The 55,951-nt window shown below is 54.3% G+C and carries 57 protein-coding genes, 1 tRNA gene and 1 pseudogene (1 of these 59 cut by a window edge); 28 read left to right on the top strand and 31 right to left on the bottom strand.

The window, feature by feature from the left end:
- A protein-coding gene (locus tag LAO76_25735; protein MBZ5494341.1) for an FAD-binding oxidoreductase crosses the window boundary here: on the bottom strand, nt 1-515 show its 5' end (the start). It extends 646 nt beyond the left edge of the window; 515 of the gene's 1,161 nt are visible here — the first part of the coding sequence; the start codon lies at nt 513-515; its stop codon lies off the left edge, out of view.
- Between the two features lies 1 nt (nt 516).
- On the bottom strand, nt 517-3,585 hold the full coding sequence (locus LAO76_25730; GenBank protein MBZ5494340.1) for a hypothetical protein: 3,069 nt from the start codon (nt 3,583-3,585) through the stop codon (nt 517-519).
- Nucleotides 3,586-3,677: 92 nt separating this feature from the next.
- Here LAO76_25730 and LAO76_25725 point away from each other — a divergent pair, with 92 nt between their 5' ends.
- Complete coding sequence (locus LAO76_25725) at nt 3,678-4,718, top strand: leucine dehydrogenase (GenBank protein ID MBZ5494339.1); 1,041 nt, start codon at nt 3,678-3,680, stop codon at nt 4,716-4,718.
- Nucleotides 4,719-4,735: 17 nt separating this feature from the next.
- Here LAO76_25725 and LAO76_25720 read toward each other — a convergent pair whose 3' ends face one another.
- The 3 genes from LAO76_25720 to LAO76_25710 form a co-directional block, all read right to left on the bottom strand.
- A complete protein-coding gene (locus LAO76_25720; protein MBZ5494338.1) occupies nt 4,736-5,593 on the bottom strand; it encodes an alpha/beta hydrolase in 858 nt (285 codons plus the stop codon).
- Nucleotides 5,590-6,078 (bottom strand): DUF4442 domain-containing protein, encoded by a 489-nt coding sequence (locus tag LAO76_25715; GenBank protein ID MBZ5494337.1) that lies wholly within the window; start codon nt 6,076-6,078, stop codon nt 5,590-5,592. Before LAO76_25715 ends, LAO76_25720 begins: the two co-directional genes overlap by 4 nt.
- Nucleotides 6,079-6,285: 207 nt before the next feature.
- Nucleotides 6,286-6,765 carry a cupin domain-containing protein gene (locus tag LAO76_25710; protein ID MBZ5494336.1) on the bottom strand — a complete coding sequence of 160 codons (480 nt, stop codon included), beginning with the start codon at nt 6,763-6,765 and terminating at the stop codon, nt 6,286-6,288.
- Between the two features lie 128 nt (nt 6,766-6,893).
- On the opposite strand from LAO76_25710, the gene LAO76_25705 reads away from it, so the two are divergent.
- Nucleotides 6,894-7,328 carry a RidA family protein gene (locus LAO76_25705; protein ID MBZ5494335.1) on the top strand — a complete coding sequence of 145 codons (435 nt, stop codon included), beginning with the start codon at nt 6,894-6,896 and terminating at the stop codon, nt 7,326-7,328.
- Nucleotides 7,329-7,342: 14 nt separating this feature from the next.
- Here LAO76_25705 and LAO76_25700 read toward each other — a convergent pair.
- Together LAO76_25700 and LAO76_25695 are read right to left on the bottom strand one after the other, a co-directional pair.
- Nucleotides 7,343-7,615: pseudogene (locus tag LAO76_25700) on the bottom strand (DUF4242 domain-containing protein).
- Between the two features lie 401 nt (nt 7,616-8,016).
- Nucleotides 8,017-8,685, bottom strand: a complete 669-nt coding sequence (locus tag LAO76_25695) for an HAD family hydrolase (protein MBZ5494334.1) — start codon at nt 8,683-8,685, stop codon at nt 8,017-8,019.
- Between the two features lie 525 nt (nt 8,686-9,210).
- On the opposite strand from LAO76_25695, the gene LAO76_25690 reads away from it, so the two are divergent.
- On the top strand, nt 9,211-9,696 hold the full coding sequence (locus tag LAO76_25690; GenBank protein ID MBZ5494333.1) for a hypothetical protein: 486 nt from the start codon (nt 9,211-9,213) through the stop codon (nt 9,694-9,696).
- A gap of 17 nt (nt 9,697-9,713) precedes the next feature.
- On the opposite strand, the gene LAO76_25685 is transcribed toward LAO76_25690, so the two are convergent.
- The 4 genes from LAO76_25685 to LAO76_25670 all read right to left on the bottom strand — a co-directional run bounded on the left by LAO76_25685 (nt 9,714) and on the right by LAO76_25670 (nt 13,999).
- Nucleotides 9,714-12,275, bottom strand: coding sequence for a thrombospondin type 3 repeat-containing protein (locus LAO76_25685; GenBank protein ID MBZ5494332.1), 2,562 nt, complete (start codon nt 12,273-12,275; stop codon nt 9,714-9,716).
- Between the two features lie 58 nt (nt 12,276-12,333).
- Entirely contained in the window at nt 12,334-13,053 is a 720-nt protein-coding gene (locus tag LAO76_25680; GenBank protein ID MBZ5494331.1) for a hypothetical protein, read from the bottom strand.
- Nucleotides 13,054-13,248: 195 nt separating this feature from the next.
- Nucleotides 13,249-13,488, bottom strand: a complete 240-nt coding sequence (locus LAO76_25675) for a hypothetical protein (GenBank protein ID MBZ5494330.1) — start codon at nt 13,486-13,488, stop codon at nt 13,249-13,251.
- Nucleotides 13,489-13,672: 184 nt separating this feature from the next.
- Nucleotides 13,673-13,999, bottom strand: a complete 327-nt coding sequence (locus LAO76_25670) for a hypothetical protein (protein MBZ5494329.1) — start codon at nt 13,997-13,999, stop codon at nt 13,673-13,675.
- Nucleotides 14,000-14,246: 247 nt separating this feature from the next.
- Here LAO76_25670 and LAO76_25665 point away from each other — a divergent pair, with 247 nt between their 5' ends.
- The 3 genes from LAO76_25665 to LAO76_25655 all read left to right on the top strand — a co-directional run bounded on the left by LAO76_25665 (nt 14,247) and on the right by LAO76_25655 (nt 16,751).
- Nucleotides 14,247-14,984: an SDR family oxidoreductase gene (locus tag LAO76_25665; GenBank protein ID MBZ5494328.1), complete on the top strand. Its 738-nt coding sequence runs from the start codon at nt 14,247-14,249 to the stop codon at nt 14,982-14,984.
- A gap of 334 nt (nt 14,985-15,318) precedes the next feature.
- The gene (locus LAO76_25660; protein MBZ5494327.1) at nt 15,319-16,371 is read left to right on the top strand and encodes a hypothetical protein; all 1,053 of its coding nucleotides are present in this window, start codon (nt 15,319-15,321) and stop codon (nt 16,369-16,371) included.
- 86 nt (nt 16,372-16,457) lie between these two features.
- Nucleotides 16,458-16,751, top strand: a complete 294-nt coding sequence (locus LAO76_25655; protein ID MBZ5494326.1) for a helix-turn-helix transcriptional regulator — start codon at nt 16,458-16,460, stop codon at nt 16,749-16,751.
- Here LAO76_25655 and LAO76_25650 read toward each other — a convergent pair whose 3' ends face one another.
- Together LAO76_25650 and aroF are read right to left on the bottom strand one after the other, a co-directional pair.
- Nucleotides 16,752-17,885 (bottom strand): beta-propeller fold lactonase family protein, encoded by a 1,134-nt coding sequence (locus tag LAO76_25650; protein MBZ5494325.1) that lies wholly within the window; start codon nt 17,883-17,885, stop codon nt 16,752-16,754.
- Between the two features lies 1 nt (nt 17,886).
- A complete protein-coding gene (gene aroF / locus LAO76_25645) occupies nt 17,887-18,948 on the bottom strand; it encodes a 3-deoxy-7-phosphoheptulonate synthase (protein ID MBZ5494324.1) in 1,062 nt (353 codons plus the stop codon).
- 203 nt (nt 18,949-19,151) lie between these two features.
- Here aroF and LAO76_25640 point away from each other — a divergent pair, with 203 nt between their 5' ends.
- Genes LAO76_25640 through guaA form a run of 4 tightly spaced genes read left to right on the top strand, consistent with a single transcriptional unit; the run spans nt 19,152 to nt 25,247 of the window.
- Nucleotides 19,152-20,084: a deoxyribonuclease IV gene (locus LAO76_25640; GenBank protein ID MBZ5494323.1), complete on the top strand. Its 933-nt coding sequence runs from the start codon at nt 19,152-19,154 to the stop codon at nt 20,082-20,084.
- A gap of 5 nt (nt 20,085-20,089) precedes the next feature.
- Nucleotides 20,090-22,672 carry a leucine--tRNA ligase gene (gene leuS / locus LAO76_25635; GenBank protein MBZ5494322.1) on the top strand — a complete coding sequence of 861 codons (2,583 nt, stop codon included), beginning with the start codon at nt 20,090-20,092 and terminating at the stop codon, nt 22,670-22,672.
- Nucleotides 22,669-23,640: a hypothetical protein gene (locus LAO76_25630; protein MBZ5494321.1), complete on the top strand. Its 972-nt coding sequence runs from the start codon at nt 22,669-22,671 to the stop codon at nt 23,638-23,640. Before leuS ends, LAO76_25630 begins: the two co-directional genes overlap by 4 nt.
- 56 nt (nt 23,641-23,696) lie before the next feature.
- The gene (gene guaA, locus LAO76_25625) at nt 23,697-25,247 is read left to right on the top strand and encodes a glutamine-hydrolyzing GMP synthase (GenBank protein ID MBZ5494320.1); all 1,551 of its coding nucleotides are present in this window, start codon (nt 23,697-23,699) and stop codon (nt 25,245-25,247) included.
- Between the two features lie 22 nt (nt 25,248-25,269).
- On the opposite strand, the gene LAO76_25620 is transcribed toward guaA, so the two are convergent.
- Nucleotides 25,270-25,701 (bottom strand): hypothetical protein, encoded by a 432-nt coding sequence (locus LAO76_25620; GenBank protein ID MBZ5494319.1) that lies wholly within the window; start codon nt 25,699-25,701, stop codon nt 25,270-25,272.
- Between LAO76_25620 and LAO76_25615 the strand changes: the two genes are divergently transcribed.
- Nucleotides 25,700-26,275, top strand: a complete 576-nt coding sequence (locus tag LAO76_25615) for a DinB family protein (GenBank protein MBZ5494318.1) — start codon at nt 25,700-25,702, stop codon at nt 26,273-26,275. The two genes, LAO76_25620 and LAO76_25615, sit on opposite strands and share 2 nt — an antisense overlap.
- On the opposite strand, the gene LAO76_25610 is transcribed toward LAO76_25615, so the two are convergent.
- The 3 genes from LAO76_25610 to LAO76_25600 form a co-directional block, all read right to left on the bottom strand.
- Nucleotides 26,272-26,667, bottom strand: a complete 396-nt coding sequence (locus tag LAO76_25610) for a tetratricopeptide repeat protein (GenBank protein ID MBZ5494317.1) — start codon at nt 26,665-26,667, stop codon at nt 26,272-26,274. The two genes, LAO76_25615 and LAO76_25610, sit on opposite strands and share 4 nt — an antisense overlap.
- A 72-nt stretch (nt 26,668-26,739) precedes the next feature.
- Nucleotides 26,740-26,838 carry a thioredoxin family protein gene (locus tag LAO76_25605; GenBank protein ID MBZ5494316.1) on the bottom strand — a complete coding sequence of 33 codons (99 nt, stop codon included), beginning with the start codon at nt 26,836-26,838 and terminating at the stop codon, nt 26,740-26,742.
- 65 nt (nt 26,839-26,903) lie between these two features.
- On the bottom strand, nt 26,904-27,722 hold the full coding sequence (locus LAO76_25600; GenBank protein ID MBZ5494315.1) for an SDR family oxidoreductase: 819 nt from the start codon (nt 27,720-27,722) through the stop codon (nt 26,904-26,906).
- A 632-nt stretch (nt 27,723-28,354) separates the two neighbouring features.
- Here LAO76_25600 and LAO76_25595 point away from each other — a divergent pair.
- Entirely contained in the window at nt 28,355-30,496 is a 2,142-nt protein-coding gene (locus tag LAO76_25595; protein ID MBZ5494314.1) for a multicopper oxidase domain-containing protein, read from the top strand.
- Nucleotides 30,497-30,668: 172 nt separating this feature from the next.
- Nucleotides 30,669-31,637 carry an SCO family protein gene (locus tag LAO76_25590; protein MBZ5494313.1) on the top strand — a complete coding sequence of 323 codons (969 nt, stop codon included), beginning with the start codon at nt 30,669-30,671 and terminating at the stop codon, nt 31,635-31,637.
- Nucleotides 31,638-31,751: 114 nt separating this feature from the next.
- On the opposite strand, the gene LAO76_25585 is transcribed toward LAO76_25590, so the two are convergent.
- A complete protein-coding gene (locus LAO76_25585; protein MBZ5494312.1) occupies nt 31,752-32,762 on the bottom strand; it encodes a tagatose 1,6-diphosphate aldolase in 1,011 nt (336 codons plus the stop codon).
- 214 nt (nt 32,763-32,976) lie between these two features.
- Here LAO76_25585 and LAO76_25580 point away from each other — a divergent pair, with 214 nt between their 5' ends.
- Both LAO76_25580 and LAO76_25575 read left to right on the top strand, forming a co-directional pair.
- The gene (locus LAO76_25580; protein ID MBZ5494311.1) at nt 32,977-33,276 is read left to right on the top strand and encodes a hypothetical protein; all 300 of its coding nucleotides are present in this window, start codon (nt 32,977-32,979) and stop codon (nt 33,274-33,276) included.
- Between the two features lie 111 nt (nt 33,277-33,387).
- Nucleotides 33,388-33,645, top strand: coding sequence for a hypothetical protein (locus LAO76_25575; GenBank protein MBZ5494310.1), 258 nt, complete (start codon nt 33,388-33,390; stop codon nt 33,643-33,645).
- A gap of 3 nt (nt 33,646-33,648) precedes the next feature.
- Here LAO76_25575 and rph read toward each other — a convergent pair whose 3' ends face one another.
- From rph to LAO76_25550, 5 genes are read right to left on the bottom strand one after another with little or no spacing between them, the layout of a single operon-like run.
- Nucleotides 33,649-34,386 (bottom strand): ribonuclease PH, encoded by a 738-nt coding sequence (gene rph, locus LAO76_25570; GenBank protein MBZ5494309.1) that lies wholly within the window; start codon nt 34,384-34,386, stop codon nt 33,649-33,651.
- Nucleotides 34,387-34,393: 7 nt separating this feature from the next.
- Complete coding sequence (gene murI, locus LAO76_25565; protein ID MBZ5494308.1) at nt 34,394-35,188, bottom strand: glutamate racemase; 795 nt, start codon at nt 35,186-35,188, stop codon at nt 34,394-34,396.
- Nucleotides 35,189-35,190: 2 nt separating this feature from the next.
- Nucleotides 35,191-35,781, bottom strand: a complete 591-nt coding sequence (locus LAO76_25560) for a GerMN domain-containing protein (protein ID MBZ5494307.1) — start codon at nt 35,779-35,781, stop codon at nt 35,191-35,193.
- Nucleotides 35,778-36,485, bottom strand: coding sequence for an N-acetylmuramoyl-L-alanine amidase (locus tag LAO76_25555; protein MBZ5494306.1), 708 nt, complete (start codon nt 36,483-36,485; stop codon nt 35,778-35,780). The genes LAO76_25560 and LAO76_25555 overlap by 4 nt, the downstream gene beginning before the upstream one ends.
- Before the next feature lie 22 nt (nt 36,486-36,507).
- The gene (locus LAO76_25550) at nt 36,508-37,812 is read right to left on the bottom strand and encodes a DUF1015 domain-containing protein (protein MBZ5494305.1); all 1,305 of its coding nucleotides are present in this window, start codon (nt 37,810-37,812) and stop codon (nt 36,508-36,510) included.
- Nucleotides 37,813-37,985: 173 nt separating this feature from the next.
- On the opposite strand from LAO76_25550, the gene LAO76_25545 reads away from it, so the two are divergent.
- The 4 genes from LAO76_25545 (at nt 37,986) to LAO76_25530 (ending at nt 43,080) form a co-directional block, all read left to right on the top strand.
- On the top strand, nt 37,986-39,062 hold the full coding sequence (locus LAO76_25545) for a VWA domain-containing protein (GenBank protein ID MBZ5494304.1): 1,077 nt from the start codon (nt 37,986-37,988) through the stop codon (nt 39,060-39,062).
- The gene (locus tag LAO76_25540) at nt 39,046-40,188 is read left to right on the top strand and encodes a VWA domain-containing protein (protein MBZ5494303.1); all 1,143 of its coding nucleotides are present in this window, start codon (nt 39,046-39,048) and stop codon (nt 40,186-40,188) included. The genes LAO76_25545 and LAO76_25540 overlap by 17 nt, the downstream gene beginning before the upstream one ends.
- A 708-nt stretch (nt 40,189-40,896) precedes the next feature.
- A complete protein-coding gene (gene cysK / locus LAO76_25535) occupies nt 40,897-41,829 on the top strand; it encodes a cysteine synthase A (GenBank protein ID MBZ5494302.1) in 933 nt (310 codons plus the stop codon).
- 63 nt (nt 41,830-41,892) lie between these two features.
- Entirely contained in the window at nt 41,893-43,080 is a 1,188-nt protein-coding gene (locus LAO76_25530) for a PLP-dependent aspartate aminotransferase family protein (protein ID MBZ5494301.1), read from the top strand.
- Between the two features lie 101 nt (nt 43,081-43,181).
- Here LAO76_25530 and LAO76_25525 read toward each other — a convergent pair whose 3' ends face one another.
- Entirely contained in the window at nt 43,182-43,499 is a 318-nt protein-coding gene (locus LAO76_25525) for a divalent-cation tolerance protein CutA (protein MBZ5494300.1), read from the bottom strand.
- 313 nt (nt 43,500-43,812) lie between these two features.
- Here LAO76_25525 and LAO76_25520 point away from each other — a divergent pair, with 313 nt between their 5' ends.
- From LAO76_25520 to LAO76_25505, 4 genes are all read left to right on the top strand, one after another.
- Entirely contained in the window at nt 43,813-45,213 is a 1,401-nt protein-coding gene (locus tag LAO76_25520; GenBank protein MBZ5494299.1) for a phosphoglucomutase/phosphomannomutase family protein, read from the top strand.
- Nucleotides 45,213-45,560: a septum formation initiator family protein gene (locus LAO76_25515; protein ID MBZ5494298.1), complete on the top strand. Its 348-nt coding sequence runs from the start codon at nt 45,213-45,215 to the stop codon at nt 45,558-45,560. The genes LAO76_25520 and LAO76_25515 overlap by 1 nt, the downstream gene beginning before the upstream one ends.
- 158 nt (nt 45,561-45,718) lie before the next feature.
- Nucleotides 45,719-46,063, top strand: coding sequence for a hypothetical protein (locus LAO76_25510; GenBank protein MBZ5494297.1), 345 nt, complete (start codon nt 45,719-45,721; stop codon nt 46,061-46,063).
- A 204-nt stretch (nt 46,064-46,267) separates the two neighbouring features.
- Nucleotides 46,268-47,302: a hypothetical protein gene (locus tag LAO76_25505; protein ID MBZ5494296.1), complete on the top strand. Its 1,035-nt coding sequence runs from the start codon at nt 46,268-46,270 to the stop codon at nt 47,300-47,302.
- Nucleotides 47,303-47,324: 22 nt separating this feature from the next.
- On the opposite strand, the gene LAO76_25500 is transcribed toward LAO76_25505, so the two are convergent.
- The 3 genes from LAO76_25500 to LAO76_25490 all read right to left on the bottom strand — a co-directional run bounded on the left by LAO76_25500 (nt 47,325) and on the right by LAO76_25490 (nt 50,591).
- Nucleotides 47,325-48,095, bottom strand: a complete 771-nt coding sequence (locus tag LAO76_25500) for a thiazole synthase (protein MBZ5494295.1) — start codon at nt 48,093-48,095, stop codon at nt 47,325-47,327.
- A 76-nt stretch (nt 48,096-48,171) separates the two neighbouring features.
- Complete coding sequence (locus tag LAO76_25495; GenBank protein ID MBZ5494294.1) at nt 48,172-49,953, bottom strand: long-chain fatty acid--CoA ligase; 1,782 nt, start codon at nt 49,951-49,953, stop codon at nt 48,172-48,174.
- Nucleotides 49,954-49,955: 2 nt separating this feature from the next.
- A complete protein-coding gene (locus tag LAO76_25490; GenBank protein ID MBZ5494293.1) occupies nt 49,956-50,591 on the bottom strand; it encodes a TetR family transcriptional regulator in 636 nt (211 codons plus the stop codon).
- A gap of 185 nt (nt 50,592-50,776) precedes the next feature.
- On the opposite strand from LAO76_25490, the gene LAO76_25485 reads away from it, so the two are divergent.
- Nucleotides 50,777-51,259, top strand: coding sequence for a hypothetical protein (locus tag LAO76_25485; GenBank protein MBZ5494292.1), 483 nt, complete (start codon nt 50,777-50,779; stop codon nt 51,257-51,259).
- A gap of 10 nt (nt 51,260-51,269) precedes the next feature.
- On the opposite strand, the gene rdgB is transcribed toward LAO76_25485, so the two are convergent.
- The 3 genes from rdgB to LAO76_25470 all read right to left on the bottom strand — a co-directional run bounded on the left by rdgB (nt 51,270) and on the right by LAO76_25470 (nt 53,313).
- The gene (gene rdgB / locus LAO76_25480) at nt 51,270-51,896 is read right to left on the bottom strand and encodes an RdgB/HAM1 family non-canonical purine NTP pyrophosphatase (GenBank protein ID MBZ5494291.1); all 627 of its coding nucleotides are present in this window, start codon (nt 51,894-51,896) and stop codon (nt 51,270-51,272) included.
- A gap of 35 nt (nt 51,897-51,931) precedes the next feature.
- Nucleotides 51,932-52,681 carry a DUF4337 domain-containing protein gene (locus LAO76_25475; protein ID MBZ5494290.1) on the bottom strand — a complete coding sequence of 250 codons (750 nt, stop codon included), beginning with the start codon at nt 52,679-52,681 and terminating at the stop codon, nt 51,932-51,934.
- Nucleotides 52,682-52,794: 113 nt separating this feature from the next.
- Nucleotides 52,795-53,313: a DUF421 domain-containing protein gene (locus LAO76_25470; protein ID MBZ5494289.1), complete on the bottom strand. Its 519-nt coding sequence runs from the start codon at nt 53,311-53,313 to the stop codon at nt 52,795-52,797.
- Nucleotides 53,314-53,483: 170 nt separating this feature from the next.
- Between LAO76_25470 and LAO76_25465 the strand changes: the two genes are divergently transcribed.
- From LAO76_25465 to LAO76_25450, 4 genes are all read left to right on the top strand, one after another.
- Nucleotides 53,484-53,560 (top strand) — tRNA-Arg (locus LAO76_25465).
- 254 nt (nt 53,561-53,814) lie between these two features.
- Entirely contained in the window at nt 53,815-54,291 is a 477-nt protein-coding gene (locus tag LAO76_25460) for a hypothetical protein (GenBank protein MBZ5494288.1), read from the top strand.
- A gap of 75 nt (nt 54,292-54,366) precedes the next feature.
- A complete protein-coding gene (locus LAO76_25455) occupies nt 54,367-54,741 on the top strand; it encodes a hypothetical protein (protein MBZ5494287.1) in 375 nt (124 codons plus the stop codon).
- A 712-nt stretch (nt 54,742-55,453) separates the two neighbouring features.
- A complete protein-coding gene (locus LAO76_25450; GenBank protein ID MBZ5494286.1) occupies nt 55,454-55,654 on the top strand; it encodes a hypothetical protein in 201 nt (66 codons plus the stop codon).
- A 158-nt stretch (nt 55,655-55,812) separates the two neighbouring features.
- Here LAO76_25450 and LAO76_25445 read toward each other — a convergent pair.
- Nucleotides 55,813-55,951: IS481 family transposase (locus tag LAO76_25445; GenBank protein MBZ5494285.1), on the bottom strand; the 139-nt coding region annotated here is incomplete at its 5' end.

The following is a 55,951-nucleotide window of genomic DNA, read 5'->3' as shown; positions in this document are numbered from 1 at the left end:
CTCTTCCACAACGTGGCTCCGTGTTCCACGGCTGAGGCCATGAAGCCATTCATCACGCTGTAAGGATCCACAAATCCGTCGGTCGAGCAGAAGCTGCCGCCGAGAACGTCGTCAGAGCGGAGCTGCGGCAGCATGGCGCGAATTTCGTCAGCGGGAAGCAGACGGGCGGTCGTCAAACCGAGTTTCTTTTGCCGCTCGAAGTTGTCGCGCAGATACGCGAGGTGTGAGTCCTTGGTCGCGAGGAAAAGATAACCTTGCGGGCGATAATCGGCAGGATGGCCGACGACTTCTTCAAATTTGGCATAGAAAGGAATCGAGTACAGCGACATCTGTATATTGACGGGCGTGGAAAACTGCGCGCGCACTCCGCCCATGCTCTTGCCGGTGGAACCTTTTCCCTGCGAACTTTCCCGCTCAATGACCAGCACGCTCTTGCAACCCGCATGCGTGAGGTGCCAAGCGATGCTTGAGCCAACTATGCCGCCGCCGATGATGACCACGTCCGCTGTATGCATGCTATTTGGGCTTTAACGCCTCCCACTGCTTGAACAGGGCCTGCGCCTGCGCCAGAGTTTTTTCTGCGGCCTGGGATTCCTGGGTCGTGGGAGCGGCGTCGGCGCTATCCACGGCGACAATCAGCTGGCCAAGGTTGCCGATCACCTGCGCGAATGCCGGCTGCTGGCCGGGAGGACCTTCAGATTCAGCTTCGCCGCGGCGCCGTCGCGCGCCTGCAAGCTTCTTCTCATCGTCAGCGCTGATCTTTCCTGTCTGCGCTGCGGCGTGAATATCTTCGACAGCCTGGTTCGCCTGCTGCGAGGCTTGGACGAGTTTTAACTCCAGAGAGAATTGCTTTTCCAAATCCTGGGGCGTGGTTTTTACGCGAGGATCCATGGTGAGCTTGAAGGGCTGCGTGTATGTTTTGCCGTCGACGGTAAGCCGTACTTGATACCCGCCGGGAAGCGCCTGCGGACCAGCAGGTTCACGTGGCACGTCACCGCCTGCAATGGTAAACATGCTGTATCCGGGCTGGGCGACCGGCGGCGCGGCGTAGCGAACGTCCCAGACGAAGCGATGCATTCCCGCTGCGGTTGAGATCGGCGCTTCAGGCTTAAACCAATACATGGGGAAAGCCGGTGGCGTTGGGGGATGGAACGGCTGGTCTTTGCTGGAGTACGAACGAATGACGCTGCCCTTTGCGTCCAGCACATCAAGTTTTACCTCACCCTGCGCGGGCGACTTCAAGTAATAGTAGAAGATTGCTCCGGGCGGCGGGTTCTCTCCCGAAGGCTCTTCCGGCGGCAGAGGCGTGTCTCCGTGGGTGGTGGCGCGGATACGCATGGCGGTGGAAGGCTGGAAAAGATGCGCTGGGGCTGATTTGATTTCGTCAGTCATCTGACGCAAAGCTGAAATGTCATCCAGAATCCAGAAGGCCCGGCCGTGCGTTGCAATCACCAGATCGTTGTCTTTGATGACCAGATCATGTACGGGAGAAACCGGCAGGTTGAGTTGCAGCGGCTGCCATGAGTCGCCGTCATTGATAGAGAAATAAACGCCGAGTTCGGTTCCAGCAAAGAGCAGCCCTTTCTTGACCCGGTCTTCGCGTACGGCCCGCACGTATGCGCCATTGGGAATGCCGTTGTTGATTCGCGCCCATGTCTTGCCGAAATCCCGCGTGCGATAGATGTATGGGCCCATATCATTGAGCCGATGACGATCCACCGCTGCATAAGCCGTGCCTGCGTTGAAGTGTGAAGGCTCGACGATGCTGATCTTGCTCCAGTCAGAGAGTCCTGAAGGAGTGACATTGTTCCAGGTCTTGCCGCCGTCGCGCGTGAGCTGAATCAAGCCGCTATCTGTGCCTACCCAGATTTGTCCGGCGCTTACCGGCGAAGGCGCAATGGTATAAACCACGCCGTGCCCGCGTGCTCTGGCATTTTCAACCGTTAGCGGTCCGTCCTGTGACGCTTTTGGATCAGCGCCTGTAAGGTCTGGACTGATCTTCTGCCAACTGTTACCGCGGTCATTGCTGCGCAGCACGTACTGTGATCCGAAATAAAGAGTGTGCGGATCCTGCGGCGAGAAGACTACAGGAGATGTCCATGTATAACGATGCTCGGGATGAGCTTCACCGAAGTTGCGGATGGCATCCGGGGCGATGATCTGTGCCTGTCCGGTGCGACGGTCATAACGGAAGAGTTCTCCATAAGTTCCTCCCCCATAGATGATGTTGGAATCGGAAGGATCGGGTGCGATATAACCGCTCTCACCGGCGCCGGCAGGGTGCCAGTCGCGGAAGGTGATAGCGCCGTCATTACTGCGGCTGAGAATAAAGACGCTGCCGCTATCCTGCTGTGCGCCGTAAACGTAATAAGGAAAATCATTGTCAACAGCCACGTGATAGAACTGCGCCGTTGGCTGGTTATACCAACTGCTCCAGGTGTGGCCCGCGTCCACGCTGACGCCAGCGCCCTGGTCGCTGCCAAAGATCATGCGTTGCGGATTGCTGGGATCAATCCAGAGCGCGTGATAATCATCGCCGCCGGGTGCGCCTTTGATGGCGACAAAAGTTTTTCCTGCATCGGTGGAGCGATAAATCGAGACATTGGGAACATACACAGTGTCAGGATTTTTAGGATCGACGTAAATTTCGCCGAAATACCAAAGGCGGCCGAGGCGCGGATCTTTGCCGGTGCGGAGCCATGTTTGGCCACCATCGTCCGACTTGAACACGCCGCCTTCTTTCGTGTCAATCAATGCATAGACGCGCTGGCCGTGCGTGCCGCGTGCGACGGCCAGACCTATGCGTCCCCAATCGCCTTCAGGAAGTCCGCCACCTGTGACAGGTTTCCACTCAGTTCCGCCATCTATGGATTTGTAGATTGCTCCGTTGGTTGTGACGGGAGGATACGCGCTCCAGGGCGGACGCTGGTCATGCACCAGAGCTGCCCACACGGCTTTTGGATTATCGGGATCAAGCGTGATATCGATAGCGCCGGTGTTGTCGTCTTTGAAAAGGACTTTTTGCCATGTCGCTCCGCCGTCCGTCGAACGGAAAACGCCGCGCTCAGCGCTGGGCCCATATGCGCTACCCATGGCCGCGACGAATAATGTATCCGGATTGTGCGGGTCAATGGCAATACGGCTGATGTGCTGCGACGCGGTCAGCCCGATATTCTTCCATGTGTGGCCGGCATCAGTCGATTTGTAAACGCCATTGCCATAAGTCAGGTCGGAGCGGAAATCGGATTCGCCTGTGCCGACATAGATGACGTTGGGATTTGACGGAGCGACGGACAGCGCACCGATGGACGCGATAGGCTGGCTGTCAAAGATTGGTTCCCAAGTGATGCCGCCATTCGCGGTCTTCCACACGCCGCCGCCAACGCCGCCAAAGTAATAAACGTTTGGCTGGCCTTCAACGCCGCTTACGGCAACGGTGCGTCCGCCGCGGTGCGGGCCGATCATGCGCCAGCGTAGACCGTTGTACAGATTAGGATCGAGCTGCTGGGAAGATGCAAAGCCAGATAAAAGGACGAGAAGCGTGCAAAGTGGGATGAAGCGCACGAGAGAAAAGTTTTTCGACATAGGCAAGAGCATTGTACTAAGACACTCTTCCGTGTGGCGGAGCAATCTGGTAAATTCATCGGTACTCCATCCTCCAATTTTCAAAGGGTCCTATGAAAATCAGGGAAATCCGTGTGCCCGGCTATGAGCGTGTAGTGCTTGGGTCGGGCGACGCAGCAGGCTACCAGGGAATTATTGCGATCCATTCCACGACGCTGGGCCCGGCCGTAGGCGGCACCCGTTATTGGAGTTACAAGACTGAAGACGATGCGATGACTGACGCGTTACGTCTGGCTCGGGGCATGACCTACAAAAATGCATTGGCTGGATTGCCATTTGGCGGTGGGAAATCCATCATCATGCACGATGGCAAAGCTACCGATCGCGAGCAGCTTTTCCGCGCGCATGGCCGGATGGTTAACAGCTTTGCCGGTAAATACATCACCGCAGAGGACGTGGGCACGAGTCCAGCGGACATGGAGTATATCCTGAAAGAGACTACTTACGTTGGCGGATTGCAGGGCCGTTCGGGCGATCCGTCACCGCACACGGCGCGCGGCGTATTTCGAGCGATGCAGGCTGCGGCAAAGCACAAATGGGGAAGCGACGATCTGGCGGGAAAGACCGTCGCCATTCAGGGCTGCGGACACGTGGGATATTTTCTGGCCGGAGAGCTGGCGCGAGTCGGGGCCAAGCTGATTGTTACCGATGTGGATGCGGCCAAGGTAAAGCGCGCAATGGACGATCATGGAGCAAGCATGGTCGCGCTGGAAGAGATTTATTCGGCAGAGGCCGACATATTTGCGCCGTGCGCGCTAGGTGGAGTCGTCAACGATCAGACGCTGCCGGAATTCAAAGTCGCGCTGGTCGTGGGCGGGGCTAACAACCAATTGCTGGAGCCTCGGCATGGCGATCTGCTGGAGAAGCGGCGCATTGTTTACGCGCCCGATTACGCGGCCAATGCCGGCGGCGTAATCAATGGCTGCTGCCGCGAGATGATGGGATGGGACGTTGAGAAAACGCTGGCGAAGACCGATGCGATCTATGACACGCTGCTGACCATCTTTGCCATGGCTGAAAGAGAAAAGATTCCCACGTATCAGGCGGCTGATCGGCTGGCGGAAGAGCGGTGGAAACCTGTACTTCGTGCCTGATCAACGTGAGCGGGAATTCACGCAGATGTTTTCTTCATGTGTCTGGCGAGAAACGATCCTATTAGAGGACAAGCAACATCCGGCATCAGCCCACCGGCATGACCGGCGCCGCTGGTTACCTCTGCGGTTTCCCAACCCATTTTATGGAGCGCATCAGCATTCTTGCGCAAGGTAGCGATAAAATTCGTGTCATCGTTGTCTGCGGTATCATCAAAGTTCAGGCGCGGGCAGGTCAGCTTCGCGACCTCACTCTTCTCCGGCCAGTCTTGCAGGCTGCGATAGTAATTAATGTAGTGCACCATTTCGGCGCGTTCAGGATTCTGCTTGTGCAGCTCCTGGATGAATTCAAGCATGTGTTTGTAGGGTCCATCGAGCGCGGGCCAGCCGCCCACTACCAGCGCGATCACGCGTGGAGAGCGCGTGGCGAGCTGCAGAACTGCATTACCGCCCCATGAATACCCCGCAGCGGCAAAGCTGTCGACGTTCGCGGCATCGGCGATGGCCAGATAGTCTTTGCACATATTTTCCACCGTCAGGCGTGTTTCCTCCGGACCGGTTTCTTTGCCTTGAAGATGCGAATAATCGGACATCAGCAGCCGGTAACCGCCGCCAAGATGCTTTATGTAGCCTTCCTTGATTTCTGTTTGAAGCTTGACGTGGGCGGGGTTAGCTACCCGAGAAAACACTGGAGGCCCGAGAAATACGTTTGGACCTTTGGAATTGCCGTGCACTTCAAAGTAGGCGTCAGGGCCAAGGGTGGTTTTGACAAAGCCTTTGCTGAGCAAAGATGTCTGTTGAGTCTGATCTTGCTGGGTCGTTCCTGCGCGGGAAATAAGTAGTGCGCCCAGACCAAAGAGAAACTCGCGCCTGATCATTTTGTTTGTTCCTTGTTTTTTCTCTTAACATACAGCAGCTTGTCGACCTCCGCCACCACGTTGCCTTCTTCGTCCTTCACCAGCACTTGAAACTGCGGCTCGACTTTAGGCTGCGTCTCAGCAGCGGCGCGGATTTCAGCAATCTTTTCTTCCGTCAGTTCGAACGTCGCCTTCATTACGCCTTTGCCGGGTCGTTTGAAACGAATGTTCGCGGCTTTGTCCCAGACAATGTAATCGGGGCCGAGAATGTTGATCAACATGAGCATGTAAAACGGATCGACCATGGAATAGAGTGATCCGCCAAAATGCGTGCCGACGTAATTGCGGTTGTAGAAACGCAACGGCATCTCGACCTCTACACGGCGGAAGTTTTCTGCTATATGAGTGACGCGCACGGCGGCGCCCAGGTAAGGCGGATAGAGATTGACCCAGCGCTTCAGCTTACGGGCAGCGGCAGCGGATTTGCCGACGTTGTTTGACGTCAATGGACCCTCCGGATAAACCTTAACCACAAGGACACGAAGGACCACAAAGTGATTTCTTTATGTAGCTTATGGTTCAGCGTTTCCAAACAAAACAGGGTGCGCTTTTCGCGCACCCATGTCATACAGTTTTAAGTTTATTTTTTGGCGGGCACTTTTTTCGCGGCCATTGCACCCTTCTTCGCCGGGCTGGCCTGCCCGTGGGTCGGGTCAATCAGCAGGGTTGACATAGATGAGCTTGAACGGCCCTATGGCGTTGACCTGGACCACGGTTTCCCCTTTGGTCATGGCGTAATGGTTATGGTGCGGCGGCACAACTGCCAACGATTCCGGCGGCAAAGTCGTCATTGAGCTCTCGTCAAACTTATCGCCCATACCGACGTGAAATTCGCCAGAAAGTACGGTCACGTTTTCCGCCGTCGGATGCCAGTGCGGCATGATCCTGTAACCATCGGGCATCTTCAGACGGACTGTAAACAGCCCGGGCTTGCCTGGATCGCCGGCGAGGACGGCGAACTGTGCGCCGGACGGAAAGACGGCAGGGGCAGGCCCCCATTGGATCTTGTCGGGCGTGACCACGACCGGGGCGGGGCCCGCTGGTTTAGCTTTCGTTGCAGCTTTCTTCGGGGCGGCCGTCTGCGCCAGGGAAATCATAGGGAGCAGAAGCAGGATCGCCAACAATTTACGCATGTACCCTCCAGATGCAAATTGACGCTTATTCTTTCTGGCACCAGATTTTACTCTCTCCTGAATGAGCGTATAAGAAAAATGAACTGCTGGAGCCTGATGTTGCATCTCTTAAAATTCACGGAGGAACCATGACCGCTGACGTAGTTATATTGAATGTGTTCGCACTGGCCGTTGGGCTGGCGGCGGGCGCAAAGCGAATTCGATCGGAGCGCACCACGCGCAGCAATCTGCCATTTAGTGACGCGGTATGGCACGGCAATACGCTCTATCTCTGCGGACACATCGGCCTTGATCCAAAAACCGGCAGGCCGCCTGCCACTGCCGACGAAGAAGCGCGGCTGGTGATGGATGGCGTGAAGCGCACGCTGGAATCCGCCGGGTTGACCATGGACGATCTTCTCTCTGTTCAAATCTTTTGCTCCGATGTGTCGCTCTTCGAAACGTTCAACGTGGTTTATCGGACCTATTTTAAAGGTGAATTTCCAGCGCGGGCATTCCTCGGTTCGGGCAAGCTGTTGTTCGATGCTCGCTTTGAAGTGCAGGGAATTGCTGGAAGATCGTAAGTCTGTGGCCATTTCTATTCGGCGGTCGTGAAATAGATTTTTGCTTTAACTTCTGAAACTTTATTGGCAGGAAAGCCGCCCTGGCTGGCGTGCTCCCGCACCATCTTTTCATTGGGCGCGATATAGATGCAGTAAATCTTATCCTGGGTCACAAAACTTTCCACCCATTGAATTTGTGGTCCCAGGTTATTCAGTACGCCGCAAGATTTCTACGAGATGGCTTGCAGCTCTTCCGGTTTCAGGTTTCCCACGCCGGGAATTTCGCGCTCAATAACGAATTTGGGCAATTGATCTTCTCCTGTTTTTAAGTACAGAGATTCTCCATGCGTTAAAAACTTTTCGGCAAGCCGCGAAAGCGAAGCTCACCACTGATGGCCACTGATAACACTGATCAGGAAAAGCAAACCCGAACCCTTGAAACACGGAGGAACAGAGGAAGCGGAGGGTTTGGCTTTTCAATTCTGGCAATTACCCGGCTTTGGCAATTCTCCGTGTCCCCGTGGTGAGATTTGTTTTTTCCCTGATCAATACCATCTGTGGTGAAGATTTCATTCGTCGCAAGATGGTCGAATAGTGACTTGATCTCCCAAGACTCCTCCGCTTCCTCTGTTCCTCCGTGTTTCAAAGGTTTTGCTTTTCTGTTTTTTCTGATCAGTGGAATCAGTGCTAATCAGTGGTGGATTCCAGGTTAGGCTTTTGCGACAAAGGCATCGCGGTCGTACTTCAGCAGCTCGCCGATCCGTTCCAGCGTGATATCTGCCTGCGGATACGCCGCAAGAATTTTAGGATCAAGCGCATAGTGGCCTTGCCTGGGAAAGACCGTGGTGACTTTGCTGCCCCAGATTTTTTTCACTTCGGCCAGAATGCGGATCTTGTCATCGATCAACACGTAATGATCAGCAGGGAAGCGGCGTTCCACGTCGTCCAGTTCTTTTTCCTTGTGGATATAGATCAGCACATTGCCATTCACCGCCTCGTAAATTCCAGAGCGTTCAACCTTGCGCGGCTGGAAAACAACGTCGCCGTCAGAAAGAATTGCCGCCGTGCCCCATTGCTTCACGTGTTCAATGGCGTCCAGAGAATCAGGATAAAGTCGCGTGGCAAATGGGTAGTTGATGAGAAAGTGTGAAACCGTGAGCAGGCTGGGATCGCGCGGGTACTCCAGGCGATAGCGCTGCAGTGCGCCAAGATAATCCGCGTAGCCAAGCTCGGTGCGGATTTGCTCAAAGAAGTCCCAGTAGCGCTGCTGGCGTTCGGGGCCAACCTGCTGCGCCAGATGGCGCTTAAGATCGGCCGTGACGCGATCGTTATCAAGCAGCGTGTTGTCAACGTCAAAAAGAAAGACGAGATTGGCCATGGCGATCCAAAAATCTATATTAACCGTTCAAGTGAAATAAAAAGTGATGGGCTGCCGAAAGAAGCAGCCCATTCTGATGCACAGAATGCCCTTAAAAGGCTACGCTGAAGCAGCGCGAGCCTGAACGGGGGGGTGGAAAGCGGTCTTTTACTTCAGGCTTGAGCAAGTACCAGATGACGAAGGCGTCTACCGCGACCCAGAACAGGCTCCATACAACAGCTATTCCCTCAGAGCCACCATCGTCCGGACAACCCTGACAATTACTGGATGGTTGGCCGTCTTCTCTCTGATCCAGGTAGTTCAGCAAGCCCCAATCCATAAAAGGAGCGCATGGTCTTTGGATGTTCACGAGTTAGGCGTAATTGGCCGAGCCAGAAGTCACTTCTGGTGAAGGAATATTTCCATCGCCAGTGAATGGAAAACCAACAAAGGATAAGAAACCCAATAACCCCGCAGACGCTGCCCCAATGGCACCATATCCAAAGCAATCCTGAACACTATAATGTGGCTTTAGGAGAGACCGGTTTGGCTGTACGCACTCTGCCACCGTCCGCACGAAGATCCGTAGCCGCGCTCTGGTTTGCGGCATTTGCGGCTCTTGCTACCTTTTTGTTTTTCCTCCGGCTGGTGATGGCGCCTCACGCCGTCATTCTGTACGTGGCATTACCTTCTTTGGCTGCCGGGATTGCCGGTTATACCTGGGGCGCAGCCATTCTGGATCCATCTCGAGTCCAGAATTACGGCCACGCCGTGCTGCGCGGCTTTTTGGTTGGCGCGGGGACGTTCGTGATATTTGCCGCGCTCTTTGCTTGTGGCCTTCCCATGTTGGAAGGGCAATGGTCTTTGGGACGTGTTGGAGGTCTCTTTCTCTTTACTCTCATGCTCGGAATTCTTATGGGCGGCCCGCTGGCGGCGATCACCGGCATGACGGCCGGGATCACTCTATTCAAATTCGGCCGCCACTTCTTTGCAGAAAGTAGCGGCCGAGTTTCTGAAGCCAGCATTGTGTAACAGGAATCCTTCGCGATCTATTGCGTACCGTCAATCGCGAAATATCCTGCCGGCGCCGTTCCACCATTGCTCCCGCAGAACGCCTGAGCAGTGGCAGCCATCGCTTGGATAGCTTGTAGTGAAACGTCATCCTGATCGTGTGGTACAACCGCGGTAGAACAGGCAAAGGCACGATTGCCTGCCGGATCGACCGAGCTGGCTACGATCAGATAGACGCGGCCGTTGCCGCCTCCGCTCCGTTCTGCGCGCAGCAGAAGACCTGCCGCTCCGCCGCTTGCATCCGGTGAGAAGTTCCCGGAACCTTGAGCGAACTGGCTCTCGTTCGAGAACACCTTCACGGAAACAGGTTGTGGCCCGCTGCACTGGTCTTGCGCAGTTGCGGCAAAGCCAACGTTGAACATCGTGTGGTCCGGCGTCCAGAGGACCGGCGATCCCACTGAAGCGCTTACCGCTGGTGCCGTTGTGTCGCGAACGGTAGCCGTGGTTGTGCATGCTACCGGAGCTGACTTGCCGTCAGTGACTGAAATATTCAGGTTATGAACACCCAGTGTGAACGGTTGAGTCAACGTGAGCGCGGCTGTGGTGGGCGCAGGCCCGCTGGGCACCTGGTCCACGCGCAGTTGCGATCCATCGGCATTCCAGGTCACGGTCAGCGCGTCACCATCAGCGTCGGAGACGTGTGCCGTCAAGGAGACCGGCGTTCCCGCGTTGAGCGTGCACTCATTGACCGCAGCCGAGGGACAAACAATCGACGGTGGGTGATTGGGCGTGTTCAACACACTCGCTATGAGTGCGTTGGCATCTGCCGCCGAAACCTGCCCGATCGCCACAAGGCTGTTCACCAGGCTGGTAGCTAGTTGGCTTGCTGACGTGGCCAATCCCGCGCCAACACGGAAGTTTACGATCCGGGTTAACTGATCGGTGAGAGTTGGTGTCTGGGACACGAGCAGTCCGTTTTGTTCCGCGCTTGTCTGTCCATTGGCCAGGGCCTGCAGAAACGCCGCGGTGTTGCGCTGCAACGTTGGCGACGAGCAGGCATCTCCAACGCCATCGAAGTCCGAATCCTTCTGGTCTGGGTTGGGCACCGTGGGACAGTTATCCAGTTCATCTGGGACGCCGTCTCCGTCGGTATCGACGCCAGTGGCTGGTACTCCGTTCCGCACCTGGAAGACATATCTTCCCGCCTGATTGCTGCCAAAGCTGTTATGGATCAGGCCTGTGGAAGGATTGTTGTCGAGGAAAGATCCGGGCAATCCCGAACCGGGCAGCTCAAAGAACGTCCCCGGAGCTCCGCTGCCGTTGGAGAATCCAACGCGCGCTGCAGCTCCGCCCTGGCATGCGCCGTTGCCGCCGCTGGCCTCACCGGTTTCCCATTGAATTGAGTTGTAGTTGAACTCAATGTCAAAGTTGCCGGGAGCTGAATCCGAGCGGTCAACCAGCACCACCTGGAAGAAATCCAGCACGCTGGTGATTTCGGCAAAGCAGCCAACGCCCGGCCACGTGACAGCGAAGGCAGGATGCCCATCGACGGTGCCGGGGCCGTACGTCACTTGGTTTCCGACTCGCGTATCCACGTCCGCAAAGAACGGTGCAATGATCTCGCGTTGCGTCGTCTGCAGGCTAAACGGCGTGAATTCAGAGAGCTGCTGATCAAATGTTACGTTGCCGTTGTCATTCACAAACAGTGAAGAGAACGTCTGTCCGAAGAAGTTGATGGGGAAGCCGATGGCCGTAGGTCCGCTGGAGCCATCGTCATTCGGCGGTAAGGCAAAGCTGTCGAATCCGGTGCGAATCGCTCCGCCCGATCCTCTTGGCCCTGCCACCGGCACCGTAAACGGGAAAACGCTTCCGGTTGAGGACACGGTCCCTGAGACGTCTGACTCGGTGATCGAAGGAACCGAAAGGTTCGGCAGCAATTGGGTGAATGACATCGACAAGGCAAACGTGCTGTCCACCGGGCCGATAATCTGCGTGTTGTAGACGCCCGCTTGCGGCTCCACGATCACCACAGCGTTGCGGGCTGAATTCTGGATGTATGTGGAACCGGGAATCTCATTCACGATTGTGCCATCGGGCAACGTTCCTGTTCTCAGCCCGTTAGGATCGGTTACCAGAACGTTGTTGGGCGGGTCCTGGAACGCGGCGATGGAGGTCACGCCGTCAAGATTGGCGATTAGGTTGGTATGCACGAAAGTTTCAATGCTCTGGAGCATTGAGTTGAAATCGCCAGTCGGCGGGTTCAACGCGTCAAGATTTACGTAGAAGGTAAGCGGCCCCGTATTTGTGTGAATTCCCAATGGCCCGGTGATATCAAAACCGGGAGTGAACCATTGCGCCACCCTGGCTGATCCGCCGGGAGCGGCGTTGATGAAACAATTGTTTGCGCCTGAGCCAAAGGAGAAATTGCACTGCGGAATGGACGATGTGTCGATGCCGCCCTGGTCGAAGATATTTACACTGGCCACGGCCTGGCTGGTTGCTACCTGAATCGGTGGCCCGAAATCAAATCCAAGCTCCGTATCCTGGAACAACACTGGCAGCGCACCTAGATTGGAAGTTACAGAGCATTGCGAAGCCACTCCCCCTCCACCTGAAGTGAACGTTAGCGGAATCGAGCCATAGATCACTCGATAGTCCTTAGTCCTTCAAGGCCAGCTTCACCGGCGCATTCACCTGCGGCAGCGTGACTGGCGTGCCAGTTCCGGCAGGTGGGCATGGCGGAAGCGGCGGAGGCGGTGGCGGAACGCTGCTGCCCCAGAACAGCGGGTCAGGCGAATACGTAGTATCAAAACCGGCGGTTAGCGTGCCGGCGCTCTCCAGAGGAATCTGAAATTCCGCAATCAGGTGATTGAAAGGACAAGTTGGCGACGTACCGAAACTCGCCCGGCCACGCTGGCCTTCAATCTCAGGCACGCGGGTCTGTCCGCCGACCGATTGCACCTGGCCGTTCTCAAGAAAGATGATGGTGCCATCCACAAAGATGTGAATGCTGTAGTGCACCAACGCGGGCGAGCCTGAAGCCTCATCAACGTTGGCAAAGTTCACCAGGAAATAATCATTCGGCCCCAGCGGCGCAGTGCGTGAACACTCGTCATACATCAGGAAAAAAGTATCGGGAGGTCCGCCAGGATTCAGGAAAGCGCCCTGGTCAGCATAGAGATAACTGTTACTTTGCGGGAAGAAAACAGGCGTGATGTCTGACCACTCCTGATGACCGTCCGGGCAAGTGGTAAAACTGCCGTCAGTTGAATGGCAAAAAGCGCTCTGGTTGCTCGCGGCGTGAGCGGTTGGCGCAACGAATGCAAAGAGGACAAAAAACAGGCAGACCAACAGAAAACGGCGATTACTGTCGTGCATTCTTTCACGTCCTTTGTTGTTTGCTTGCGACCATGGCGCCACGGCGCCGCGCATCGCTCCAGCAATATGTTTCGATTTTGGTGTGGGGAAGAGTACCACCTTGTGTGTTACTGAGAGATAAAAATCATCGCAAAATGCAAAAATTCTTTGGGTATCGACCGGGGCACACGCTAGCGTAGCAACTAGATTGCACAATTAACGAAAGCGAATGCTAGCCATGGCACGTGGGAATCCGCGGCGGATCAATATGCGAATTGCGCCTTCGATGATCTTCAACAGGAAAAGTCGGGCACCGAAATCTGGTTTTGGCTGATGCGCGGTGCCCAGCCGGCTACCAGTGCCGGTGCCCGACTCTTTGCCGGAAGCCCGATTCCGGCCTTCCTCACCACCCCGAAGGGCGATGAAGAAATCAATTTTGGGATTGCTGAATTTCAACTTGCTGCTTGAGGAGCACTTTCAGGATTGCCGCGATTCCTGCAAGAAAGTCCACGAATCTCTGGTGTGAATGTGCTGGCAAACTCATCCGTTTTGCTGCAACGGATACTTCTTGCCAATTTTCTGAATTCACTTTAGGTGGACCCTGAACGTGCTCTGGGCTCAAGAGCTTTGGACGAAGGCTCTAGCGTCTAAGGGGTATTAGCAGATTCGGCGGGCCCTGTCTTGGCAGAGAGGCGATGCCGTTATGGATCAAGAGTTGTGGGAGTGCAAAATCTAGCAGCTGTCCGGTCGCTTTAGCGATGCGTTGCGGCGCTTCCACCTGAATATTGGGGGCATGCCTGGTGATCTGGCTGGGAACAACGTAATTGAAATCGACTGTAACGACAGGCGGGATATCGTCATAAGGGTCCGGATCGTACGAATCCGACCAGCAGATGGTGCCCCCGGCCAGGAAAAACATCAGGCCAAGAACAAAGCCACGCAACGATCTATGAGAAAGCAAAAACATTCTTTGCCAATCCCTGGGAAAGACTTCACCTGAGCGCCTGACTCAGCGTGACAACGCATATATTAGCAGGAATCTTTAAAGAACCTTAAGTTTTTTGAGCAGCTCATCTTTTAGGTGGATTGGCGGGCTTCTTCTCTGTCTGATGTGCCTAATGCATTGCCGATCAGCTGCTGGTCTCACCGCCACTCAAAAGCGCCCCTCGGCGATTGCGCAACCGTAGTCCCAATCCCCCATTTACAATGCCTGCGTGACAGACTTGAAAGACAAAACGGTTTTTATCACGGGGGCGGCCCGCCGTTTGGGTAAAGCCATCGCGCTTGCCATGGCCCGGTCCGGGGCGAACGTCGCATTCACCTTTCGCTCGTCCGCCAATGAAGCTGAACAAACGCTCAAAGAAATAGAGGCTACCGGCGTGCAGGCTCTTGCTTTCGAATGCGATCTGCGCCGGGCAGAAAGCGCCCGAAAAGCGGTTGAAACCGTCCTGAAGCATTTCCGTCAGATCCACTTGCTGATCAACAATGCGGGCGTCTTTGAAACCTCAAATATAGAAGAGATTACAGCGGAACAGTGGGATGAAGTTTTCGCGGTGAATGTCCGCGCGCCGTTTCTGGTTTCGCAAAGCTGCATTCCCTCGCTGCGTAGTGCCCAGGGCCGTATTATCAATATGGGATCGTTAGGTGGTGAGAAGCCTTGGGCTACGCATGCGCACTACTGTTCTTCCAAGGCTGCGCTTCACATGCTTACTAAGGTAATGGCCAAGGCCCTGGCCCCGGAAATTGCCGTTAACTGCGTTGCGCCTGGCATGATCGATGCTGGCGCGGGAGAAAAAGATCCGGAGCTCCTTCAGCGTCTGGCCGCGCATACGCCCATGAAGAAGAATGGATCGCCGCAGGACGTTGTAAGCGCGGTGATGTATTTCGCCACCGCGCCGCACTTCATCACAGGCCAGATTCTCACCATTGATGGCGGCCTAAATCTGCGCTGATCAGGGCGATTCCAACTATCCGACCATTCGCATTTATCCGGACACAATAGAAGCTCATCATTTTAGTTACGTTTCCGCGACCGAAGACGCTCGCCTTCACAAAAATCGCAAATTTTGCCCAAAAATACCTTGAATTCCCTTTTTATTCGCTATATGATGTTTTGCATGAGGAGCATCCGGGACATCCTTCGGGAAGAAATGGAGGAATGCACACAAATCCGCGCCAATGAATTAGCTATCCTCAAATTTTTCCAGACGTCCGCCGGCAGGAAGTGGCCGGGATCGGTTGAGCTGGAGAGGCGGAGGCTATTGATGCGGAGATCGCTAAGCTCATATGAAAGCACATCTAACACTGATTGAGGGACACATGACGGCTCTGAAGAAAAATCCTGCCAGCGTTCGACCCAATGAAACTGCTAAATCCTCACCGGCATCATCGGGTTTCTTGGGATCAAGATTCAATATCGATAAGGTAAGAGCATTTGTTGCGGAACTGGAGGTGCCGTTCAGCCCGTCGCTGATCGAGTGGAGGGTGGTAAGAGTTAGCGAGGACCGGAGTCGCGGTCAGGTCCTTCCCTATGCTGATCAGCGGGCCTACACTGACCGCCTGAATGAGCTCTTTACTCCGGCAGGATGGACGCGGACATATACGGTCCAGACCAGCGCTACCTTCGAGCGCAGCCGGGACAATAAAGTTGCAGCCAAGGTGTTTGTCACGTGCGAACTTACAATTCATGGAATCGGTTCCCATTCCGCCACCGGAGAGGAATGGACGGACAACGAAAATGCTGGAACCAGCGCCGAGGCGCAGGCTTTCAAGCGCGCCTGCTCCTGTTTCGGACTGGGAAGATATCTATATAACCTTAGCGGCGTATGGGTGGAGCTGGACGAACATGGACATCCGGCGGAAACGCCGCAGCTTGGCGGCTGGGCTACGCCCGAGGGATGGCGAAAAGGCTTGCGGTCCTTGCCCCACGGCGAATCCGGAGCGGTGAAGCCGGCTGCCGCAGACAAAAGGAAGAAGAATTCCCGGTCCGACGAGCCGAGTATTTCGCTCGAAGACAGGCGAATGATTCAGCAGATCGAAGCCATGGCGCAGCCGCTGGGCAAAGCCATGTACCGGGGACTACTGAAGGCCATAGCGCGCGTCTGGAAGCCCTCAGAGATAAACGACCGTGTGGTATTGGAGAAAGTTTTGGCCACCATGCAGTCGGCCGCCCAAGGGCTTCGCCGGCTGGAAGCCGCGCAGGAGCGGATCGGATCTGAAGCGACAAAGGCCGTCATGAACTCATTGCATGTCAGGTCTGTGGCGCAAGTGGACAACCTGGAAACCCTGAGGCAGCTTGTGCGCGCGCTCGAAGAAAACGCCGACCAGATCAGCGCCTGATAGCAGCCGGCCATTTATCAGGAAATAGCAAAAGGTTTTGAATTTTCATTCAATCTTCATTGAGGATGATTGCGCAATTTTTCTTTATGTCCTTTCAAAAAGCAGTGGGAAGCTGCATTTATGAGCTGCGGGAACGCATGGGACTCACGCTAGAGCAGCTTGCGGAAAGGTCCGGACTCTCCGTTAGCCGTCTCATAGCGATCGAACACGGCGAGGTGGACATCAAGCTGGGAACGCTGCTGCTCCTCGCTATGTCTCTGGACGTCACGCTGCCGGAGTTGTTTGGCTGTATCTCGGGAAAGGTGGGCAGCCTAAAAGCACCGCCAAAAGGGCTTCTTATTGCCTTTCCAAAACTGAGCAAGGCACAAAGCAAACCGTAATTATCGCTGGCTCACAAACGCCTTCACCACAATCGCCCGCGGATCTTTCCCTAATGGGATCATTGTTTCCAGGGACGGCACGTCCGGCTGTGGTCTGCCTTTGTTGTCGATCAATGAAAGCACAGTCATATCGCCGCTTCCGGTGTTTACTACCAGTAAGAGTAACTGGTTTGGGGAAAGCGCCATGCTCTCCGGATGGCTGCCAACCGGCACGGAGGCCGTGCGTTTGCCGTTATCGATGTTGTATACCGCTACCGAATCGGACCCAAAATTCGCCACATACAGCAGCGCATTGTCCGGTGAAACCAGCCCGCGTGCCGGATGGTCCCCAATCTGGAAGGTATTGTTCACCTCATTTGTTGAGGTCACGATTTCAGAAATCGAGCTATCGTCATAGTTCGATACAAAAACCTCGCCGCCATCCGGTTTCACCGCAATATGCGCGGGGGTCTTGCCCACATCCAGCAACGTGAGCAGTTTGTCCGTCTTTAGGTCTACTGCCGCCACCTGCCGGGATTCACTGCATGCCACAAAAACCTTGCTGGAATCCGGAACAATCGCCAGCTCCACTGGCTTGGCGCATACTGCCACTTTGTCGCGTACTTCCAGTTTTTGCGTATCCACAACAGCGATAGAATTTTCATCCCTCAACGCCACAATCGCCAGCTTGCCATCCGGCGTCAATCGCGCAAGATTGCTCCCATTCCCCGTTGGGATGTATTTGATCACCTTGCGCTGGTCCAGATCGATAACTGAAAGGTTAGCCGATCCGGAATTTGCCACGTAAGCTCGCTTGCCGTCAGAAGAAACGTCCACAAAAAATGGCGCGCGATGCACGCCGATGGTCGAAACCACCTTGTTCGTTTCGGCGTCAATCACGCTGATGTTGTTGGATTCCGTATTGGAGACGTAGATTTCGTTCTTTCGGGGATTCACGGCCAGCCCCGTCGGGCTGCGTCCTACTGAAACGGTGGCAAGGATTGACAAGGCGCGCAGGTCGATCACGGTTACGTTGTTGCTGCCGCCATTGGAAACATAGGCGTATTCGCGATAATTAGCGCTGGGTTCCGGCGTGTCCTTGCAGCCTGCAAGCAGGGCAAGGGCAAGACATGCCGCTAACGTTAGTGCTCGCAAGTTATCTGCCGGCCTTGGCAACTGCAGGCTGCGTGCGTGGCTGCTGGATGTTGCGGTGCAGCACGGCCGCAATCTGCCTTATCTCATGCATCATCTCGTCGAATTGATCAGGGAAGATAGACTGGACACCATCAGAAAGAGCATGCTCAGGATCGTTGTGCACTTCCACCATGATTCCATCGACGCCCACTGCCACTGCGGCGCGCGCGAGCGGCAGAACTTTGTTGCGTTTTCCCGTTCCGTGGCTTGGATCAACGACAATCGGCAAATGGCTCAACCGCTGCACGGCGGGCACAATACTCAGGTCCAGCGTGTTGCGCGTGTGGTCGGCAAAAGTGCGGACGCCGCGCTCGCACAGAATCACTTCATAATTGCCTTCACTTAGGATGTATTCCGCCGCCATTAAAAATTCTTCCAGCGTGGCGGACATACCCCTCTTCAACATCACCGGCTTGCGAAGCCGTCCTACCTTCTTTAGAAGCGAAAAGTTCTGCATGTTGCGCGCGCCAATCTGGATTACGTCCGCATATTCCGCCACCAGATGCAATGATTCCTCGTCCAGCGCTTCTGTAATAATCCGCAGCCCAAAACGGTCGCGGATTTCCGCCATGATCTTCAGGGCTTCCTCTCCCAGACCTTGAAATGCGTAGGGCGATGTACGCGGCTTGTAAGCTCCTCCGCGGAAAAACCTGGCGCCGCCCTTGGCAATTCGTTCTGCAATCGCAAAAGCCTGTTCACGGGATTCAATAGAGCAAGGTCCTGCCACTACTCCCAGGTCGCGACCGCCAAAACTTCCATCGCTGCCGGCAAAGGTAATGACCGTATCTTCTTCCTTGGCATCGCGGCTTACCAATTTGTACGGCTTGCTTACGTGTATGACTTCCTGCACGCCGGACATTTCGTCCAGCACGCCTTGCTCCATGGCGCCTTTATTGCCGGTAATGCCAATGGCGGTGCGCTGCTCCCCTGGTATGGGGTGCGCCCGGTAACCGAGTGACTCAATTCGCTCGCAAACCGCGCGAACCTGCTCCTCAGTGGCATGCGCCTTCATTACGACTAACATGATTGTGGCCCTCGTTGACCTTCAGTTTACTTTGATTTTGTCATCAGTAGCAATCAAAAGCTGGGAGCCACCCGGCTCTGCGACCCATCTTTAGCATGTTAAAATCAATCATTTAGCACATGCCTTCAGGGAATCCAGAGCGTAAGCGCCTTGCCATGTCTAAGCCAAAAATCCTTGGCGTTCATGAGCGCAAGCGGCTGAGCATGAAGGACGTGCTGCTATGGGCGGAAGGCGAGCCGCCCAAGCCTGGTCCCAGGCGCATCGGCATACATACCTCGACGGCCGGCGGTGTTGAGATGGCTGCGGAGCGGGCTTACCGCCTGGGAGCAAACACGTTCCAGATTTTTTCTTCCAGCCCACGGCAGTGGCAGCCGTACTCGCTGTCGCCCGCGCAATGTGACGCCATGCGGGGTTTGCGGGAGAAATATGGAATTGGCCCAATGGCCATTCATAGCAGTTATCTGGTGAACCTGGCCAGCGCCACGCCGGAGTTTCATCGCAAGTCGGTGGCGGCTTTTCGTGGAGAACTGGAACGCGCGCTCGCGCTTTGCGCGGAGTTTCTGGTTTTGCATCCCGGTTCCTTTCGCGGACGCAGCCGCGAAGAAGGCCTGGAGTTAGTCGCACACTCGATTGCAGAAGCCGCCGAGGGCTTGGAACTGGAAAAATCCAACCTTCGCGTTCTGATTGAGAACACCGCTGGCTCGGAGTTTTCTCTCGGTGGATCGTTTGATCAAGTGGCGCATCTGTTGCACTACCTGCGGCCCGTGTGTCCGGTGGGTGCGTGCATCGACACATGCCACACGCACGTTTCCGGTTATGACATTGTTTCTGAAACCGGATGGCATGAAACCATGCAGAAGCTGGATGAGACGATCGGGTTGAAGAACGTAATGGTCTGGCATTGCAATGACGCGAAAGATGCGCGCGGCTCAAAGCGCGACCGCCACGAGCACGTCGGTAAAGGCACGATTGGCCTGGAAGCGTTCCGCTGGTTGTTGAACGATCCGCGCACCGAGCACGCGGCGTTCATTGCGGAGACGCCGATTGAAGATCCCGGCGACGATTTGCGTAACATAGAGACGTTAAAATCATTGGTACAGGTAGCCACGGCCCCGGCAAAGCGGAAGAGAGCATAGCAGAGATGTCCGACACCAAAATAGAAATCACCGCGAACCAACCCGAGCAGCGCGAGCTTCGCTACGAGCCGCAGCGTATTGAAGAAAAATGGCACGCGCGCTGGGAAGCTGATCCCGCGCTCTATGCCGCAGAGCCGCATACCAGCAAGCGCAAGAAATATTACGTGCTGGAAATGCTGCCGTATCCTTCCGGCGCATTGCACATGGGTCACGTGCGGAATTACGCCATTGGCGACGCGCTCGCACGTTTTATGTGGATGAGCGGCTACAACGTGCTCCATCCCATGGGCTGGGACGCCTTCGGACTTCCCGCGGAAAATGCAGCCATCAAAAACAACGTTCCACCTAAAGAGTGGACGCTCCGCAACATTGCGCACATGAAATCGCAGATGAAGCGGCTCGGCTTTGCCTATGACTGGTCGCGCGAAGTCGCCACCTGCCTTCCGGAATATTACAAGTGGAACCAGTGGTTCTTTTTAAAGCTTTACGAGAAAGGCTTGGCATACCGCAAAAAGAGCCGGGTGAACTGGTGTCCGGAATGCGCCACCGTGCTTGCCAATGAACAAGTGGTGGATGGTTGCTGCTGGCGTCATGAAGAAACGCAGGTTGAGACGCGTGATCTGGAGCAGTGGTTCGTCCGCACCACTAATTATTCTGACGAACTTCTTGCCGGGCTCGACAAGCTTGAAGGCTGGCCGGAAAAAGTGCGCACCATGCAGCGCAACTGGATTGGCCGCAGCGAGGGCGCGTTGGTCGATTTCAAAATCGATGGCGTCATCTCCGCCACGGACAAGATTACAGTTTTTACCACGCGAATCGATACCATCTATGGCGCAACTTCCATCCAGCTTGCGCCGGAGCACCCTATCGTCGCCGAGTTGGTAGGCAACGATCCGCATTTGCATTCCAAGGTTGAAGACCTTGTCCGCGAACAAAACCGCGCCAGGGAATCCGGCGATGTTGGCGCAATCGAAAAGCACGGTGTCTTTACCGGACGTTACGCCATCAACCCCTTCAACCAGGAAAAGGTGCCAATCTGGGTGGCCAACTACATTTTGATGGACTATGGCACCGGTGCGATTATGTCCGTGCCCGCGCACGATGAGCGCGACTATGAATTTGCCCAGAAGTATGGTCTTGAAGCGCGCATCGTCATTCTTCCGCGCAGGACCGGTCAGCCGCCCGCGCCTGGCGAGCCTGAACCGCCTGTGCTTCCTTACACGGAGAAAGACAGCCTGCTCATTAACTCAGGGCCGTTTAGCGAGCTATCGAATCAGGAAGCCATCGAAAAAATGACTGCCCAGGCGGAGAAGGGCGGCTTTGGCAAGCGCACCGTCACATATCGCTTAAAGGATTGGGGCATCTCACGCCAGCGCTACTGGGGCACGCCCATCCCAATGCTTTACTGCGAGCAATGTGGCGTGCTGCCTGTGCCGGAAAAGGATCTTCCGGTCGTGTTGCCGGATAATGTTGATATCACCTTGTCCGGCGGATCTCCGCTCGGACGCGTCCCGGAGTTTGTCAATGCCAAGTGTCCCAAATGCGGCGGTGTTGCCCGCCGTGAGACGGACACCATGGACACGTTCGTCGATTCATCCTGGTATTTCTACCGCTATACCAACGCCCATCTCGCGGACCGTCCGCTGGATACCGCTACTGTCGATTACTGGTTTCCCATTGACCAGTATATTGGCGGCGTTGAACACGCGATCTTGCACTTGATTTATTCGCGATTCTGGACCAAGTTCATGCGCGATCTTGGCATGGTGCATAACGACGAACCTGCAACGCGCCTCTTTACCCAGGGCATGGTCATTAAAGATGGCGCCAAAATGTCCAAGAGCAAAGGCAATGTCGTTTCGCCTGATGAGATGGTGGCAAGGTTCGGCGCGGATTCCACGCGCATGTATTCGCTTTTCGCCACGTCTCCTGATCGTGAGCTTGATTGGCAGGAAGCCGGTGTTGAAGGGGTGCATCGCTTCCTCGGCCGGGCCTATCGCTTTGTGATGCGCAACGCCGGCATTGCCGGCAAGACTTCATCCGGCAACGCTGCTGGTTCCTCTGCGTCTGTTGAGCTTTCACCCAAGGCTCGCCAGATTGAGCGCAAACTCCACCAGACCATCAAACGCATCACTGAAGATTTTCAGGGACGCTGGCACTTCAATACTTCAGTCGCGGCGATCATGGAATTTGTAAACCAGCTTTACGCTGCCGAAGATGAAATCAGCTCCGGAAAATTTCCTTCGGCGTTGCTTGCGGATATCCAGCGCCGTCTTGTGCTTTTGCTTGCTCCTTTCGCGCCATATCTTGCCGCCGAACTTTGGGAAGTCCTGGGTGAAAGTGAAAGTATTCTCCGTTATCCGTGGCCCGCTTATGATCCCGCTTTGGCCAAAGAAGACGAGATTACCTACGCAATCCAGGTCAACGGCAAGCTTCGCAGCCACATCGTCTTTCCCGCGGACACTCCTGAAGATGCCGTGCGTGAGCGCGTCCTTGCCGATGAAAAAGTGCGTGCCGCCACTGATGGCAAACAGGTCGCCAAGGTAATTGTTGTCGCAGGCAAGCTCGTCAACGTGGTGGTTAGATGACCACAAATGATGAGTGGCAAGGAAAAACGTCCAAGCCTCCCAATCCCATTACGCAGGGTCTCCGTGCTGTCACGCGTGACCCTGTCATTTTTCTCGTCGAGATTCTTTGGCGCTGGTCATTTGCGGTTCTGGCCTGCATGCTAGTCGCCGGCGTTGGCATGATGCTTTTAGGCCCATTGCACGTTGGAAAAGCCTGGGACACAGCCTGGGGAAGCCGCGATCCGCAAAGAATAGGGCAGCTGGTTGTGGCCGTCATGTTGCTTCTCGGAATCAAGGTCATTCTGTTTGCGGCCATCGGCGTACCATTGGCGATCGCCCTTATCTGGAGCATTCTCGCGGCCATGGGACGTTTCGCCACCGTCCGGAGGTTGCGCGCGGGGCTCACGTCGCTCCGCTTCCGCAGCATTTTTGCGCTGCAGCTCTTGCGTGGGTTTATCAGTTGGTTCTCTTTGGTATTGTTGGTCACCGCCAGCGTTGGCGAGATGCTTATTGCCACTCACGGCCCTCAGCCGGACCTTGTTCTTTATTACCTGATGATGCTGCCATCGGTTGTTCTGATCAGCGCTTTCTGGCTCACGGCGAACTGGTATCTTTCTCTGGCGGCAATTTTCGGTCGCGAGGGCCAAAGTTTTCGCGGCGCGCTACGCCAGGCCCGCCACACCGTCCGCCAGCAGCGTTCTGATTTTGCTGGCACGGGGTTCGTGTTTCTGCTTTTTCGCGTTGTCGTCCTACTGATTGTCACGGCAATTTGTGGGCTCACATCAGGAATGGTCGCCTCTTCACCCCAGAGTTATTTCACGCTCTTGATAATCATTTCATTGGCGTACTTCGCCGTGGCGGATTTCCTTTATATGGCCAGGATGGCCGCTTATCTCGCGCTGGCCGCCGCGCATGTCGATCCCGCCGCTGGACCAAAACTTGTCGCCACTTCCTCCGGAACGCCTGTTGAGAACACCCCGATTCTTTGATTTGCGTTTACACTCTTTTACCTTTACAGTCTGGCGCGAATCAGAAATAATTGTTCGTGGAAGAACAATCCATCGTAATCCTCGACTTTGGCTCGCAGTACACGCAGCTTATTGCGCGCCGCATCCGCGAACTCAAAGTATTTTCCGTCGTCCTCCCTTGTACCGCTCCGTTGGATGAAATCAAGAGCTACCGGCCTGTCGGCATCATTCTGAGCGGAGGGCCTTCGTCCGTTTACGATCATGACGCTCCACCCGCCGATGATCGCGTGCTCGCCCTTGGCCTGCCTGTGCTCGGCATCTGCTACGGCCTACACTTCATCACGCACAAGCTCGGCGGCAAAGTCCGTCCTGGCCCCAAACGTGAGTATGGCCACGCGGAAATCAATGTCAAAGGCCAGTCTCGACTGTTTGAAGGCCTGCCGCCCTCGCTCAACGTCTGGATGTCCCACGGCGACGAGGCGCTTGAACTCCCCGCCGGCTTCACCGTCATGGCCCGAAGCAGCAACGCGCTGGCTGCGATGGAAAATGAATCGCAGAAGATCTGGGCGGTGCAGTTCCATCCTGAAGTTCACCATACCAAGCGCGGCGTTGACCTGTTGCGCAATTTCGTAGTCAACATCTGCGGCGCGCGCGGTGATTGGACTCCTCAGCACTTCATCGACGAAACCATCCGCCAGGTGCGCCAGACCGTGGGCGAGCAGGGAAGAGTGATCTGCGCGCTTTCCGGCGGCGTTGATTCCGCCGTGGCTGCCACCTTGGTCGATAAAGCTATTGGCCGCCGCCTGATCTCCGTCTTCGTCAACAACGGCGTGCTACGCAAAAATGAATTTCAAAAAGTCCAACAGAATTTGCGCGACCGCCTTGGTCTGAACGTTGTGGCCGTTGATGCGACAGATCGTTTTCTCAACAAGCTTGCGGGTGTCATCGATCCGGAGAAGAAGCGCAAGATTATCGGCAATGAATTCATTGAGGTCTTCGATCAGGAAGCGCACCGGCTGGAACAGCAGATCGGCAAAGTAGACTGGCTGGTGCAGGGAACGCTTTACCCTGACATCATCGAATCCCGCAGCGTGCGCGGCCCTTCGCAGACCATTAAGTCTCACCACAACGTCGGCGGCCTGCCGGACAAGATGAAGCTCAAGCTTATTGAACCTTTAAAGGATTTGTTTAAGGATGAAGTTCGCCGCATCGGCCGGGAAATGGGTATGCCGGAAGAGATTTTGCAGCGCCAGCCTTTCCCCGGCCCGGGACTCGCCGTGCGCATTCTGGGCGAGGTCACGCCGGAACGGGTCGCATTGCTGCAAGAGGCCGACGAAATCGTTGTGAATGAAATCCGGCGCGCTGGCCTTTACACGCAGATTTGGCAGTCGTTTGCGGTCTTGCTCCCGGTAATGTCAGTGGGTGTAATGGGTGACCAGCGCACTTATGCTTACACCTGCGCCATTCGCGCCGTTCACTCTGAAGACGGCATGACCGCCGATTGGGTTCCGCTGCCGTATGATGTTCTCAAAGCAATTTCCACGCGCATCGTGAATGAAGTTCGCGGCATCAACCGCGTGGTGTATGACATTACGTCAAAGCCGCCGGGGACGATTGAGTGGGAGTAAACTCTACATAAAAGGAATGTAGTTAAGCAGTTTCGAGAGCGCTCAGAAAAACTTGCGGCGGCAAATAGGCGTGGTCGCGCATGTAGTGGTAAATCAGCGTAGGCGCGGCGTACTCGATCTCGTCTTCACCTTGAACTCGAATCTCCGCGTCTCCGAGTGTCAATTCTTTGTGCCCGGAACTTACGGTAATAGGATAGGCCTCGCAGAACGGGCAATGATGCCAACCCCGCATTCGATTGACCGGAGTGCTGCAAAGAAAGAGGATCTTTGCCAGCAATGAATCATCAACTTTGCCCTTAGGGAATCCATGACTCTTATCCAGCCAACCCACGTTAAGCACCTTGGCGGGCGCGGCGGACGGCAGAGTGCAGTAGCTGTACGAACTCAAATCCGGGAAATAGGCCACATTCAAGATCATACTTAACGATTGAGTGGGAGTAAGATAAACGACCATGAAATTTGATGTTCAATCCGTCTCTCGCGATATTGCAGATTCGCGCCGCCGCGCTCAGGCGCTGGTGGACAATGTCTCTGCCGATGAACTTACGCGCCGCCCTGATCCCGGCAAATGGTCCATTGCCGAGTGCCTGGCGCATCTCAATATGACCGCGGAAACGGTGCAGAAGATTATGGCGCGCGGAATTGAGCAGGCCAAGCAGGAGAAGAGATTTGGCGAGGGCCCGTTCTCCTTAGGCCCCAATGGACGTCTGTTAGTATGGATTGCCGAGCCGCCACCCAAGTTCAGGATTCGCGCACCCAAGAACGTGCGTCCGCCCGCTGCAATCGATGATCCCCTGCAAGTGCTGTCGGCTTTTATGAAAGCGCAGGATGAATGGGAACGGCTGATGCGGGAGCAGCAAGGACTTGATCTGGCAAAGATCAAGGTCGGGCAGGGAATTTTCAGAATGCGCCTTGTCGCCGCGCTTCCCTGGATGATGGCACACCAGCGGCGACACTTGTTGCAGGCAGAAAATGTAAAGCGGCAGATTTTCTCTGCCGCTCCAAATAATGCTGCACAGTCGGTTTAGGCTGCCCAGGGAATTGCCTTCTTTGCCCAAATGCTGTTGGGATACTTTTGCTGAAGCGTTTTCTGCACTTCGCCCAGTACAGTGTGGTCGTGTTTGCCTTTGTATTGGCTCACGGCTTTCCAGTAAACCGCTTCCGCCGCTGCCTCACTGTTGGGATATTCCTGAAGGATCTCATCATAAAGCTTTTCCGCGTCCGCCCATTTCTTCTGCATAAAGGCGACCCGCGCCAGTCCCAGCAGCAACTGTGCGGCAAATTCATCTTTTGGCAAATAACCTTCTATGCGATGACGCTCTTTGCCGTTTTCGTCCAGCACCAGCGCGGTTGGCGTCCAGACTGAATCAAAGCGATGGAACCCAGCCGGATTTTCTTTGATGTGCACCCCAATAGGCACAAATTTCTGGTCGATGAACGATGCGAGTTGAGGGTCAGCATACGATTCGGCTTCCAGCCGAGCGCATGCTCCTCACGCTGGAGCAGCGCTAAAGTCAACCAGCACGGGCTTGTGTTGGGTTTTGCCCTGGCTGAGCGCTGCGTCTATGTCCTTGTTCCACGAAACCGCCATTAGCTTCTCCTGAAATTGGCTTACAGCAATAGAGGCATTGGATGCGCAGCAAGTCTTTCAGGTCGCTACTTTGCTTTTTCCTGCAGGCTCCTGGAAATTGCTGTCACTAGTTTCCGCGGACTGAACCGGACAGACATCGCAAGCGTCTTGTTAATTACGCCGGGGATCACCAGGCCTTTTCCGGCCATCATCCCTTTGTACCCGATGAGAGCAACGTCTCTTGACTTCATGGCTCCCATCTTGAACAGCCGCGATTCTTCCATCTTCGCGCGTTCGGCAAAGTTGGTGGCAGTCGCTCCCGGACAAAAACACGTTACTGTTACACCGCTGCCCTTGAGTTCATTGGCAATCGCTTCAGAAAACATAATCACGTAAGCCTTCGTCGCGTAATAGACTGCCATCAGAGGCCCCGGCTGAAAGCCGGCCGTTGAGGCGACGTTCATGATTCTTCCATGCTTGCGTTGGATCATTCCTGGCAGTGCGAGCCGCGTCAGCGCCGTGAGGGCGGCAATGTTCACTTCCACCATATCCAGTGAGGTCTTTAGATCGCTCTCCGCAAACGCTCCGTAAGATCCAAAGCCTGCATTGTTAATTAGAATATCCACCGGCAGCCCGCGCCTTTCGATCTCAGAGGATATCTGCTGCGGCGCTTGCGGCAGGGTCAGGTCTGCGGGAATCACGTGCACATGGTTCCCATGAGCCGCTTGCAGTTCTTGGGCGATTTTTTCCAACCCCGCCTGATTGCGTGCGGTGATGATCAGATCAAAGTTGGGAGCCATCAACTTTGCCAGATCAAGACCAATGCCGCTCGATGCGCCGGTGATCAGCGCCGTTTCTCGCTGCCGCGTGCTATCTAGTGCGCCTACGTATGCGGGAAGTACCATGATTTTCTCCGGGGCCAATCATACGTGATTGTTAGGCGATCTATTTGAGGATGACGAAACTGCTTGTGCAATATATTGCAACTAAAAATGTGCAAAAGTTAATATTTGTTCCATTTTGGAACTATTTTGCAAAACAAAATTAAAAACATTTGAGACTTGCCTGAATCTGCCGTGATATCGTCTCACGACATGTAGGAACCTCGTTCTCCAGCGTTCCCCCGCCAACCTCCTGGAGGACAAACAAACAGTCGACATCAGCCCGTGGAACTCCCCCTCACGCGCTTGCATCCTCACCGCCGAGGGCGACTCCACACGCCAAATCATCACTAGCCTTCTCAGCCCGAGGAATCGAATGTTTCAACTGTGACTTTGCCAGAAACGGTTTGCAATCGCCTTGCCATGCTGCATCTTGCACCACAGCCCGACAACAACCGATTCCTTAATAGGAGCAAAGCATGTCCCGAAAAGATCGAGATGACAGTATTTGGTTGTCAGAACATTCAGATAAAAGACGAATCCGTGACGCGGAAAATGCACGACAAAACCGCGCGGAAATTACTAAGGCACTCTCCCATGGCCAGATTAGACGGCGTGATCTGGTCAAATGGGGCTTGTTCACAAGCGCCGGCCTTATGCTGCCGATCAGGGGTCTAAATCCATTTGTCAGATATGCGGTGGGCCAGTCGCCATCACCGAGTGCGCTCCTTGCGGGCAACTCTGACAATCAGGGAATCCCTACCGGGCTACCCGCAAGTCCCTTGTTTGGTGTCAAGCCGTTTACCCAGCCGATGCCGCGTTTCGACGTCCTGCGGCGCAACGCCGTGTCAACCTTAAATCCCGCGCCGATGGAACAGTCCAACCAGACGCAGCAAGTGCTTGATCCCGGTTTCGGGTTTCCCGCTGGAACCACGGGCCCGATTGAGGGTCGTCCCCCGGGAGCGAACTGGGCGCACCAGCGGTTTGCACAGTTCCCTCCTCAGGTAGCAATTGAGGTCACTACCAAACCAGTGACCTCGAATACTACTTACAATCCGCAGGTGACCCCAGACTTGAATTCTGGAATCAATCCGGCCGTAGCCATCCCGGCAAAATTTCATCCCAACTTCCCAACTCAGAATGCAAACCGGGTATGGACGTTCCAGGGCACCTTTCCTCCCAAGCTGACGCAGGTCCGCTATGGTGAACCGGTCTTGTTCCGCCATCACAACGGCTTGACAACTAACATCAAGAATAACGGCGGCTTTGGGCGATACACGCTCACCACGCATGAACACAATGCTCACCACGGCGCGGAGAACGATGGTTTCACCGGGGCTTATTTCTGGCCTAATCAGTTCTATGACTACCATTGGCCGTGGGTGCTGGCGGGGTTTACCAGCATTAATACCGGCGCCACCGATCCGCGCGCCGGCGCTCCCAGTGATTCCGGCGGCATCAACAAGGTTCCGGGCGACTGGCACGAGACCATGAGCACGCACTGGTTCCACGATCATATGTTCACCTTCACGGACCAGAACGTGTACAAGTGCAACGCCGGCATGAACAACATTTACAGCTCGTTGGATCGCGGTGACGAAACTGTGAATGACGGTGTAAACCTGCGCCTGCCCAGCGGCTCCTCCAATGGCAAGGGCTGGGGCAACCTGGACTTTGACGTCAACCTCATGCTCGCGGACAAAGCCTGGGACGCCAACGGACAGCTCAACATGGACAATATCGCTTTTGATGGTTTTCTGGCCGACCAGATGACTGTCAACTTCGCCTGGAAACCATTCTTCAACGTGTATGCGCGCAGGTATCGCTTCCGTATCCTGAACGCCAGCGTGTCACGCTTCTTTGTGGTGGCATTGAGTGATAGCTCTCAATTCGTGCAGATAGCGAATGACGGTAACCTGCTGCCTGTCACCGTTCCTCTCACCCAGACGGACCAGCTTGGCATCGCGGAGCGGTATGACATCGTCATTGATTTCTCCCGCTACCATGCCGGGCAAACCGTGGACCTGGTCAACTTGCAGGTGCACCAGGACGGCCGTGAACCTGCGCAGATCGTAACCGTGGCCCAGGCCCTCGCCGGTACAAGCGACCCGGCTGTGGGCGCATTCCTGCGCTTCAAGGTCCTGGGCCCGCCGCCGCAACCGGACCAGAGCGTTGATTTAACTGCCAATCCAAGAACCGCGTTGATTCCGAATCCCATCTTACCGGCGACAGCGCGGCAACGCACGTTCCGATTTGATGACAACGGCGATCAGAACCAGAATGATCCCGTCACCACCTACCTGGGGAACGGTCAAGGCTCCTTCCGCTGGGGCATCGAGACCGATAATAGCGGCGGCAGCAGTAGCCTCATCACCGCCAGTGATACAGGAGGAACACTCGAAGCGGACTACGGCCGAATCAGCTCCCAACCAGGATTTGGCACAGCCGAAGTCTGGACCTTGCAAGGCGGCTCCGGGTGGGACCATCCCATTCACATCCACTTTGAAGAAGGCCAGATCCTCAACCGCAACGGCAACCCGCCGTCACCGGCGGAGAGCGGCCGCAAGGACGTTTACCGTCTGCGTGACAACGGCTCCGTAACCCTCAAGATGCAATTCCGGGATTGGGGCGGGATGTTTATGGAGCATTGCCACAACACCATGCATGAAGACAATGCCATGTTGTTGCGGTGGGACATCGACAGTGGAACGCCGTTCCTTAGCCCATTGCCGACACCGATTTCAAAACCGACTGGCGTCACTTTCGAAACGCCAGACGAAATTCTTCCTAATGCATGACACAACTTCGCTAGTGGGTCAGTTTCCATGAAACTGATCCACTAGCAGTATCAGCGTCTAGCGTCCCACGCGCAGGGACGCGGGCCTTTAGGAAGCTTGTCCAAGCCGAAGGATTCATCGCGCACCGACGAACCAGTTATCGCTCGGAAATACGGGGCAAAAGGAGCACAGCATGTCGACAAAAAATTGGAAGAACGCAACCTTCATTTCGCTCATTACTGTTGCAATCTTTGCATTGGTGATCGCAGCCAAACCAGTGGCCGCCAATGGGACCGATTCAAGCCACTTTCCCAACGTCGAGCTCATCACTCAGGACGGAAAAAAAGTCCATTTCTATGATGATCTGATCAAAGGCAAGATCGTCGCCATCGATCTCATTTACACCACGTGCCAATACTCATGTCCGCTGGAAACGGCGCGCCTGGCGCAGGTGCAGAAGAAGCTGGGTGACCGTGTAGGCAAAGATATCTTCTTTTATTCCATCAGCATTGATCCGGACCACGACACACCGGAGGTATTGAGGGCCTACATGCAGCAATTTCATGTGGGGCCGGGATGGACGTTTTTGACGGGCAAGAAAGAGGACATTATTTTTCTGGGCAAGAGGCTGGGACTTTATACCACCCCTGCAGTGAATGCAGATGGCCATATTGCCCATCTTTTGATCGGCAATGAGGACACCGGCCAATGGGTACGTAGTTCCGCCCTGGACAATCCCGGCTTTCAAGCCAGGATGATTGGCGAATTTCTCGATAATTTCAAGCACGACAACCCGGCCGAGAAAGCGAGTGGTGACGGAAGCCCGCTCAAAAACTTCGATAGAGGAAAATATTTGTTCGGAAAGGATTGTGTCGCGTGCCATACCATCGGACACGGAGACAAGGTGGGACCAGATCTGCTGGGCGTAAATCACGTCCGCAGCCGGCAATGGCTAACGCAAATCATTCAGCACCCCGACCAGATGCTCAATGAAAAGGACCCGGTTGCAACGGCGCTCCTGAAAAAATACAACGTGCGGATGCCCAACATCTACGTGGCTGATGTGGATGCCGCTTATATCATTCGCTACATTGAGGAGCAGACCGCGGCGCAGGAGAAACAAGCAAGCAATGGCAATGCAACAAAAGCTGCAAACCAATAGAGATTGAATAATCTGATCGCCTGCAATGCAAGCAATAAAAAGCGGAAGGCGCTCCATCTGTTAGATGAAGATGGAGCGCCGACTGAATGAGCGCTGATGACTGAGTGCTGATTTCTAATCTCCCGCCATCGCCGGTTCGCGAACTTCATACAGCGAGAACCATGAGGTTGCAGCTTTCAGGCTGGCATTCACATTTTCAATATTCTTCACGCCTTCCGATTGCAGCCACTGCTCAAACGCCTTTGCGCCTTGCTTGGCATAAACCGGAATACCTTCTTTCCATGTGGCTCGTCCGCACAATACGCCATTGAATTTCACGCCAGATTCGCCGGCCAGCGCCAGCGCCTCGTTGAATTCAGCATTGCTAACGCCAGCAGAAAGATAAATGAACGGACGTGTGGCCACCGCGGAAGCTTTGCGGAAATACTCCATCGCTTCCTGTTTGGAATACGCTTTCTGGCCTCCATAAGCCTTTGCGCCTTCCACAAATTTCATGTTCACCGGCACTTCCACCTTCATTACGTCGATGCCGTACTTGTCCTTGGTGAATTCGGCCATCGACCCAATCACGATTTCCGGTTTTTTCTTCGCGAACTCCAGGCCTTTCTCGTCCATGCCTTCGTCATACCCCACAAACTCCAGGAAGTAGGGAATATCGTTGGCGCGGCATTCGTCGCCAATGCGTTCCACCCAGGCATGTTTTTTGTCATTGATCGCGGCGCCGTCGGTGGGCGTGTAATAGAGCAGCACCTTCACGCAGTCCGCGCCGGCTTCCTTCAGGCGGCGAACGGACCAGTTGTCCAGCAGGTCGGGCAAGCGACCGGGACCAGTCTTGTCATAGCCGGTTTTCTCGTAGGCAAGAAGCAGGCCGGCATTCTTCGACCGACGCTTGGACGCAGGCAAGCCAAACTCCGGATCAAGCAAAATGGCGCTGGCATGCGGCGTCAGGACTTCCGTGACGATCGATTTGAACTCCTCCAGCATTGATGAACTTACATCCGCGCCTTTTTCTTTGGCCAGTTCTTTCTGCAATGATCCGCGCTGGTCCATGGCGGCGGCGGCAATTACGCCACGTTTGTCAGAGACCGCTTTCATTCCGGCTAATTTTCCAGGGGTAAGCTTCACGGTCGTCCTCCTAGGTATCATTTCTTATCTACAATTTTTCTTCGGATTTTATGCCCAATCTGGAATCGGATTTCAGGGCCAAATTGCAACAATTCAGAGATGCGCAACATCCGCTTCGAGTTACCCATTGTACTAAAAAGCCCGGGGATATTTCGGACTCGAACAGGCTGTAATAAGATCAAGAAAACAAGTTTGTCTGATACCCGGAATAAAAATGGAAGAAATAAAACCTGAGAATAAAGACGTCCTTGAAGGACGCTTGAACAAAGCTGGCACGATCCTCCTCGCGCTTGTGGCGACATCCGCCGTCTGTTTGACCATCGTTCTCCATTGGAGGACATACGATTGGATCAATAAATTACTGGCAGTGGTGCTCTTGCTGAATCTTGCCCGCGTCCAGCTTACGATCAGTATCAAAGGAAGGAAAGAAATAATCGCAAGACCGGACACGTGGATGCAAACCGCTTATATCTGGATAATGCTCGCCACCATTCTGTTCAACCGCCAGGCTTGAGAAAAATTAATTTTGGGAACTAAAAACCGCAAGTGCCTGTTACTATTACAAAAAATGAACGCTACCCATTTATCTAAAACCCCCGCGCGCAAAAAACTCAACTGGGCCCTAATGTCTGGCCGCGACAAGGAGCGGAGCCATCGCCGCAAGCCGGCCCATCACAGCAGAATGTTCCTGCCCGGGCAGCCGGTGCTGGAAAGTGGGATCTATGAAGTTATCCACGATAAAGGCCATCGCCAGGCGCATGAAGCCGTGATGTATCGCGACGACCTGTTTCCCGTATGCGACCAATGCGACCTGAAAGTCCGGTTCAAGCTCATCCGCTCAGCGCCCTACATCTTCGACGATGAAGATTTTGCCAAGGAATAATTTCTATTGCCGTAGCGGCAACTGGGCCAGAATTGTTCTCTGTTTGGCAATCAACGCCTCAATGCCCCCGGCGGCGTAGTCCATCATTTTTTTGAGCTGGGATTCGTCGAACGGATGTTGCTCGGCTGTGGCTTGTACTTCCACAATTTTGCGCGCACCCGTCATTACAAAGTTGAGATCAACTTCCGCCTGGGAGTCCTCTTCATAACAAAGATCCAGCAGGATTGTTCCTTCCACAATCCCTACGCTGGTTGCGGCCACAAAGTCGCGGATCGGGGCCGCTGAAAGCGTTCCAGCTTCCACCAGCTTCTGCATGGCCAGGCCAAGTGCCACGAATGCGCCAGTGATCGAGGCCGTGCGCGTGCCGCCATCGGCCTGGATAACATCGCAATCAAGCGTAATGGTGCGTTCGCCCAGTTGTTTCAGATCGACGACGGCCCGCATGGCGCGCCCAATCAGACGCTGGATTTCATGTGTGCGTCCGCTTTGGCGTCCCCGGCTGGCTTCGCGCGGAGTGCGCGTCAATGTAGAGCGCGGCAGCATGCTGTACTCGGCGGTAATCCATCCTTTGCCGGAGCCTTTCATAAATCCCGGTACGCTCTCTTCAATGGAGGCGGTGCAGATTACACGGGTATTGCCCACTTCAATCAGGGCAGAGCCTTCCGCTGTGGAGATGAATTCAGGAATAATGTTTACCGGACGCATCTGCTCCGGATGGCGGTTGTCTGAGCGAAAAAACATGTCTTTGTTATTTTTCAATGTCTACCAACTCAATCTTCTCAATTGGACAGCCCAGAAATTTACTCCCGAGCCGCCTGAATTTTTCTACCGAATCCGTCGCGTAACAGCGTAAATCGCCCGGCCCGCCTTGCCCCCGATTTGCGCCAAGCAGCTCTACAACTTTGGCAGCGGTGGATTCCGCTGAATCCACGATTTCTACCGATTGCGGGACGACCCGGCGCAATAGCGGACGAATCAGCGGGTAATGCGTGCAGCCCAGCACCAGAACATCGGCATCGCGGGCGCCATTCTGAAAAACCTCGTCCATATATATATGCGCGACCTCTTCCGTGACGCGATGTTCAACCCAACCTTCTTCCACCAACGGCACAAAAAGAGGGCATGCTTTTTCGGTGGCCTGCATTCCCCGTTGCTCAAGCGCACGCTGATAAGCATGGCTTGCGACGGTGGCCTCCGTGGCGGCCACAACGGCTTTTTTGGTTTTTGAAATTGCCGCTGCCCGTTCAGCGCCGGGTTCTATTACGCCTACCACTGGGACTTTCACGGCGGTTCGAATGTCTTCAAAAGCCAGCGCGGTTGCCGTATTACAAGCGACCACCAGCATTTCAATCCCGTGTTCTTCAAGAAAGTGCGCGGCTGCAATCGCGTACTTCGCCACCGTCCGCACAGATTTAGCGCCGTAAGGAAGATGTGCGGTATCGCCGAAATAAAGATAATCTGCCGCAGGCAGGGCCTTGCGCAACTCCCGCAGAACAGTCAGACCTCCAAAACCAGAGTCAAAGACCCCAATCACCGGCGGCATGCTTATTCAAACTCCTTGGCCATTTCATGCACGGCAGCCGTTTGATAGAAGGACATTAAATCAGCGTGGCCGGCCAGGGTTTCGCGCTCCTTGCCGTCCACTAGAAACTTGACCTTAGTAATGCCGGGCACATTGGCGGTGAGCGTTTCAATCAGGGAAGCCAGCGTCAACTCTTCCGGCAGGATTCCTGAAGGATGTCCGTCGGCAAACTGTGCTGTGGTGTCCACAATCATCGTATCGTCGCTGATGAAATATACATCTTTTATATCAGCGCCTTTCGCCAGCGGATGCGGAGAAGGTGTTTGCAGATACTGCGCCAGTACGGAACGCAACGTTTCCCGGGCGCGCAAATTGCGATCTGCCGGAAGAAAAACATCCGCCGGACGCCAGCGCAGGGCCTGATCTTCATCGTAAGCCAGCAATAATTGAATATGTTCCTGCTTGCCGCCTACTATCGGAGCGGCCGGGGCGGCCTCCGCTGCCTGAAGGGTCAGCGCTTCCTCCTTATGCGTCATGCGGATAATAACTATGCCGCTGATGAGTATGGCCAGTAACACCAACGCGATCGTGATTTGAAAATGGCGGGGGATCACTGGCGCGCTCCTGCCTGGCTCCGGATCTGCGCAATCCCCAAAGCAATGGCCGTGGCAACAGCGTTTTGCCGCTTCTGGCCTTCAAAGGGCTGCGCATCGTTCTCATCCGGGGCAAGCTCCACGGCGATCGCGGGCGCGGCTATGTTATTCAACGGCCGTAACGGCACGCCCAGATTGGCGACAGTAAGACCTTTCTTTTTGAGCTCTTCAGAAACTGAGTAGGCCAAGTTTTTGCTTCGACTCAGAGCGCCGGATTGCGCGGTCTCCCAAGGCAAAAAGCGTCCTGCCTGCGTCTGCTGCACGTCGATCAAAAGAGGTGTGTAAACCCTTATGCCTTTTCCCGGACGTCCTGCATGAAGCGCCACATAGATGCCAGCGCGCTGTTCATTGGTGATTTCAGCGCGACGATCAAGGCTCATGTCAATGTCAGACTCGCGCAGCAACCGCACCGCGATTCCGCGTTCTTCCAGTTCCTTGCGCACTTCACGCGCCAGGCGAAGCGTGATGTCTTTCTCCACCAGCTTCCCGCCAAAGGTTGCGCCCCTGTCGGTACCGCCATGACTGGGATCGATCATTACAAAGAACTCTGGCGCACGCTTCTGTCCTTCAGTGGGAGGCGTGCCGGATGGAACAGCCTGGTGGTCAGCACTCGATTCTTGTTGCGGAACGGAGCCGGAGACGCCAAGAGCGCAGCACAAAGCCATAACCGCTAGCCCAGCTCCTGTTTTACTCCAGCGCATAAATAGCCAGACCGCTCAGCAGCTTGGGATAGAAGTCTGTGGATTTTTGCGGCAATACCTCGCCGCCAAAAGCGATATCGCGAACCTGCTCAATCTTGGCTGGATTCATCAGGAATGCGACGTTCGCGCCCTGGCGGACCCAGGAGATTGCTTCAAAGGCGTCTCGCTCGTAACGTACGTTTTCCTGGTTGCGGATGGCTTCTTCAGAAATTCCCAGAACACGCTCCAGCATCACACGGTGCAATTGGACAACATCAAGTTCGCGCTGCAATGCAGGCAGATCACGCAGCGCATGTTGAATGGCATCCTGCTTTGCCCGCATCAAATAAGGCCCTTGGCGCGTTACCGCGACAAATGCTGTGCCGTTTTCCCCCGCCTGCCCCAGCAGCGTGGTGGCGCTACGGCTTTCTGTGCGCAGGTCGATTCGGTCTATATCAAAAAACTCTGCTGCTGCTTCAAGCATGCGCTCGCGATCAAAGTCCAGCAAGCCGTGGACAATGCGGTGCGTGGGAAGAATCACCAGTCCTCGGCTCTCCATGGGGATGAGCGTCATCATCACAAACTCATACGGCGCATTGGGATCGGAGCTGCCCGTCTCGGCGCGGCATTCGTTGCGATACGCAAGTGCTGTTTCGTAACGGTGATGTCCATCGGCGATCAGCAGCTTTTTGTCGCGCATTTTCTGCTGCACAGCGTGAATCAGTACTGGATCATGGATCCGCCAGACCCTATGGAGGGTTTCGTATTCATCCAGCAGAGAAGTGTCAGGGTCTTCTTCCATCCGGGATCGGAACAGGCCTTCAACCTCATGTGCGGGATCGCTGTAAAGCATGAAGATTTGGCCGAAATGGGCCCGGGTGGCCCGCAACAGGTTCAGACGGTCCGCTCTCGGCTTGGAAAGCGTCTGCTCGTGGCGATGCACCACGCCATCTGCATAGTCATGCAGACGGCCCAGCGCAATCAGCCCCCGGCGCTCCTGCAGATCGCGCGTTCCCGGAACGGTAAACGTCTGAGAATAGACATAAATACCAGGATCTGAATCCTGTTTCAGGATGCCGCCGGAGCGCCAGTCATGGAGATATTCCGCTGCCCGCGTGTACACGTTGAAGGTATCGGTATCGGTTTCGCCGGCCTTACCTAAAATGATTCTTACCAGATTGTGCGTGCTCTTCTCATAGTACTTGGATTGCATTTCTGGGGTAATCTTGTCATAAGGTTGGGTCAGCACGTCTTCCAGCTTTACCTGGTCAGGATCGTAGCGAAGCGTTTTGAATGGAATGATTTCAGCCATTTTCAGTTGGTCTATTGCATTCTACCAAGCGAGACGGATAACCTGTTTCCAGCTCTCAATCATCTAAGTTTACGAGCAGCTTGCAAAGACCAAAGGCAAGGGTGCAATGTCCAAGTTCCCGTGTCATGTCTGGGCATCGCTGTGGTAAAATCGCGGCAAACGAGGTTCCTAACATGGCCCGCTTCGAACGCCGCGGGTATGGTGCAAACCGTTCCCCCGGGCACTCATTCAAGGCGTCTGTTACGCCGCTGATTCGTTGCGCGTTAACACTGGCGTGTTTTCTTGCTTTCACCATCGCCACCAGCGCTCAGGACGTGAACGTCCACATTGAGCCCAAGCCTCCTGCTCCCGCAAAAACTGTTGATTCCAAAGAAGATGTCGGGAACGCGGATCCTGCGCTGAAGAACCATGCCAAGCCGGGCCTGGCCGTGGACGTAAATCTGGTGCTGGTCAATGTAACGGTGACCGATGATTGGAACCGTATCGTAACCGGCCTGGATAAAGAGAATTTCTCGGTTCTTGAAGGCAGTGAAGTCCAGCAGGTACGGCATTTCTCCAGCGAAGATGCTCCTATTTCATTGGGCGTGATCTTTGATATGAGCGGCAGCATGAATGACAAGATCATGAAAGCGCGCGAAGCGGTCATCGAGTTTTTCAAGACGGCGAACCCGCAGGACGAGTTTTTCATGATTACGTTCAATGATCGGCCGGAATTGCGCGCCGATTTCACCAAATCAGTGGAAGATATTCAGGGCAAGCTGGTTTATACCGTTCCCCAGGGCAGCACAGCCATGCTCGACGCCATATACATGGGCGTGAGTAAGATGAAAGATGCGCGCAACAGCAAGAAGGCCCTGCTGATTATTTCCGATGGCGGCGATAACCACAGCCGTTACACCGAAAACGAAATCAAGGCGCTGGTAAAAGAGGCCGATGTGCAGATTTACTCCATTGGCATCTTCAGCCTGGCGCCGTCACAGCCGGAAGAAGTTGCCGGTCCGGCGCTGCTGAGCGAAATATCCAGTGTTACCGGCGGACGTTTGTTCACAATCAACAATCCCAATGAACTGGCGGATGTGGCTACAAAAATTGGAATAGAGCTGCGCAACCAATATGTACTCGGATACCGTCCAAACAACAAGGTTAAGGACGGTCACTGGCGGAAGATCAAAGTGAAGCTTAATCCACCCAAGGGGTTGCCGCATCTAAATGTCTATGCCAGAACGGGATACTATGCGCCTTCGCAATAAAAAGCTTTTTGGAATAATTTTCTTTGTGCTGCTGGGCGCCACCTCTTTTTGGGGAACGCAAGGCCCAACCACCACGCCGCAGCAAAACCAGCAGCGTGTACAGGCCACGCCTTTGCCACCGGATATCGATCCTTCTGATCCGGCTCTTCCAGCCTGGGTGCCCAAGCCAGCGCCTACTGCTGCGAAGCCGGCTGCTACGCCCACTAATGTACAGCCCGGGTTGGAGCCAGGGCCGCTTCCAGGAACTGAAGTGGGCGCGGTCACTAAGAACGGCGACAGATACACTTTCCGCTCACAAGTGAATGAAGTTACGCTTTCCGCTGTGGTGCTTGACGCAAGACGGCATCTTGTTACCAACTTGGCTGAGACCAATTTTGCGGTTTATGAAGACAATCAACCGCAGAAGATAACGTTTTTCAAGCGGCAGGATATTCCTGTTTCCATCGGAATCGTGGTGGACAATTCCGGCTCCATGCGGACCAAGCGCGCCGCTGTTACCAAGGCTGTTCTTAATTTGATCCAGGCCAGCAACCCGCAGGATGAGGTGTTCGTCGTGAATTTCAATGACGATCCTTACCTTGATCAGGATTTCACCAACAAGATACCGCCCTTGCGCGAAGCGCTGGACCGGGTTGATTCACGAGGCGGTACCGCGCTCTATGACGCCGTAATCGCTTCCGCCGATCACCTGGCCAAAGGCGCTAAGAAAGAAAAGAAAGTCCTCCTGGTGATCACGGACGGCGTCGATAACGAGAGCAGGGAATCACTGGAATCGGCCATCAGAAAGGTCCAGGACGATAACGGACCTACCATCTACACCATTGGAATTCTAGGCGACGAGCCAGGAATCAAGAGAGCCAAGCGCGCATTGCAAAGCCTGTCAGACCAGACCGGCGGCGTGGCTTTCTTCCCCAAAGATTTGATGGAAGTGGATGAAATCAGCCAGGAAGTGGCGCGTGATATCCGCAACCAGTACACGCTCACTTACAAACCATCGAACCCCCGCAGCAATGGGGGATATCGCAAGGTGAAAGTGGAAGCGCGCGCGCCAGGCTATAAAGATCTTCAGGTACGGACGCGCGATGGTTATTTTGCCGACGAAAAGCGCACGGCGGCTAAGCAGTAACGATCGGTGAATTTTTGGAAATGATCTGCTCCGGAGCTGAACTTAAGTTTTTGGCAACCGGAGCATTCGTTTTTGCGATTTAAAGACTAATCTCGATGGCCACTGGCTCAAGGGCCGGCAGTTCCTCTATTGGCACCGGCGGCAGATTTGTCATGTCCATGTGACCGTGAGGAAGGTCAGAGATCAAGCGCAAAGATTGGTTGATGCTTTCCGCAAATTGATTTCTCGTTTTCTGCAACCGGCGCGCATAAACCGCAGCCACACGGCACAGGAGAAATCGATTATCAATTGTGCTTCCGGCCGCAAAGACTCTTGATGATCTGGTACTTTTGTCAATCATAGGTTTCGCTCGATTCTTCTTCGTGTAGCTTGTGCTCTGGCGTCTCTTGTTCTTCGCAGTGATCTTCCGGTAATTCCGCGTGGCCGCCCGATTTTGAGTGGAACGGCGCTATTTCATGGAACATAAATTCCCTGATTTGACTATTGGCTAAGGGGAAGAACTCCAGAGGTTGCTGACTTAGTTTCAGCAGGTCTGGAGAGTAAGGAAGGATTACTCGCTCACTGTTGACGGTACTCTGTTCAAGTGACTGTGTCAATTTCTGAAAAAACAGTTATGCCTGGTAGTGCCCTGTTTTGAACAAATTGCCGGGAAAATGGCCGAGAAGTTTGACCATATTGCTCTCCGTCCCGTAGTCTAAAAAGTCTGCTATGTCCCAACTCCCTGTGGCTGAAAACATCACCGAACTGGTTGGCAAGACCCCAATGCTCCATTTTCGCCGGATCGTGCCGGCGGGCGCAGCGGGTGTGTTTGCCAAACTGGAATACCTGAACCCCGGCGGCAGCGTAAAAGATCGCGCAGCTATTGGCATGATCAAGAAGGCGGAAGAACAGGGCCTTTTGAAGCCGGGATCGACCATTGTGGAAGCGACCGCGGGGAATACCGGGGTCGGCCTGGCCCTGATCGGGGTAAACAAGGGTTACCACGTAGTGGTTTGCGTTCCGGAAAAATTTGCCGAAGAAAAAGTCAAAATCATGCGGGCGCTCGGCGCGGAAGTCGTGCGAACGCCGGACGAGGCAGGCATGCAAGGCGCAATCGCCAAGGCCAAAGAGCTTGCCGCCAAAATCCCCGGATCATTTACCGCACTCCAGTTTGAAAATCCCGCCAATCCTGACTTTCACCAGGAAACTACTGCCGAAGAACTTTTCGAACAAATGCAGGGTGCAATTGATGCCGTTGTAATCGGTGTTGGCACCGGCGGCACATTTACAGGCGTAGCCCGTTTTATGAAACAGAAACGATCCAGCATTTACTGCGCTGCAGTTGAAACCGAGGGATCGGTGCTGGGCGGCGGTCCCAAAGGGCCGCACAAAGTGGAAGGCATTGGATCCAGTTTTATTCCCAAGACTTTTGATCCCGCCGTGTGCGATGAAGTAATCATGGTCACCGATAAAGACGCGTTCGATACGGTAGCGCAACTGGCGCGACTGGAAGGCGTTCTGGGCGGCTCCAGCGCGGGGGCCAACGTATTCGCGGCCATTCAAGTGGCAAAAAAACTCGGCAAAGGGAAGCGAGTAGTGACGATCATCCCTGATTCCGCCGAGCGCTACATGTCAAAAAATATTTTTGAAGGCGGCGAGTAACGGTCCCGCCCAACCCAGCAAAGCAGAGCTGCGATTACTGAACAATTCAGGAGCAAACACCAGATGGCAAAGAAACCTGCCAGCGTAACGAAACGCCAGACCGGCAAATTTGGATTTTCCACCGCTTGCATTCACACTGGCCAGGAGCCCGATCCTTCCACGGGGGCCATTGTTGTCCCAATTTTTGCCACGTCAACCTACGTGCAACAGGAAGTGGGGAAGAACAAAGGTTACGAGTACGCGCGCGTTTCCAATCCAACGCGGACGCAGCTGGAAACCAATCTCGCGGCGCTGGAAAGCGCAAGCTCAGCGCATGTTTTTGCCAGCGGCATGGCGGCCGTAACCGCGGTGACACAGTGCTTTCTGAAGCAGGGCGATCACCTGCTCTGCGGGCACAATGTCTACGGCGGAGTGCCTCGCTTTTTTAATCAGGTGATGACGAATTATGGCGTGGAGTTCAGTTATGTCAATACATCTGACCTGGACGCGGTAAAAAAGGCCATGCGCCGGAATACCCGCATCGTTTGGATTGAAACGCCGACCAATCCGCTGATGGTTTTGACCGACATCAGGGAAGTGGCCCGGATTGCTCATGCCAGCGGTGCCGAACTAGTGGTTGATAACACTTTCATGTCGCCCTACTTTCAGCGGCCAATCGAATTTGGCGCGGACATGGTGTTGCATTCAACCACGAAATTCCTGAACGGGCACAGCGATGGCCTGGGAGGCATGGTTGCCGCAACCAAACCGATTCATGCGGAAAAACTGGCCTTCATGCAGAAGGCCTCCGGGGCAATCTTGTCGCCATTTGAGTGCTGGCTGGTGCTACGCGGCGTGAAGTCGCTGGCGGTACGCATGGAAAAGCACGATGAGAATGGGCGTGTGATTGCCGAATATCTGCGCACTCATCCCAAAGTGAAGAAAGTCCTTTATCCCGGATTTTCCGATCATCCACAGTATGCGTTGGCCAAGCGCCAGATGACAGGGTTTGGTTCCATGATCACTTTTGAGACCGGTTCGTTCAGGAACGCGAACAAGATGCTGGCCAAGGTACGCGTCTGCTCACTGGCAGAATCCCTGGGAGGCGTGGAAACATTGATCTCGCATCCGGCCACAATGACACACGCCGCCCTGGGTGAAAAGGGAAGAAAAGAAATTGGGCTCACGGATGGCATGGTACGCATTTCTGTTGGCATTGAGGATGTGGAGGATCTTATAGCTGATCTGGACCACGCGCTGGCAGCGATTTAAGTCTTATCACAAAGAAGAGCAAAGGCATTTTGCCGCAGATTTATGCGGATGAGCGCAGATTTCGCATTAAGGTTCGCATAGTTACGGACCGGGGGCTGTGGTTAACCGGTGTTTTCGGCGATCCAGTCCAGATATTCCTGGCTACCGGCAGTCACTTCCAGCATCACGCATTCCGGCAGATCATAAGAATGAAGCTCTTTTACAGCGTCGCGAACGCATTCATAAAGCGCGGCCTGGGTCTTGATCAGGAGAAGCCATTCCTGTGCGGTTTCCACTTTTCCTTGCCAGCGGTAAACCGATTCGATCCGCGGCACAACGTTGACGCACGCAGCTAAGCTGCGCTCTACCAGTGTATTAGCGATCTTGGCGGCTTCTTCCTGCGATCCAGCCGTGGTAAGGATGATTCGCGCGTTCGTCATGGGTTTCAGTTTAGCAGTGAGCGATCAAAACCTTTGAAACACGGAGGAAAGGAGGGACGGAGGATGATCTGGAGTCGGCGCGCAACCTCAATTCATGCTCAGCTGATGAATTCAGATCAGGAATCTCAATTTGCAGAAGAGATCGATAGACGAGAACTCCGTGGTTCGCTTTCCGCAATTTTATTTCCTCTGCTTCCTGCTCTCATCCGTGTTTCAAAGGTTTGGCTTGCTCATCTCATCGTATTTCTCAGCGTATGATGGACTTTGCATGAAACCAAAGTCCGGCAACATGCAACTAACTGTGGTTTGACTCATGAGTGTTACCAAGATTAAATTTGGCACTTCCGGTTGGCGCGCGATTATCGCGGAAGAGTTCACCATTGCCAATGTGCGCCGGGCCGTTACAGGCATTGCAAAATACGTAGCTTCAAAAAAACCGAATGGCGCACGCGTGATTGTGGGGCGCGATCCGCGCTACATGGGAGAGCGTTTTGTCACTATTGCCGCCGACGTGCTTAGCTCATTTGGTGTGCAGCCATTGGTCATTGCCGAGCCTGCTCCAACTCCCGCGATTTCTTATGAGGTGACCCGGTCAAAGACTGATGGCGCAATCAATTTCACTGCGTCGCACAATCCGCCGGAATACAGCGGCATTAAGTTTTCTACACCCGACGGCGCGCCGGCATTGCCTGAAGCCACCAGTGCCATTGAATCATTGATCGCAAGCAATGGCGACGTTTCTGGAGCTTCTTCAAGAGCGCAGGTTGCAAACATCGATCCCAAACCCGCGTATCTGGCGCGACTCAAAGAGATTGTCGATTTGCCGCTCATCCGGAACTCAGGATTGAAAGTTGTCTTTGATCCGCTCTGGGGCGCGGCGCGCGGCTATTCCGATGAGCTACTCAGGGACGCAGGTATTCCGGTTTCCACTGTCCATGATGTCCGCGACGTACTTTTTGGTGGCCATGCGCCTGAGCCGGAAGACCATCTTCTGAATGAAATGCGCCAGAGGATGAAAGAGACGGGCGCTCGCATTGGTATTGCCACGGACGGTGATGCTGATCGTTTCGGAATCGTGGACCAGGACGGCACATTCATCCAGCCCAATTACGTCATTGCCGTGTTGTTCGATTATCTGGTCGAGAGCCGAGGCTGGAAAAACGGGGTTGCCAAGTCTGTTTCTACCACCAATATGATTAATGCTCTGGCGCAGCACCACAAAGTGCCGCTGCATGAAACCCCTGTGGGCTTCAAATACATTGGTGAGCTGATCAAGCAGGACAAAATTGCCATTGGTGGTGAAGAGAGCGCCGGGCTCTCCATCCGGAATCACGTGCCGGAAAAAGATGGCGTCTTGGCCGGATTGTTGTGCTGTGAAGCCGTGGCCAGCCGCAAGAAGCCGATTGGTGACCAGATAAAAGATTTATTTGGCAAAGTTGGTTCCTTTTATGCCCGAAGAGAAAACTTCAGCTTGACGCCGGAACTGAAAGAGAAGTTCACTAGTAAGATGAAGAGCGATCCAACCGAACTCTCTGGCCACAAAGTAAAACAGGTGGGACGGGCGGACGGTTTGAAGTTGATCATGGACAATGGATCGTGGGTTTGTTATCGCGTGTCCGGCACGGAGCCGGTAGTGCGGATTTACTCTGAAGCCAGCTCGGAAAAAGGTCTGGAAAAACTCTCCGCCGCGGCGCGCGATTGGATCAGACAATAATGCCGGAGAAAATCAAAGGCGGGAGGGAGCAGCTCTATCGCTTGCGCCACAAGCTGGCGGCGGCAGGGATCGGCATTTTGCTTTGCGTTATTGGCTACTACGCGGTGTTCGGCGCCAATGGCCTTGTGGACTATCAGCAAAAGCGCCGAGAATCCCGCGAACTCGATCGCCAGATTAAGGCTCTGCAACAACAAAACGGCGGCATGGAACAGGAAATTAAAGCTTTAAAGACTGATCCCAAAACCATTGAAAAAGAAGCGCGTGAGCGGCTCCGCTATGCCCGTCCCGGAGAGGTGGTCTACACCGTTTCTCCTCCGGCAGTTGCGCAGCCGCCGGAGAAGAAGTAGCTTTAACTTTGAGAATCGGAGCAACACCTTGCGGGGGGCCGATCAAACTTTTCCCGTCACCTTTTTCACCGTAGTAGCTCAGTAGCATCAACCCGGCAAAGCTGCTGAAAAGCAGTTGTTGAAGCACGAACCATCCTATGAGGAGATAACCTTACCCAATGAAGAAACTTCTGTTAGTTGCATTTGCACTCACGTTTTTGACTTCCACACTGTCCCTGGCCAAAGACAAAGCTCCCAAAGAAACCAAGATGAGCGGCTGGGTCAGCGACGAGAAATGCGGCGCCAAGGACATCGACAATGCCGATTGCGTCAAGAAGTGCGCGGAAAATGGATCGAAGCTGGTGTTTGTTTCTGAAAAAGACAAGAGCATTATCAATGTCGACAATCAGGAAGCATTGAAAGGGCATGAAGGGCATCACGTAAGCGTTACCGGAAAGCTTGATAATGGCACGCTCCACGTAGATAAAGTGGCCATGCTGAAGCAGTCCGACGAAAAGAAGTAAGTCAAACCGTTTAACTCTGATTTCCCCGAAAGGCGGCTGGAAAAGCCGCCTTTTTTACACTTCTTAACTCCATCTGCTTGTTACTTCGGTGTGGAACGCACCTGCACGAATAGCGCACTAGAAACTGCAAAAACTGGGTTATCATGGCAGAGAATGGACCCAATAATCAGATCAAAACGCGGCTTTTCGCCGGCAGGCATTTGTGTGGCAGTGTTCTGTCTTTTGCTTACAGTTGGTTGTGTCATTTCGCCCCGGCGAACGCTGGGCGGAGGCGGCGGTACACCCACGCCCACGCCAACTCCCACAGGCTCGCCAACTCCAACGCCTGTCGCCACGGGCAAGCTTTATGTAATGGAAAGCAATTCAAATACACTCTTGCGTTTTGACAACGCTTTTACGGTAGCCGGTAATGCAACTCCGGCTGCTACCATTGCAGGCAACAATACCACGTTTAACTTCCCCGGTTTCATGACGCTGGATACTACAAATGACTCCCTTTACATTGCTGATACAGGCGATCTTTCGGTTGTTATTTATGACGGCATCAGCACCAAAAGCAGCGGTAATATTGCGCCCAGCAGAAAGATTACGGGATCTCTGGTGAATCCTACCGACGTATCACTGGATAAAGTCAGAAACCTGCTTTATGTAGCCGATGACATCGATATACTCGTGTATGCCTCGGCTTCAACGGCGAACGGTACCCCGACACCAGTCCGGGATTTGAGTGTAAACTTCCAATTGTCCGGTATCTATATTGACGGAGCCAATGATCGCCTTTATGTCGCCGATTCGGCCGGTAATGCAGTTGCCGTTTACGATCACGCCAGTACATTAAATGGCCCTATTACGGCCAATCGTGCTGTGCAGGGCGCAGCCACTCACCTCTCGGGTCCGGGAAGCGTTCAAGTGGATGGAGCGGGACGTCTTGTGGTGAGCAACTCTTTAGCGCCCAGCATTACGATTTACCCGAACGCTGCCACGGCGGATAATAATATTACTCCAGTTGCTGAGATAGCAGGCGCCAATACCGGCCTCTCCGTGCCAACTCAAATATTCGTTGACACAACGAGCACTGGAACGTTGTACAACGCTGATCCAGGGGCTGCCAGAGTTGCCGTGTGGGGCAATTTGAATGCGGCCAATGGCAATATTGGGCCAACGCGTGCCATCTTCGGCGCAAATACCGGGATCACCGCGAGCGGTCAACTAGGTTTGGCGGTCGACAATACACGGTAAATTTTAGAACCGTGGCTAAGGATTATCGAACGACTCCGTGCAACGGAGAGCTTGCCGTGGCGTAAAGCTTTCGAGGCATTCTGCCGGCCAGGTAAGCTGCGCGTCCGGCAATCACCGCATACTTCATAGCTTCCGCCATCAGCACAGGATTTTCAGCGTGCGCGATTCCGGAATTCATCAGCACGGCATCAGCGCCCAACTCCATGGCGATGGCCGCGTCAGAGGCTGTTCCCACGCCCGCATCCACAATCAGCGGAACTTCCGTGATCATCTCCCGCAGGATCTGGATGTTGGCGGTGTTTTGAATTCCCATCCCGCTCCCGATGGGAGCACCTAACGGCATGATCGCGCTCGCACCCGCGTCCAATAGCCGTTTGGCAACCACGATGTCGTCTGAAGTATAGGGAAGCACCGTAAACCCTTCTTTCACCAGGACGCGCGTCGCTTCAATTGTCGCTTGAACATCGGGATAAAGCGTTTTTTGGTCGCCAATGACCTCTATCTTCACCCAGTCAGAAAGTCCAACCTCCCGTCCCAGCCGGGCGGCGCGGATGGCTTCATCCGCTGTGTAACAGCCCGCCGTGTTGGGCAGAAGAAAATATTTTTTGGGGTCAATAAAATCCAGCAGCGATTCCTTGCTCCGGTCCAGGTTTACCCGGCGCACGGCGACTGTGACCATTTCCGAGCCGCTGGCTTCAATGGCGCGGGCAGTTTCTTGGCCAGATTTGTACTTACCGGTACCGACGATCAGCCGTGATCGGAACTGCCGGCCTGCGATGATGAGAGGATCCATGCATCCATTGTAATAAATCGGCGTGGCGAATGGTTCCGAGAGGCAAGCTGAGATGTAAAGGATTATTGCGCGGTGTTTATCCCACGGGCGCGGTTTCAATCGGATGTGGCTGCTGGTAGATCTCATCAATCTGCTGCTTGTATTTTGCTTCAATCACGCGGCGTTTGAGCTTAAGTGTAGGTGTAATCTCGCCTGTGGCGACAGTAAATTCATCCGGCACCACCACGATTTTCTTGATGGTTTCAAAATGCGCCAGCCGCTTGTTCAGGTCTTCTACAATCCCGCGATAGAGATTACGTACCTTATCTGACGCTACAAGCTCCTGACGTGAGGTGAACAGAACGCCATTGGCGCGCGCCCAATCTTCCAATAAAGGAAAATGGGGTGAGATGATCACGGAAGCATACTTGCGCTTGTCGCCGATGATGGCGGCTTGCGCAACCAGCACATTCGCCTTCAGGGCGTTTTCAATCGGTTGCGGCGCAATGAACTTTCCGCCCGATGTCTTGATGAGATCTTTCTTGCGGTCGGTAATGCTGAGGAATCCATTGCTGTCGAGCTCGCCAATGTCGCCTGTCTTAAACCAGCCATCGACAAAGGAATTGCGAGTCTCTTCAGGCATGTTCCAATAACCCTTGAAAACGGTTGGCCCTTTGACCAGAATCTCGCCATCTTCAGCAATCTTGAGCTGAACGCCCTCATTTACCTTGCCAACTGATCCAATCTTAAAAGCTCCGCGGCGGTTGACGGAGAGAGTTGGCGAAGTTTCCGTCAGCCCGTAGCCTTCCATAATTGGGATACCAACTGCGCAGAACCACTCTGCCATGTCCTTGCCCAGGGGAGCGCCGCCAGAGAAATACGCCCTGCTCCGTCCGCCAAATCCCTGGCGTATTTTTGAAAACACCAGTTGGTTCGCTACCTTCCAGCGCGGATCTGTGGGCGTTTCGCCTCGTGCAATTTCTTCTTTATGTTTTTCGCCGATTCGCACTGCCCAGTCAAAAATCTTCCGCCGCAAGCCATGGCCGGCGCGACGTTCAGACTCAGCGCGCACTTTTTCATAGACGCGCGGCACCGCAACAATAATTGTGGGTTTGGCTTCCTGCAGCATCTGCGGAAGCTGATCGAACACAGCGCAATAGGCAAGGCTAACGCCGTCCAGATAACAGACGTAATCAACGTGGCGCGCAGTGACGTGAGATAGGGGAAGAAATGAGAGATATACGTCACCGGGCGTCCACTCCGCCTGCTTGCTGGCCATGATGGCGCAAGTAGTGAGATTGCCGTGACTTAGCATTACGCCCTTTGAGGTCCCTGTGGTTCCCGAAGTATAGATCAGGGTGGCCAGGTCGTCTGGCGTGATTCGATGCGCTTCTTCATCAAATTGCGGGTCTTCTTCGAGCGATGCGGAATTGATTAAAGACCACATGGGAATTACATTGACTTCACTAATCTCATCCATCACAACAATTTTTTCGAGTGAGGTCTGCTCCCGGATGGATTGGATCTTGCGCAGCTGTTCCAGCGTGGAAACAAAAATCACGCGCGCGCCGGAATTCTGCAAGAGATACAGAGTCTGGTCCGCCGTGAGCGTGGCGTAAATTGGGACATCGATGATTCCGGTGGTTACGCAGGCAAAGTCGGCAATCATCCATTCCGGCCGATTTTCGCCCAGGATCGCAACGCGGTCGCCTTTATGGATTCCCCATTGCTTCAAGACCCTGGCAAGAGTAGCCACATAGCCATAGAGCTGGCGAGAAGAGATCACCTGCCATTCGCTGCCGCGCTTGAACATTACATGGCGTTCCACATCGTGCGCGATTGAAGCAAAGAAAATGTCGGCGAGGGTATTGATTTCCATACTTAGGGTCCCGTTTCTACGCCTTTAAGGACAATCGCCACAACCGAATCAGTCAGGGTGGAGAGGTGATAATCGCGGTCCCGGTCGCGATCGGAAAGGATCCATGTAGTAACTATCTCATCCACTGCGCCGAAGAAGCAATGCGCGGCAATAGTTACGGAAATGTCGGCCCTAAAGACGCCGGCTTCCTGGCCTTCACGCAGAACGCCTTTGATTACATCAAAGTATTCCACTAGAAGGTTATGAGAAAACTGGCCAAGGAATTTCGCGCTATGCCTGAGTTCGGTCTGGAAGACGATGGCCAAACTGCGGTTTGAGCCCAGGGATTCCAGGTGAAGAAAGGCCAGGCGGCGCAATTTTTCCCGCGGATCAGCCAACTGGTCGAGCGAACTCCGCGCCCGCTGGATGAACCGGTGAAAGGCGGAGTCAATCGACGCCATCAGCAATTCATCTTTGTTCTTGAAATAGAGATAGATAGTGCCGTCAGCCACCCCGGCGCGGTCGGCAATTTCTGCCACTCGAGAATGGAAAAACCCGTGCTCGGCGATGACTTCAATGGCAGCGTCCAGAATGCGCTGGTACTTGTCTGATGTGCCGTTGGCTGACCGGGCAGCTGTTTGTGAAGGCCGTTTAGCCATGAGAGAACCTTGAATTTACTTGGATTTGCAGGGTAGCGCAACTTCTAAATTTGGCCTAATCGGCCTGGCAAAGCTCAAATTTAGCTTGAGAATTCCAGCCCAAGGTGTAGGATGCGAAAGCGCAAGGCGGAGCTGCTGCCGCATGCTGTGGCAGGACCGAACTTGAACGAATACGGGGTGCCATCATGAAGAAATTGCTGGTTTTTGTCATCTTCTTCCTCATTGCGGCCATGGCTCGGCAAAGCCCGGCGCTGGGATTACGCGTAACGTTGCAAAGCGGCGGTGAAGATATCCTGATGCTGTTCGCGCCTCAAGCGGGCGATCCTGTGCACATTGTCCAGGCATCATTTGGCGCTGACAATGTGCTATTGGACGCTCATCTGGAAAACAAGAGCCACAATAAGATCCAGGTTTACCGCCTTGGCTGGGTAGCTGTTAAAAAAGATGACGTAAGGATGGGTCGAGGCGAGCTGGTGACAGTCCCCGAAAAGGTAGATACCACCGCCGAGTTCGACATTTCGGCAAACGCCGTTCCTTCCAGGGAAGACTTGTCCAGACATCCGGCAGGGGTTGTTGTGTATGTTGCGGAACTGCAGTTTCAGGATGGCACCAAATGGCAAGCCGACGCTAAGAAGCTTAAAAAAGAAGCCATCGACATGCTCAAATAGCAAGCTCGTGTTACAGCGGCTGCTTGCCGTACCACTCCAGGAACTGCCGAAACGCCTTTCCGCGATGGCTATGTTCGCGTTTTTGTTCCAGTGGAAGTTCCGCAAACGTCTTGCCGAGAGCAGGGAAGTAAAACAGCGGGTCGTACCCAAAGCCCTGAGTCCCGCGGGGGACGGTCAGAAGTTCTCCTGGCGCTTCGCCCGTAAAGGTGGCAAGGGTCTGTCCATCCCGGGACAGCGCAATCACACACACATATTTTCCTGTGTATCGATCTCGATTGAGACGTTTCAGTTGAGCAATGAGCGCGGCGTTGTTTGCTTCATCGTCAGAGTTTTGGTCTGATGCCACACCTGACTGAAGTACGGCAGCGTAACGGGCTGAATGGACGCCGGGCGCGCCATGGAGCGCGTCAACTGCCAGCCCTGAGTCTTCCGCCAGCACCAACTCACCCGGCGCAAGGCGGCTGTAATACTCGGCCTTGATTCTGGCATTTTGCTCAAAAGTGGTTCCGTCTTCAATCGCCGGCGGCACTTCAGCCATGCGCGGCAAGGGATCAAGCGCAATGGATAATGCCTGCGCCGCCTCGCGGAGCTCTCGTACCTTGCCTGGGTTGGTGGTGGCTAGATAGATCCTGGGCATTAAAAAAGATTCCAACAAAAACAATATTTACGATATCAGTGCACTCCCAGGAATCCGAAGAGTGCAACACCTATTCCCAGAATGGTGCTGATAAAGGAAAGTTGCCAGAATAGCTTTGCTTCCGCCAGCAGCGCTATTGAACAAAGGACAATTGAGATTTCCAGAAATAGTTCTGCGCCGTCATAGTAATTGGCCCGCCGCTCCACCAGGTCTCTTTCGCGCTCCATCTCTTTGGCATTTTCCTGGATATTTACTGCGCCGGGCTTGTGGCCAGAGGATTTGTTTTCGTGCGTCTCCTTGGCAGCGCTGGCTTCTTTGCCGTGCTCTTTAGTAGCTTCGTCGTTGGCAGGGGATTCTTTTTTGTCGGACTCGCCTTTCTCCTTCTTCTCTTCCTTGGTGTCGCTTGTAGAATCAGGTGTTAACAGTGGCCGGAGGATGGCGGAATCCCGGGCCGGACTGCTGCATCCATGCTCAGGCGGCGTGCCGCATTCTTCGTCCAGGGACTTTTTGTAATCCTTCAGCGCCAGATCTTTTCCATTGGGCAGCAGTGCCGCCACTTCGGCCATGGCACCGTATTCATGGGCACGACTGTGCTTGGCCTGGTAAAAGTTCCACTCGTCTACAATCTTGCCCTGAATCAGGCCTTCTTCAGTATGGGTGCGATGGCCCATCAATGTGGCAATAGCCAGCAAAACCGCCACAATCGCCATAGTGAGGCCGATCCCTCTTTCACCGCTTTTGTGCGCGTGTTCCGCGCCTTCCCTGAGTTCTTCTTCTAAGCTCATTTGCGTCCTTCCTCAAGACCGCTGCAAGCCGCTTACAACACATATTGGGTCGAGAGAAGTTGTTATTCCAAATTTTGCGTGATCATCTTTCCTGGTTGATAGAACCTGTGCTGTCAATTCCGATGAAGAAACTTGAGCCGCTTTTGCGGATGAGCCTGGGCCGGGACATCGTCATACTTCAAGACACTGATTGAACCATCCACTTCAAGCACCGCCAGCGCCGCGTCATCAACGCAGGCCACCCCATGCTCGCGCAGGGCGCGGTTGAGTTCGTCCATAGAGATATGCTCTTTTGCCATGTGTGCGGCAACACATTCGCCATTGTGGATTAAAAGGGTCGGCGATCCCTGGATCATTTTTCTAAAACCGCGATTCAGTCCTGAAAGTTCCGCCAGCAGGAAATTCAGAGTGAGCAGGACCAGCGCTGCTGTGGCGCCACCCATCAGGGATGTGTCCGGGCCGGTCATGGCATTTTGCACTGAATTGCTGAGAAGCAGCAGGAGCGTGAGATCGAAGGGCGTCATCTGGCCGACTTCGCGCTTTCCCGTTAGCCGAATGCCAACCAGCACCAGCGCATACACCGCCGTGGTGCGGAGTGCGATCTCCAGGACCGTATGCCAGTTTGTGAGCATTGCGCAGATTGTAGCTTTTCAGCGTCGAATTGCAAATTTGTATTTCATGTAGACAGTTGCAGGCCGGCGCTGAACCAAAGTTTTCTCACCCGATTCACGCGCCTGGCCGGCGGCAAGGGGACAGATTGAAGCAGCTTTGCTAAAATGGTTGAGTTGCCTCCGCAACCTGCGCGCCCTTAGCTCAGCTGGATAGAGCGTCTGACTACGAATCAGAAGGCCGGGAGTTCGAATCTCTCAGGGCGCGCCATACCCCAATAACTTATCAAGTTTTTAGTCCAACATGGCTTCCACGCCAGCATGGGCTGCAAGTCTGAAACGACTTTTTCGAGCGGCTGCCCTGGACCAACGCAATCATTGACTGCCGATGGCAAGCGGTCGATTTGTTCAGCGCATCAGGTGGAAGCATCCAACTAAAGGCCGAGCGTTTAAGGCGACCCTGCGGGTAGGATCGTATCGGCTACGATTCCAGTGAAATTTTGTTTATGGATGTTGGAGGAAAGCATGAAATCTACTGTCAATCCTGAATGCACCGTCCGCAAGCTCACCGATTTTGAAGACAACAATGATCCAGGTCCAGGGCCGAAGCTGGACCGGCGGCATTTAATAAGGATGGGTGTGGCCTCCGTCTTTGCGACTTTGCTTCCAATCCGGCCGCTGCACGCGCAATCCGAGCCGCAAACCTGCGCTCCTGTTATCCCACAGAACCACGCTGCATCAAACGGCGGCTCTTGCCCTTATCCGATTCCGTGGCTCGATAAGAATGGCAACCACAATCAGAGTCCAATGCCAAATGTCGAACTTTCCAACATCTATCACTTCAAGGGAAAGCTGGCCCGTTGCAACGGCTTCCACGGAATGGGCACTGATAACAAGGGAAATCGGCTCGCCTGGGGCAATCCCACAACGGACTACAGCTACATGGCGGGCGAGTACTGGGCCGCGCGCCAGGCTCATCAAGCCATATTCGCTCATACCTGACTAACGGTATTCAAGGGACCGGCGGCCCCCACGAACCAGATACACGATTTTCATCCACCCATTTCAGCAGAAGGTTTGTATTGGGTTACACCCGTTCCTTCCACTGGCCTTACCTTCAGTGCGGACAATAAAACTGCTACGCTGCAAATGACAAATGTGCCAATTATTGACCAGCCGCGTTGGCCGGCAATGGATGCTGAGACCACCCCGGCATTCATGGATTTCAAGCTGGCGTTCAAGGCGACCGATCAGCCCGTGAAGTATGAGGATGCGGCGCGGCAATACCGCTTTGAAGGCTTCAAAGCGGCCGCCCAACTTGAGGCAGCCTTTCGTGTGCCCTCGATTGACTTCAGCTTCAAAACTGACCCGCTGGAAACATCGAGCTGCGACTTTGCCGTGATGGGCAGCGCAGTCAACGGAAAGTACTATGAAGCAGTGAAAAGCAGCTGACTGACTCCGATATGAGATCATTTTGGGGGCGGAGTTTCTCTTCTATTGTTCGCATCAGTGTGAAAAATCCGATGTTGCCGCTGACAGGGGAAAGCAGGAGCTGCCGTCCAAGGGTGACGAAAGGACGCTGGCTGATTGGAACTAAGAGTTTTTAATGTCCATTTTATGCAAGACTAATCCAGCGGTGACACGATATAATCTTTCGGACGCGGGCCGTTTTCCGCCATTTGAACTCGATGCCTACGATTAAGAGATATTTGCGTTGGGCGGTGCTGGGGCTGATTTTCGTGCTCACGGCCTCGGTCAACCTGTTTTGCGTCGTGATTGATAATGATGGCGACGGGGATCCTACGACGGGATTAACCATCGAGTTTACGGCTGTTCAGGGTAAAAGAATCCAGGTTGTCGCCAGCCCGGTACACTTGAAGTCCACCGTTGCCTTGAAAGTGTTTCGCGCAAGATTTTTTCACAAGCAACGAGTCGAGCGTTCGAATGAGCTGAACACCAATTCCAGCTTTTCCAATTTGATAGACCTCCTTGGCCCTCCGCTAAGGTGCTAGTTTCCTAACTATCCTTCCTAACCTTCGCCATAAATTCGCGTAGTCCGCCTTGTGTGAGTCGCGGCCTAACTCGAATTCCTGGCGCTTCGTTGACCTTAAAGGTCCCGGTAAGAGGCTAATCCCCTCCTGAAGACACCGGGGATGGAGAAATTATGGCACGCGCTAAACGCAACAGGCAGCTTTCGTCAAAGGAGTTGATGCAGCTTACCATCTGGGGCGGACTATTGTTTATGATCCTCCTGGGACTTGTATACGGACTTGTGCGCGCCGGCGCCGTGATCCCGGTTGGCAGCGGAGTTGAACGTCACGCAGCCACGGCCAGTCACGGAAATACGGCAGATTCTCATCCATAAGACACACTTTGTAGAACTTGCCCTTAAGAGCAGGGAACGTGTCCTTCGCCTTTATCCCGCCACGCAAAAGCCGCGCGTGCCGGAGATCCCGCCTTCCCATTCCTGTATGGATTGGGTAAACCGATGTGCCAGGTTCAGAATGGTACATCGCGGAGATGCTAGCTGTGGAGTCTCAAGAGGTTGTTCCGATCGAGGCCGGAGCGGCTGATAGGTGGAACATGGTTGAGGCTACCATGAGGACGGTGCCAGTTGTAATGGTGAAGCCAGGGAAGAAGATGTTCGTGACGGTGTTGCGAG

It is taken from the genome of Terriglobia bacterium (assembly GCA_020072645.1).
GTDB lineage: Bacteria > Acidobacteriota > Terriglobia > Terriglobales > Acidobacteriaceae > Angelobacter.
Note: the sequence above shows the minus strand (reverse complement) of the source record. Positions and strands in the feature narration are given on the sequence as shown.

What these genes read in the sequence shown, in the direction of transcription:
- LAO76_25605 (MBZ5494316.1), bottom strand. Translation starts at nt 26,838, where the DNA reads ATGGCGGTTTCGTGGAACAAGGACATAGACGCAGCGCTCAGCCAGGGC.
- LAO76_25475 (MBZ5494290.1), bottom strand. Translation starts at nt 52,681, where the DNA reads ATGAGCTTAGAAGAAGAACTCAGGGAAGGCGCGGAACACGCGCACAAA.
- LAO76_25590 (MBZ5494313.1), top strand. Translation starts at nt 30,669, where the DNA reads ATGTCGACAAAAAATTGGAAGAACGCAACCTTCATTTCGCTCATTACT.
- LAO76_25460 (MBZ5494288.1), top strand. Translation starts at nt 53,815, where the DNA reads ATGAAATCTACTGTCAATCCTGAATGCACCGTCCGCAAGCTCACCGAT.
- LAO76_25600 (MBZ5494315.1), bottom strand. Translation starts at nt 27,722, where the DNA reads ATGGTACTTCCCGCATACGTAGGCGCACTAGATAGCACGCGGCAGCGA.
- LAO76_25720 (MBZ5494338.1), bottom strand. Translation starts at nt 5,593, where the DNA reads ATGATCAGGCGCGAGTTTCTCTTTGGTCTGGGCGCACTACTTATTTCC.
- leuS (MBZ5494322.1), top strand. Translation starts at nt 20,090, where the DNA reads ATGTCCGACACCAAAATAGAAATCACCGCGAACCAACCCGAGCAGCGC.
- LAO76_25555 (MBZ5494306.1), bottom strand. Translation starts at nt 36,485, where the DNA reads ATGGCTTTGTGCTGCGCTCTTGGCGTCTCCGGCTCCGTTCCGCAACAA.
- LAO76_25515 (MBZ5494298.1), top strand. Translation starts at nt 45,213, where the DNA reads ATGCCGGAGAAAATCAAAGGCGGGAGGGAGCAGCTCTATCGCTTGCGC.
- LAO76_25630 (MBZ5494321.1), top strand. Translation starts at nt 22,669, where the DNA reads ATGACCACAAATGATGAGTGGCAAGGAAAAACGTCCAAGCCTCCCAAT.
- LAO76_25730 (MBZ5494340.1), bottom strand. Translation starts at nt 3,585, where the DNA reads ATGTCGAAAAACTTTTCTCTCGTGCGCTTCATCCCACTTTGCACGCTT.
- LAO76_25500 (MBZ5494295.1), bottom strand. Translation starts at nt 48,095, where the DNA reads ATGGATCCTCTCATCATCGCAGGCCGGCAGTTCCGATCACGGCTGATC.
- LAO76_25695 (MBZ5494334.1), bottom strand. Translation starts at nt 8,685, where the DNA reads ATGGCCAATCTCGTCTTTCTTTTTGACGTTGACAACACGCTGCTTGAT.
- LAO76_25520 (MBZ5494299.1), top strand. Translation starts at nt 43,813, where the DNA reads ATGAGTGTTACCAAGATTAAATTTGGCACTTCCGGTTGGCGCGCGATT.
- LAO76_25640 (MBZ5494323.1), top strand. Translation starts at nt 19,152, where the DNA reads ATGAAGGACGTGCTGCTATGGGCGGAAGGCGAGCCGCCCAAGCCTGGT.
- rph (MBZ5494309.1), bottom strand. Translation starts at nt 34,386, where the DNA reads ATGTTTTTTCGCTCAGACAACCGCCATCCGGAGCAGATGCGTCCGGTA.
- LAO76_25655 (MBZ5494326.1), top strand. Translation starts at nt 16,458, where the DNA reads ATGTCCTTTCAAAAAGCAGTGGGAAGCTGCATTTATGAGCTGCGGGAA.
- LAO76_25615 (MBZ5494318.1), top strand. Translation starts at nt 25,700, where the DNA reads ATGAAATTTGATGTTCAATCCGTCTCTCGCGATATTGCAGATTCGCGC.
- LAO76_25540 (MBZ5494303.1), top strand. Translation starts at nt 39,046, where the DNA reads ATGCGCCTTCGCAATAAAAAGCTTTTTGGAATAATTTTCTTTGTGCTG.
- cysK (MBZ5494302.1), top strand. Translation starts at nt 40,897, where the DNA reads ATGTCCCAACTCCCTGTGGCTGAAAACATCACCGAACTGGTTGGCAAG.
- LAO76_25470 (MBZ5494289.1), bottom strand. Translation starts at nt 53,313, where the DNA reads ATGCTCACAAACTGGCATACGGTCCTGGAGATCGCACTCCGCACCACG.
- LAO76_25595 (MBZ5494314.1), top strand. Translation starts at nt 28,355, where the DNA reads ATGCTGCCGATCAGGGGTCTAAATCCATTTGTCAGATATGCGGTGGGC.
- LAO76_25680 (MBZ5494331.1), bottom strand. Translation starts at nt 13,053, where the DNA reads ATGCACGACAGTAATCGCCGTTTTCTGTTGGTCTGCCTGTTTTTTGTC.
- LAO76_25510 (MBZ5494297.1), top strand. Translation starts at nt 45,719, where the DNA reads ATGAAGAAACTTCTGTTAGTTGCATTTGCACTCACGTTTTTGACTTCC.
- LAO76_25660 (MBZ5494327.1), top strand. Translation starts at nt 15,319, where the DNA reads ATGAAAGCACATCTAACACTGATTGAGGGACACATGACGGCTCTGAAG.
- LAO76_25545 (MBZ5494304.1), top strand. Translation starts at nt 37,986, where the DNA reads ATGGCCCGCTTCGAACGCCGCGGGTATGGTGCAAACCGTTCCCCCGGG.
- LAO76_25620 (MBZ5494319.1), bottom strand. Translation starts at nt 25,701, where the DNA reads ATGGTCGTTTATCTTACTCCCACTCAATCGTTAAGTATGATCTTGAAT.
- LAO76_25525 (MBZ5494300.1), bottom strand. Translation starts at nt 43,499, where the DNA reads ATGACGAACGCGCGAATCATCCTTACCACGGCTGGATCGCAGGAAGAA.
- LAO76_25495 (MBZ5494294.1), bottom strand. Translation starts at nt 49,953, where the DNA reads ATGGAAATCAATACCCTCGCCGACATTTTCTTTGCTTCAATCGCGCAC.
- LAO76_25575 (MBZ5494310.1), top strand. Translation starts at nt 33,388, where the DNA reads ATGTCTGGCCGCGACAAGGAGCGGAGCCATCGCCGCAAGCCGGCCCAT.
- LAO76_25530 (MBZ5494301.1), top strand. Translation starts at nt 41,893, where the DNA reads ATGGCAAAGAAACCTGCCAGCGTAACGAAACGCCAGACCGGCAAATTT.
- LAO76_25725 (MBZ5494339.1), top strand. Translation starts at nt 3,678, where the DNA reads ATGAAAATCAGGGAAATCCGTGTGCCCGGCTATGAGCGTGTAGTGCTT.
- LAO76_25490 (MBZ5494293.1), bottom strand. Translation starts at nt 50,591, where the DNA reads ATGGCTAAACGGCCTTCACAAACAGCTGCCCGGTCAGCCAACGGCACA.
- LAO76_25670 (MBZ5494329.1), bottom strand. Translation starts at nt 13,999, where the DNA reads ATGTTTTTGCTTTCTCATAGATCGTTGCGTGGCTTTGTTCTTGGCCTG.
- LAO76_25450 (MBZ5494286.1), top strand. Translation starts at nt 55,454, where the DNA reads ATGGCACGCGCTAAACGCAACAGGCAGCTTTCGTCAAAGGAGTTGATG.
- LAO76_25485 (MBZ5494292.1), top strand. Translation starts at nt 50,777, where the DNA reads ATGAAGAAATTGCTGGTTTTTGTCATCTTCTTCCTCATTGCGGCCATG.
- LAO76_25705 (MBZ5494335.1), top strand. Translation starts at nt 6,894, where the DNA reads ATGACCGCTGACGTAGTTATATTGAATGTGTTCGCACTGGCCGTTGGG.
- rdgB (MBZ5494291.1), bottom strand. Translation starts at nt 51,896, where the DNA reads ATGCCCAGGATCTATCTAGCCACCACCAACCCAGGCAAGGTACGAGAG.
- LAO76_25710 (MBZ5494336.1), bottom strand. Translation starts at nt 6,765, where the DNA reads ATGCGTAAATTGTTGGCGATCCTGCTTCTGCTCCCTATGATTTCCCTG.
- LAO76_25580 (MBZ5494311.1), top strand. Translation starts at nt 32,977, where the DNA reads ATGGAAGAAATAAAACCTGAGAATAAAGACGTCCTTGAAGGACGCTTG.
- LAO76_25550 (MBZ5494305.1), bottom strand. Translation starts at nt 37,812, where the DNA reads ATGGCTGAAATCATTCCATTCAAAACGCTTCGCTACGATCCTGACCAG.
- aroF (MBZ5494324.1), bottom strand. Translation starts at nt 18,948, where the DNA reads ATGTTAGTCGTAATGAAGGCGCATGCCACTGAGGAGCAGGTTCGCGCG.
- murI (MBZ5494308.1), bottom strand. Translation starts at nt 35,188, where the DNA reads ATGCCGCCGGTGATTGGGGTCTTTGACTCTGGTTTTGGAGGTCTGACT.